This window comes from Thauera chlorobenzoica (genome assembly GCF_001922305.1).
In the GTDB taxonomy this organism is placed as follows: Bacteria; Pseudomonadota; Gammaproteobacteria; order Burkholderiales; family Rhodocyclaceae; genus Thauera; species Thauera chlorobenzoica.
On sequence record NZ_CP018839.1, the window covers coordinates 2,252,725 to 2,309,253 of the forward strand.

Annotated in this window: 50 protein-coding genes (2 of these 50 cut by a window edge); 20 read left to right on the forward strand and 30 right to left on the reverse strand. The window is 68.6% G+C overall.

Annotated features, from left to right (window positions below; genetic code table 11):
* Positions 1-1,038, reverse strand: partial view of a thiamine pyrophosphate-dependent enzyme gene (locus tag Tchl_RS10465; protein WP_075148353.1) — the 5' end (the start) only. It extends 1,134 nt beyond the left edge of the window; only the first 1,038 of its 2,172 coding nucleotides appear in the window; its start codon is at positions 1,036-1,038; the stop codon falls past the left edge of the window.
* 121 nt (positions 1,039-1,159) lie between these two features.
* Here Tchl_RS10465 and Tchl_RS10470 point away from each other — a divergent pair, with 121 nt between their 5' ends.
* Positions 1,160-2,071 (forward strand): LysR family transcriptional regulator, encoded by a 912-nt coding sequence (locus Tchl_RS10470; protein ID WP_198158940.1) that lies wholly within the window; start codon positions 1,160-1,162, stop codon positions 2,069-2,071.
* A gap of 26 nt (positions 2,072-2,097) precedes the next feature.
* On the opposite strand, the gene Tchl_RS10475 is transcribed toward Tchl_RS10470, so the two are convergent.
* The 3 genes from Tchl_RS10475 to Tchl_RS10485 all read right to left on the reverse strand — a co-directional run bounded on the left by Tchl_RS10475 (position 2,098) and on the right by Tchl_RS10485 (position 5,037).
* On the reverse strand, positions 2,098-3,399 hold the full coding sequence (locus Tchl_RS10475) for a TRAP transporter large permease (protein ID WP_075148355.1): 1,302 nt from the start codon (positions 3,397-3,399) through the stop codon (positions 2,098-2,100).
* The gene (locus Tchl_RS10480) at positions 3,389-3,877 is read right to left on the reverse strand and encodes a TRAP transporter small permease (RefSeq protein WP_075148356.1); all 489 of its coding nucleotides are present in this window, start codon (positions 3,875-3,877) and stop codon (positions 3,389-3,391) included. The genes Tchl_RS10475 and Tchl_RS10480 overlap by 11 nt, the downstream gene beginning before the upstream one ends.
* Before the next feature lie 134 nt (positions 3,878-4,011).
* A complete protein-coding gene (locus Tchl_RS10485) occupies positions 4,012-5,037 on the reverse strand; it encodes a TRAP transporter substrate-binding protein (protein WP_083945215.1) in 1,026 nt (341 codons plus the stop codon).
* A gap of 185 nt (positions 5,038-5,222) precedes the next feature.
* Here Tchl_RS10485 and Tchl_RS10490 point away from each other — a divergent pair, with 185 nt between their 5' ends.
* Positions 5,223-6,122, forward strand: a complete 900-nt coding sequence (locus Tchl_RS10490) for a LysR family transcriptional regulator (protein WP_075148357.1) — start codon at positions 5,223-5,225, stop codon at positions 6,120-6,122.
* 144 nt (positions 6,123-6,266) lie between these two features.
* A complete protein-coding gene (locus Tchl_RS10495) occupies positions 6,267-6,569 on the forward strand; it encodes an MTH1187 family thiamine-binding protein (RefSeq protein ID WP_075148358.1) in 303 nt (100 codons plus the stop codon).
* Between the two features lie 62 nt (positions 6,570-6,631).
* Here Tchl_RS10495 and Tchl_RS10500 read toward each other — a convergent pair whose 3' ends face one another.
* Positions 6,632-8,068 (reverse strand): class I adenylate-forming enzyme family protein, encoded by a 1,437-nt coding sequence (locus Tchl_RS10500; protein ID WP_075148359.1) that lies wholly within the window; start codon positions 8,066-8,068, stop codon positions 6,632-6,634.
* Positions 8,069-8,261: 193 nt separating this feature from the next.
* Between Tchl_RS10500 and Tchl_RS10505 the strand changes: the two genes are divergently transcribed.
* Positions 8,262-9,239, forward strand: a complete 978-nt coding sequence (locus Tchl_RS10505) for a LysR family transcriptional regulator (protein WP_075148360.1) — start codon at positions 8,262-8,264, stop codon at positions 9,237-9,239.
* A gap of 37 nt (positions 9,240-9,276) precedes the next feature.
* Here Tchl_RS10505 and paaY read toward each other — a convergent pair whose 3' ends face one another.
* The gene (gene paaY / locus Tchl_RS10510; protein ID WP_075148361.1) at positions 9,277-9,885 is read right to left on the reverse strand and encodes a phenylacetic acid degradation protein PaaY; all 609 of its coding nucleotides are present in this window, start codon (positions 9,883-9,885) and stop codon (positions 9,277-9,279) included.
* Between the two features lie 35 nt (positions 9,886-9,920).
* Positions 9,921-11,585 (reverse strand): phenylacetic acid degradation protein PaaN, encoded by a 1,665-nt coding sequence (gene paaN / locus Tchl_RS10515; protein WP_075148362.1) that lies wholly within the window; start codon positions 11,583-11,585, stop codon positions 9,921-9,923.
* A 211-nt stretch (positions 11,586-11,796) separates the two neighbouring features.
* Here paaN and paaG point away from each other — a divergent pair, with 211 nt between their 5' ends.
* The 11 genes from paaG to Tchl_RS10570 all read left to right on the forward strand — a co-directional run bounded on the left by paaG (position 11,797) and on the right by Tchl_RS10570 (position 21,253).
* Positions 11,797-12,603: a 2-(1,2-epoxy-1,2-dihydrophenyl)acetyl-CoA isomerase PaaG gene (gene paaG / locus Tchl_RS10520; protein WP_075148363.1), complete on the forward strand. Its 807-nt coding sequence runs from the start codon at positions 11,797-11,799 to the stop codon at positions 12,601-12,603.
* A gap of 105 nt (positions 12,604-12,708) precedes the next feature.
* Positions 12,709-13,200, forward strand: coding sequence for a hydroxyphenylacetyl-CoA thioesterase PaaI (gene paaI, locus Tchl_RS10525; RefSeq protein WP_075148364.1), 492 nt, complete (start codon positions 12,709-12,711; stop codon positions 13,198-13,200).
* Positions 13,201-13,223: 23 nt separating this feature from the next.
* Positions 13,224-14,546, forward strand: a complete 1,323-nt coding sequence (gene paaK, locus Tchl_RS10530) for a phenylacetate--CoA ligase PaaK (protein ID WP_075149688.1) — start codon at positions 13,224-13,226, stop codon at positions 14,544-14,546.
* A gap of 79 nt (positions 14,547-14,625) precedes the next feature.
* Complete coding sequence (paaA, locus tag Tchl_RS10535; protein ID WP_075148365.1) at positions 14,626-15,624, forward strand: 1,2-phenylacetyl-CoA epoxidase subunit PaaA; 999 nt, start codon at positions 14,626-14,628, stop codon at positions 15,622-15,624.
* 68 nt (positions 15,625-15,692) lie between these two features.
* Entirely contained in the window at positions 15,693-15,980 is a 288-nt protein-coding gene (gene paaB, locus Tchl_RS10540) for a 1,2-phenylacetyl-CoA epoxidase subunit PaaB (protein WP_075148366.1), read from the forward strand.
* A 79-nt stretch (positions 15,981-16,059) separates the two neighbouring features.
* Positions 16,060-16,812 carry a 1,2-phenylacetyl-CoA epoxidase subunit PaaC gene (gene paaC / locus Tchl_RS10545; protein WP_075148367.1) on the forward strand — a complete coding sequence of 251 codons (753 nt, stop codon included), beginning with the start codon at positions 16,060-16,062 and terminating at the stop codon, positions 16,810-16,812.
* A gap of 39 nt (positions 16,813-16,851) precedes the next feature.
* A complete protein-coding gene (gene paaD / locus Tchl_RS10550; protein WP_075148368.1) occupies positions 16,852-17,343 on the forward strand; it encodes a 1,2-phenylacetyl-CoA epoxidase subunit PaaD in 492 nt (163 codons plus the stop codon).
* Positions 17,344-17,379: 36 nt separating this feature from the next.
* Positions 17,380-18,447, forward strand: a complete 1,068-nt coding sequence (gene paaE, locus Tchl_RS10555) for a 1,2-phenylacetyl-CoA epoxidase subunit PaaE (protein ID WP_075148369.1) — start codon at positions 17,380-17,382, stop codon at positions 18,445-18,447.
* Between the two features lie 94 nt (positions 18,448-18,541).
* Positions 18,542-19,180 carry a TetR/AcrR family transcriptional regulator gene (locus Tchl_RS10560; RefSeq protein ID WP_075148370.1) on the forward strand — a complete coding sequence of 213 codons (639 nt, stop codon included), beginning with the start codon at positions 18,542-18,544 and terminating at the stop codon, positions 19,178-19,180.
* 59 nt (positions 19,181-19,239) lie between these two features.
* Positions 19,240-20,442: a 3-oxoadipyl-CoA thiolase gene (gene pcaF / locus Tchl_RS10565; RefSeq protein ID WP_075148371.1), complete on the forward strand. Its 1,203-nt coding sequence runs from the start codon at positions 19,240-19,242 to the stop codon at positions 20,440-20,442.
* A gap of 328 nt (positions 20,443-20,770) precedes the next feature.
* Complete coding sequence (locus tag Tchl_RS10570) at positions 20,771-21,253, forward strand: MerR family transcriptional regulator (RefSeq protein WP_075148372.1); 483 nt, start codon at positions 20,771-20,773, stop codon at positions 21,251-21,253.
* 25 nt (positions 21,254-21,278) lie between these two features.
* On the opposite strand, the gene Tchl_RS10575 is transcribed toward Tchl_RS10570, so the two are convergent.
* Genes Tchl_RS10575 through rsxA form a run of 7 tightly spaced genes read right to left on the reverse strand, consistent with a single transcriptional unit; the run spans position 21,279 to position 26,624 of the window.
* Positions 21,279-21,575 carry an RnfH family protein gene (locus Tchl_RS10575; protein WP_075148373.1) on the reverse strand — a complete coding sequence of 99 codons (297 nt, stop codon included), beginning with the start codon at positions 21,573-21,575 and terminating at the stop codon, positions 21,279-21,281.
* A gap of 26 nt (positions 21,576-21,601) precedes the next feature.
* Positions 21,602-22,279 carry an electron transport complex subunit E gene (locus Tchl_RS10580; protein ID WP_075148374.1) on the reverse strand — a complete coding sequence of 226 codons (678 nt, stop codon included), beginning with the start codon at positions 22,277-22,279 and terminating at the stop codon, positions 21,602-21,604.
* Entirely contained in the window at positions 22,276-22,950 is a 675-nt protein-coding gene (gene rsxG / locus Tchl_RS10585; RefSeq protein WP_075148375.1) for an electron transport complex subunit RsxG, read from the reverse strand. Before rsxG ends, Tchl_RS10580 begins: the two co-directional genes overlap by 4 nt.
* Positions 22,947-24,029: an RnfABCDGE type electron transport complex subunit D gene (locus Tchl_RS10590; protein ID WP_075148376.1), complete on the reverse strand. Its 1,083-nt coding sequence runs from the start codon at positions 24,027-24,029 to the stop codon at positions 22,947-22,949. Before Tchl_RS10590 ends, rsxG begins: the two co-directional genes overlap by 4 nt.
* On the reverse strand, positions 24,026-25,462 hold the full coding sequence (gene rsxC, locus Tchl_RS10595) for an electron transport complex subunit RsxC (protein WP_075148377.1): 1,437 nt from the start codon (positions 25,460-25,462) through the stop codon (positions 24,026-24,028). Before rsxC ends, Tchl_RS10590 begins: the two co-directional genes overlap by 4 nt.
* Positions 25,463-25,473: 11 nt before the next feature.
* The gene (locus tag Tchl_RS10600; RefSeq protein ID WP_075148378.1) at positions 25,474-26,007 is read right to left on the reverse strand and encodes an RnfABCDGE type electron transport complex subunit B; all 534 of its coding nucleotides are present in this window, start codon (positions 26,005-26,007) and stop codon (positions 25,474-25,476) included.
* A 35-nt stretch (positions 26,008-26,042) separates the two neighbouring features.
* Entirely contained in the window at positions 26,043-26,624 is a 582-nt protein-coding gene (rsxA, locus tag Tchl_RS10605) for an electron transport complex subunit RsxA (RefSeq protein WP_075148379.1), read from the reverse strand.
* Between the two features lie 214 nt (positions 26,625-26,838).
* Here rsxA and Tchl_RS10610 point away from each other — a divergent pair, with 214 nt between their 5' ends.
* Positions 26,839-27,435 (forward strand): NifU family protein, encoded by a 597-nt coding sequence (locus tag Tchl_RS10610; protein ID WP_075148380.1) that lies wholly within the window; start codon positions 26,839-26,841, stop codon positions 27,433-27,435.
* 116 nt (positions 27,436-27,551) lie between these two features.
* On the opposite strand, the gene Tchl_RS10615 is transcribed toward Tchl_RS10610, so the two are convergent.
* The 6 genes from Tchl_RS10615 to Tchl_RS10640 all read right to left on the reverse strand — a co-directional run bounded on the left by Tchl_RS10615 (position 27,552) and on the right by Tchl_RS10640 (position 40,851).
* The gene (locus tag Tchl_RS10615) at positions 27,552-29,870 is read right to left on the reverse strand and encodes an aldehyde ferredoxin oxidoreductase C-terminal domain-containing protein (RefSeq protein WP_075148381.1); all 2,319 of its coding nucleotides are present in this window, start codon (positions 29,868-29,870) and stop codon (positions 27,552-27,554) included.
* 142 nt (positions 29,871-30,012) lie between these two features.
* Positions 30,013-31,056, reverse strand: coding sequence for a U32 family peptidase (locus tag Tchl_RS10620; RefSeq protein WP_075148382.1), 1,044 nt, complete (start codon positions 31,054-31,056; stop codon positions 30,013-30,015).
* Entirely contained in the window at positions 31,053-32,075 is a 1,023-nt protein-coding gene (locus Tchl_RS10625) for a hypothetical protein (RefSeq protein ID WP_232311560.1), read from the reverse strand. The genes Tchl_RS10620 and Tchl_RS10625 overlap by 4 nt, the downstream gene beginning before the upstream one ends.
* Position 32,076: 1 nt before the next feature.
* A complete protein-coding gene (locus Tchl_RS10630; RefSeq protein WP_075148383.1) occupies positions 32,077-33,513 on the reverse strand; it encodes an aldehyde dehydrogenase family protein in 1,437 nt (478 codons plus the stop codon).
* A 193-nt stretch (positions 33,514-33,706) separates the two neighbouring features.
* Positions 33,707-40,102 carry an AAA family ATPase gene (locus tag Tchl_RS10635; RefSeq protein ID WP_075148384.1) on the reverse strand — a complete coding sequence of 2,132 codons (6,396 nt, stop codon included), beginning with the start codon at positions 40,100-40,102 and terminating at the stop codon, positions 33,707-33,709.
* Between the two features lie 20 nt (positions 40,103-40,122).
* Positions 40,123-40,851 carry a response regulator gene (locus Tchl_RS10640; RefSeq protein WP_075148385.1) on the reverse strand — a complete coding sequence of 243 codons (729 nt, stop codon included), beginning with the start codon at positions 40,849-40,851 and terminating at the stop codon, positions 40,123-40,125.
* Between the two features lie 281 nt (positions 40,852-41,132).
* On the opposite strand from Tchl_RS10640, the gene peaA reads away from it, so the two are divergent.
* Genes peaA through peaD form a run of 4 tightly spaced genes read left to right on the forward strand, consistent with a single transcriptional unit; the run spans position 41,133 to position 45,667 of the window.
* Entirely contained in the window at positions 41,133-42,734 is a 1,602-nt protein-coding gene (gene peaA / locus Tchl_RS10645) for a quinohemoprotein amine dehydrogenase subunit alpha (RefSeq protein WP_083945216.1), read from the forward strand.
* Between the two features lie 19 nt (positions 42,735-42,753).
* A complete protein-coding gene (gene peaB / locus Tchl_RS10650) occupies positions 42,754-44,196 on the forward strand; it encodes a quinohemoprotein amine dehydrogenase maturation protein (protein ID WP_075148386.1) in 1,443 nt (480 codons plus the stop codon).
* Complete coding sequence (qhpC, locus tag Tchl_RS10655) at positions 44,193-44,516, forward strand: quinohemoprotein amine dehydrogenase subunit gamma (protein WP_075148387.1); 324 nt, start codon at positions 44,193-44,195, stop codon at positions 44,514-44,516. Before peaB ends, qhpC begins: the two co-directional genes overlap by 4 nt.
* Before the next feature lie 14 nt (positions 44,517-44,530).
* Positions 44,531-45,667: a quinohemoprotein amine dehydrogenase subunit beta gene (gene peaD, locus Tchl_RS10660; RefSeq protein WP_075148388.1), complete on the forward strand. Its 1,137-nt coding sequence runs from the start codon at positions 44,531-44,533 to the stop codon at positions 45,665-45,667.
* A 146-nt stretch (positions 45,668-45,813) separates the two neighbouring features.
* Here the strand turns inward: peaD and Tchl_RS10665 are convergent, their stop codons facing one another.
* The 10 genes from Tchl_RS10665 to padE all read right to left on the reverse strand — a co-directional run.
* Positions 45,814-46,995: a Fic family protein gene (locus Tchl_RS10665; protein ID WP_075148389.1), complete on the reverse strand. Its 1,182-nt coding sequence runs from the start codon at positions 46,993-46,995 to the stop codon at positions 45,814-45,816.
* Between the two features lie 433 nt (positions 46,996-47,428).
* The gene (locus Tchl_RS10675) at positions 47,429-47,938 is read right to left on the reverse strand and encodes a MarR family winged helix-turn-helix transcriptional regulator (protein ID WP_075148391.1); all 510 of its coding nucleotides are present in this window, start codon (positions 47,936-47,938) and stop codon (positions 47,429-47,431) included.
* Between the two features lie 182 nt (positions 47,939-48,120).
* The gene (locus Tchl_RS10680) at positions 48,121-48,528 is read right to left on the reverse strand and encodes a thioesterase family protein (RefSeq protein ID WP_075148392.1); all 408 of its coding nucleotides are present in this window, start codon (positions 48,526-48,528) and stop codon (positions 48,121-48,123) included.
* Positions 48,529-48,582: 54 nt separating this feature from the next.
* On the reverse strand, positions 48,583-50,679 hold the full coding sequence (locus tag Tchl_RS10685) for a CoA-binding protein (protein WP_075148393.1): 2,097 nt from the start codon (positions 50,677-50,679) through the stop codon (positions 48,583-48,585).
* 46 nt (positions 50,680-50,725) lie between these two features.
* Positions 50,726-52,060, reverse strand: a complete 1,335-nt coding sequence (gene paaK, locus Tchl_RS10690) for a phenylacetate--CoA ligase PaaK (protein ID WP_075148394.1) — start codon at positions 52,058-52,060, stop codon at positions 50,726-50,728.
* Complete coding sequence (padI, locus tag Tchl_RS10695) at positions 52,053-53,405, reverse strand: NADH-dependent phenylglyoxylate dehydrogenase subunit beta (protein WP_075148395.1); 1,353 nt, start codon at positions 53,403-53,405, stop codon at positions 52,053-52,055. Before padI ends, paaK (Tchl_RS10690) begins: the two co-directional genes overlap by 8 nt.
* A 10-nt stretch (positions 53,406-53,415) precedes the next feature.
* Positions 53,416-54,672, reverse strand: a complete 1,257-nt coding sequence (gene padH, locus Tchl_RS10700; RefSeq protein WP_075148396.1) for an NADH-dependent phenylglyoxylate dehydrogenase subunit epsilon — start codon at positions 54,670-54,672, stop codon at positions 53,416-53,418.
* A 10-nt stretch (positions 54,673-54,682) separates the two neighbouring features.
* The gene (gene padG, locus Tchl_RS10705; protein ID WP_075148397.1) at positions 54,683-55,933 is read right to left on the reverse strand and encodes an NADH-dependent phenylglyoxylate dehydrogenase subunit alpha; all 1,251 of its coding nucleotides are present in this window, start codon (positions 55,931-55,933) and stop codon (positions 54,683-54,685) included.
* A gap of 70 nt (positions 55,934-56,003) precedes the next feature.
* Entirely contained in the window at positions 56,004-56,306 is a 303-nt protein-coding gene (padF, locus tag Tchl_RS10710; protein WP_075148398.1) for an NADH-dependent phenylglyoxylate dehydrogenase subunit delta, read from the reverse strand.
* Positions 56,303-56,529 carry the end of an NADH-dependent phenylglyoxylate dehydrogenase subunit gamma gene (padE, locus tag Tchl_RS10715; RefSeq protein WP_075148399.1) on the reverse strand. It continues 346 nt past the right edge of the window, so only the last 227 of its 573 coding nucleotides appear in the window; the start codon falls outside the window, past its right edge; its stop codon occupies positions 56,303-56,305. The genes padF and padE overlap by 4 nt, the downstream gene beginning before the upstream one ends.

Here is a 56,529-nt window from a genome sequence, read left to right on the forward strand (position 1 = left end):
CACCGCGGTGGCGAGGCCGTGGCGGTGGAGGGTGAGGGCGACGTCCTGCTCGATGAACTCCGGCTGGCCCTCCTCGACCACCAGCACCGCCTGCTTGCCGCGACAGAAGCCGGCGATCTGCTCGGGGACCAGCGGGTAGGTCACGTTCAGGTTCAGGATCGGCAGGGTAGAGGCGCCGAACGCGTCGGCGAGGCCGAACTGCTGCAGAGCGCCGATCAGGGCGTTGTACAGCCCGCCCTGCACGATGATGCCGACGTCCTCGCGGGTGCCGGCGAAGAGTTCATTGAGGCCGCGCTCGAGGATGTGGCGGCGGGCCGCCGGCAGGCGTTCGGCGGTCTTGATCTTTTCGTGCTCGAAGATCGAGGGGGCGTGGGTCAGGCGGCCGTAGTCGAATGCTGCGGGGTCGCTCATCAGGGCGCGGCGCGATACCGCGGGGGCGATGTTGTCCTTGCACACGAAGCTGCCGCGCACATGGCAGGCGCGGATGCGCAGCTGGACGAAGGCTGCGGTGTTCGACGCTTCGGACAGGGCGAAGCCTTCCTCGACCATGCGCACCATCACCTCGAGTTCGGGACGGGGATCGATCAGCAGCAGCGAGGATTTCATCGCGAACGCGTAGGTGCGCTCCTGGACCACGCTGGCGCCTTCACCGTAGTCGTCGCCGATGATGATCAGCGCGCCGCCGCGCACCCCGGGCGAGGCCAGGTTGGAGAGCGCATCGGCGGCGACGTTGGTGCCGACCACCGACTTCCAGGTCACCGCGCCGCGCAGCGGGTAGTGGATCGAGGCGCCCAGCATCGCCGCCGCCGAAGCCTCGTTGGAGCAGGCCTCGACATGGACGCCGAGCTCGGCGAGGTGGTCCTCGGCCTGCACCAGCACGTCGAGCAGATGAGACACCGGTGCGCCCTGGTAGCCGCCGACGTAGGCGACGCCGGACTGGAGCAGGGCCTTGGTGATTGCCAGGATGCCTTCGCCGTGGAAGGTGCTTCCCGCCCCCTGCCTGAGTTGCTCGAGTTCCTTGCTGAATGACACTTCCATGGCGGAGCTCCGTGTGGGAGAGGGATGGGTGAGCTGATTTAGACTTACTATAGGTCAGCTGTTTTTATCTATCCATTAGATGAACTTCATTTTGGATATGCAGCGGATGCATAATCGAGCCATGGATCTCAACCTTCTCCAGGTGTTCGATGCCGTGTATCGCGAGCGCAGCGTCAGCCGTGCCGCGACCCGGCTTGGGCTGTCGCAGCCGGCGATCAGTCATGCCTTGCGGCGCTTGCGCCTGGAACTGAAGGATCCGCTGTTCGTGCGTGCCCCGGGCGGGGTGATGCCGACGGCGATGGCCGAGCAGCTGGGGAGGACGGTGGCGGGGGCGCTCCATGCGCTCGATGCGGCGATCCACCAGATCCATCACTTCGAGCCGGCGTCATCTTCGCGTACGTTCCGCTTGTACATGACCGATATTGGCGAGCTGGTCTTCTTGCCGCCGTTGATGGATGTGCTGCAGCAGCGTGCCCCGGGACTGAGGATCGAAGTCGAGCAGATGGCGCTGGAGGCGATCCTGCCAGGGCTCGAAAGCGGCGCGCTGGACCTCGCGGTTGGCTACCTGCCGCCGCTGGCCGATGTTTCCCAGCACCGCCTGCTGCGCGAACGCTACGTGATTGTGTTGCGCCGCGATCACCCGCTTGCGGGAGCCGGCGCCGGGCTCGACCCCGCCGCCCTCGACTACGTCCTCGTGCGCCCGCACGCCGAAGCCCGCCGGGCCTTGCAGCAGCAGCGCCTGGAGTCGCGTGTGCGGCTGGTGATTCCGCATTTCCTGGTGCTTCCCGGGGTGCTCGCGCGCACCGATCTGGCCGCGCTCGTGCCTTCGCGCATGGCGCGTCTTTTCGTCGAGCGCGGCGAGCTTGTCGCCCTCGATTCGCCGCTGGCGACCGCGGCCTTCGATGTCCGCCTGTACTGGTACTGGCGCGCCGAGCACGACCCCGGACACCGCTGGCTGCGGGAGCTGCTGATCGCGCTGTTCGGCGAGGGCGGGGCAGGGGATGCGCCGCGCGCGCCCGACGGCGCGCGCTGACGCCGCCGGGCAGAGGGCCGATCAGCTTACTTCAGGGTTCCCGGCAGCCACAGGGACAGGATCGGGAAGGCGCACAGCAGCACCAGGCGCACCACGTCCACCGCGAGGAAGGCGGCGACGCCGCGGTAGATCTTGGTCAGGGCGATGTCTCCGGCGATCGAGTTGATGACGAAGACGTTGATCCCGACTGGTGGCGTGATCATGCCGAAGCTGACCGCCATTACCGTGATCACGCCGAACCACACCGGGTCGAAGCCGAGCTGCATCATCGCCGGGAACACGATCGGCACCGTGAGCAGGATCATCGCCAGCTCGTCCATCACCGCGCCGAGGATGAAGTAGCCGACCAGGATCAGGGCGAGCACGCCGTAGGGGCCGACCGGCAGGTGCACCAGGGTTTCGACCGCCTTCTGGGTGAACTGGGTCACGGTCAGGAAATAGCCGAACAGGTAGGCGCCGACCACGATCAGCATGATCGCCGAGGAAATCCGCAGCGCATCGATCAGGGCCTGCTTGATCTGCGGCCAGCGCAGCTTGCCGCGCACCATCCCGATCGCCAGGGTGCCGGCGGCGCCCACACCGGCGCCCTCCTGCACGGTGAACCAGCCGCCATAGATGCCGCCGAGCACCACCGAGAACAGCACGATCACCGGCCACAGGCCGCCCATGCAGCGCAGGCGCTCGCTCCAGGGGTGCATCTCGCCGACCGGCAGGTGATCGGGATTGCGCCAGCCCAGGTACTGCACGAGGAGGAAGTAGAACAGCACCCCGAGCAGGCCGGGGACGACGCCGGCGGCGAACAGGTGGGTGATGTCGGTGTCGGTCATGATGCCGTACAGGACGAAGATCACCGAAGGCGGAATCATGATCCCGAGGGTGCCGCCCGCGGCGATCAGGCCGGCGGAAAAGCCCGGCGCATAGCCGGCGCGGCGCATCTCCGGCAGTGCGACCTGGCTCATCGTCGCCGCGGTCGCCACCGACGAGCCGTTGATCGCGGCAAAGCCGCCGCAGGCGGCGATCGAAGCGTAGGCGAGACCGCCGCGGCGATGGCCGAACCAGATCCGGCCCGCGGTGAACAGCTCCTGGCTGAGCCCCGAGTGGGAGGCGAAGGCGCCCATCAGGATGAACATCGGGATCACCGACAGGTTGTAGTCGGTCAGCACCGACAGCGGGACGCTGGCGAACAGGTTCAGCGCCGGGTAGGACCCGGTGAGCAGGCCGAAGCCGAGCACGCCGACGATGCCCATGGCGACGCCGATCGGCACGCGCAGCACCATCAGGACGAACATCGCCACGAAGCCGGCGAGGGCGACCAGGTCACGATCCATGTTGATTCTCCGTTTTCATCGTTTCCAAGTGGCGTGCCCACAGCACGGCGAAGCGGTGCAATGCGAGCAGCGCGGTCGCGGTGGCGCCGAGCGCGGCGACCGGATAGAACCAGATCAGCGGCAGGCGCAGATCGGAGGTGGCCTGGGTGCCGGTGCTGCCCACCTTGACCCACACCATCCATGCCAGTGGTGCGAAGAAGGCCACGCACAGAGCGGTGACGGCGATTTCGAGGCGGCGACGGCCGACCGCGCCGAGGTGCTCCCACAGGATGTCGACACTGATGTGGCTGCCGCGGTGGGTGGCGAGGGCGATCCCCCAGAACATGGCGATGGCCAATAGCAGGCGCGAACCGTCGAACCAGTCGGGAATGGTCGCGGCGAACAATTCGCGCGCGAGGACGTTGGTGGCCGTCAGCAGCGCGATCAGCAGCAGGAAGACGGCGGCCAGGGTCTCGGTGAGGGCAAGGATCTGCTTCATGCCGATGCAGGCTCCGGAAAGTGGCTGGGGCCGCACGAAGCGGCGAACCCCGGTCCGGGGACCGGGGTGGCGAGTGGCCCCGGGGAAAGGGCCGGGGCCGGGGGCGCGGGACCAGGAGGCCCGGCGATGCGGCCTTACAGGCCGGCGTTGCGGCTGGCGATTTCCTTCTTCAGGGCGTCGAGAACACTTGCGCCATTGCCGCCGGGCAGGCTCTTCGCCCACACGTCGTAGACGGGCTGAACCGCCTGCTTCCACTTGCCCAGCTGCGCATCGGTGAGCGGCACCAGCTTCTGGTCGCCCATCGCGACGAGCTTGTCGCGCCCGCTGTCTTCTTCGTCGCCCCAGGCGGTGCCGACGCGGCCGGCCCATTCGTTGTTACAGTGGTCGTCGATGACCTTGCGCTGGCCGCCGGACAGGTTGTCGTACCAGCGCTTGTTCATCACCCACACGAAGTTGGCGGCATAGAGGCGCATGTCGGTGTGGTGGTTGGCGGCGCGGTGGACGTTGAAGGTGATCAGCGAATTCCACGGGAAGGTGATGGCATCGGCGACGCCCTTGTCGAGCGCGTCCCGGGCTTCGGGGGCGGACACCTGGACGTTGGTCGCGCCCAGTGCGGTCATCGTCTGGGCGACGGTGCCGTTGGCCGGGCGCACTTTCATGCCCTTGAGCTGGTCGGGGTCGGTGATCGGCTGCTTGGAGTGCAGCGTGCCGACGTGCATGTGCGAGAAACAGAACTTGACGTCGCCCATTTCCTTGTCGGCATAGGCGCGGTACCAGGCATCGACCGCCGCCGAGCCGGCTCCCGGGGTGCTGAACAGGAAGGGCAGCTCGCTGGCGGCATAGATCGGGAAGCGGCCGGCCTGGTAGCCCGGGCTGACCCAGGCCATGTCGGCGATGCCGTCACGGGTCATGTCGTAGTGATCGGCGGCCTTGCCCAGCTGCTGCGCCGGGTACAGCGTCACCTTGATCGAACCGCCGGAAGCTTCCTCGACCGACTTGGCCCAGGGCTCGAAGCCGGTGCGTGCCAGCGCGTGCTGGGGCGGCAGCCAGTTGGCGAAACGCAGTTCCACCGGCTTGTCTGCAGCGGCAGAAGGCAGCGCCGGAATGAGCAGGGCGGGCAGCATGACGGCTTGGGCCAGCGTGGTGCGGAAGTTCTTCATCGGTGGTGTCTCCTCATCGTTTAACTTGTCGTGGTGCTCGAGGTTGCAGTATCGGCACGGAGGCGTGCGAACCGGTTTCACCCGGTCGACGTCGAGCGCGAAAGCCACAAGGGGGCAAAGGCTACTCTTGGAGTAATATCGAAACAATATATGCTGTGTATGTTACATATAGATGCATTAGATAAATGAATGCTTTCGACCTCAATCTGGTCCGGAGTTTCGTCGCCATTTATGAAACCCAGAGCGTGACCGCGGCGGCGCAGCGCCTGTCGCTGTCGCAGCCGACCGTCAGTTACGCACTGGGGCGCATGCGCGAGGCGCTCGCCGACCCCTTGTTCGTGCGCGAGCAGCGGGTGTTGCGCCCGACCCCCCGCGCCCATGGGCTGTATCCGCGTTTCGTCGATGCGCTGGCGAGCGTCGATGCCGCACTCGAAGAGCCGCACCGCTTCGATCCGGCGACGACGACCCGCAGCTTCAGCCTGGCGATGTCCGATATCGGCAGCATGTCCTTCCTGCCGCCGCTGGAGATCCATCTGCGGCCGCTGGCTCCCGGGCTGCGTCTCGAAATCCAGCAGGTTCCGGTCGATGAGATCATCAATGGCCTGGCCGCCGGCAAGATCGATGCGGCGCTCGGTCATCTGCCCACGCTGCGCGGGCGGGGCCGCAGCTCGCTGCTGTTTCGCGAGCGCTATGTCTGCCTGGTCGGGCGCCGTCATGCGCAAAGGATCGGTGCGATGAGCGTCGAGCACTTCCTGGCCTCCCGCCATGTGGCGGTGTCATCGACCTTTTCCGGGCACCGGCTGGCCGAGGATGTGCTCGCCGAACTGGGCGTGGTGCGCCAGATCGCGATCGATCTGCCGTACTTCACCGCACTCCCGCAGCTGATCGCCCAGGGGGAACTGGTGGTGATGCTGCCGTCGCGGGTGGCGGCGACCTTCTGTGCGCAGAGCGAGGTGGTGATGCTCGAGGCGCCGTTCAAGCTGCCCGAGTTCGAAGTGCGCCTGTACTGGCACCCCCGGCACGAAGCCAATCCCGCCCTGCAGTGGTTGCTGGCGCAGATCCAGGTCGCGCTGACCCGGCTTTGATCCGCGCACCGGGCCGAGGCCGCATGGCCCCGCCCTGGCGGTCCGGCCCTACGCCGGTGGAGGGTCTTGAGGTAGCATGCCGCGGGAGGAGGGCCGTGCCCGCGGCCAGCGCATTCAAGACTGCATTTTTCCGGAGTCGCTCCAATGAAAGTGATCGTCGATCTGTGTGTCGTCCCCCTCGGGGTGGGACTGTCCGTGTCCGGCTATGTCGCCGCGTGCGAGCGCGTGATCGCCGAGGCCGGGCTGAAATCCCAGCTCCACGCCTACGGAACCAACATCGAGGGGGAGTGGGATGCGGTGATGGCGGCGGTCAAGCGCTGCCACGAAGTGGTGCATGAGATGGGCGCGCCGCGCATCACCAGCACGATCCGGCTCGGCACCCGCACCGACCGCGAGCAGAGCATGGAAGACAAGATCGCCAGCGTCGAGCGCGCGCTCGCGCGGTAAACGGGGCGCCCTGCCCGCGGCTGCCCCGTTTGCCGGCCCCCCTCCGCCGGGTCGGCACGAGGTCAGCCCGGCAGGCTCTTGGCCAATTCGCCGCGCCTGAGCTTGCCGGTGTCGGTGCGCGGAAAATCCTCCACCAGATGCACCGACTCCGGACGCTGGTAAGGCGGCAAGGCCTCGATCGCCTCGCGGGCGGTGCGCAGGAGCTCTTTTTCGGGCGTGCTGCCGGGCACGGCGAACAGGTGCAGGCGGATCACGTCCGCGTCGTCGGCCTGGGATGGCACGACGCAGAGTTCGTTGACCTGCGACTTCAGGCGCTCGTGCAGCGCGTTCTCCACCGCGAGCACGTCCACCCAGCGCCCGAACACCTTCACCAGCTGATCGGTACGGCCGGCGAACTGCCACCCTTCGCTGTGCTCCGCCGGGCGGAAGACGTCGCCGGGGGAGAACGCACCGTTGCCGAAGCGTGCCGTATCGTGGGTCACTTCACGCGAATAGCCGAGCGCGATCGCCGGGTGGGAGAACCACAGGCGCAGGCGGCTGCCCTCGTTGCCCGGGATGTCTTCCTCGACCACGTCGGTCAGCGGGCTCGCGCACAGCGCCGGCATCGCCTGGGTGCGGTAGAGCATCAGCGACAGGGTCTCGGTGGTGCCGTAGCCGTTGACCAGCTCGACGCCGGTATGCGCGGCCCATTCCTCGGCGAGCGCCGGCGGACAGGCTTCGCCTGCGGATACCGCGGCGCGCAGCGCGGGAAAGGCGGTGCCGGCATCGAGCAGGCGGCGGTACAGCGTCGGCACGCTGAAGAAGATGCTCGGGCGGTGCTTCTCCACCGTGGCCGCGACCTGCTGCGGGTCGGGCCAGGCCGGATCGAGGATCACCGTCGCTCCCAGGCGCAGGCCGGCGAAAAAGGAATTCGCCAGCGGGTAGGCGAAGAACAGCTTGGAGCTCGAATAGAAGCGGTCTTCGGCGCGGGCGCCGAGGATGTCGCGGGCGAACACGTGGGCGTGTTTGACCGCACGCTGCGCATGGATCACGCCCTTCGGCTTGCCGGTGGTGCCCGAGGAGTAGAGCAGGAATGCAGGTGCATCCTCGTCCATGTCGATGGCGGTGGGGGTGTGCGTCGCGGCCGCCGTGCGCTGACGCCATGCCGTCAGCCCGATCGCGCGCGCATCGCCCAGGCTGGCGGCACGCGCGTCATCGAGCAGCAGTGCGACCGCGCCGGCGTCGTCCACCAGTTCGCGCAGCTGTGCGTCGCGGGTGCGGGGATTGACCGAGATCGGCTGCGCACCGGCCCAGATCAGACCGAGAAAGGCGCCTGCCCAGTCGATGCCGTCGGCCAGCGAAACGACGCAGCGCTGGCCGGGAACGATCCCCGCGTCGATCCATGCGGCGGCGTTGCGGATACACAGCGCACGCAGTGCGGCGTAATCGAGCCGGGTGTCGCCTTCAATCAGCGCGATCGCATCGGCGCGGCCGGCGCACAACAGTTCGGCGGCGTTCATCGGGCGCTCCGGCTCGGCTGCGAACAGCGGGGAGTACAAGGGGGATAAAAATGCATGTCGGCTTCTCCTCCGTAATGGCCCGGGATTGGGCTGTTATTCGTTTTTTTATTTTGGCCATTAAAAAACGTGGAGGGCTGGGGCACAATAGCAATCATCCGATTACCCTTATCTCGATTCTTGATAACCGTCTGCCGTGCGTGACTTCGATCTGAACCTGCTGCGCGTGCTGCTCGCCGTCCATGACGCCGGCAGCGTCAGTGCTGCGGCGCTGGCCCTCGGCGTCAGCCAGCCCACGGTGAGCACGGCGCTCGGGCGCCTGCGGCGGATCTTCGGCGAGCCGCTGTTCATCAAGACCGCTATCGGCATGACGCCGACCGCGCGCGCCCAGGCGCTCGCGGCACGCTCGCGCGAAGTGCTGGCCAAGGTCGACACCGAGATCCTCGCCGGCGACCGCTTCGATGCGCAGCAGGTGGTGGGCGAGTTCACCTTCGCGATGTCGGACGTGGGCGAGATGGTGTTCCTGCCCCGCATCCTCGACAGCCTGCGCCATCTGGCGCCGCAGGCGACGCTGCGTTCGGTCGCGGTGACGCCGAGCGAGCTGTCGCGGGCGATGGCGGCGGGCGAGATCGATCTGGCGATCGGCTACTTTCCCGATCTCGACGCTGCCGGTTTTTACCGCCAGAAGCTGCTCGACCATCGTTTCGTCTGCCTGCTGCGGGCCGATCACCCGCTGCGTGACGAGCGCATCACCCTGCAGCAGTTTCTCGAACTCGGCCATGCCGTGGTGCGTGCCGAAGGCCGCAGCCAGGAAGTGTTCGAAAAATTCCTCGAGCGCCAGCGCATCGAGCGCCGGATCGTGCTGCGCACGCCGCACTTCATGAGCCTGCCGGTGATCGTCGGCAAATCGGACCTGATCGTGACCGTGCCGCACGCGATCGGCCATTACTTTTCGTCGATCGGTGCCAACATCCGCATGGTCGAGCCGCCGCTGCCGATCCCGTGCATCGAGCTCTACCAGCACTGGCACCGCAGCTACCATCACGATGCGCGCAACCGCTGGCTGCGCGGGCTGGTGGCGCAGCTGTTCTCGGAGGACCGCGACGAGTGGCCCTATCCTTTCGCGCGGACCGCGTCCGGCGCGGGGGCGGCCCGCACCGGCCCGGAGGCGTGAACAGGAAAGGGCGCCGCAGCGCCCCTGTGCAACGGATTCAGCCGGCGCGCCGGCGTGCTTCGCTGAGCGGCACGATGTCGGGCATCTCGAAGCGGCGGCGTTCGGGGTCGGCTTCGCGCAGCGGCTCGCACGGCTTCAGGGTGGCGAGGCTGCGCGCGGCGAGCGCGTGGTAGCACTCGGTGCCGACGATCTTCCACGCGCGCTCCTGATCGGTCAGCGGACGCAGCACCTTGGCCGGTACGCCCGCCACCAGCATGCCGGGCGGCACTTTCATCTCGGCCTTCACGAAGGCGCAGGCGGCGACGATGCTGCCTTCGCCGATTTCGGCGTAGTCCATCACCACCGCATTCATGCCGATCAGGGCGTTGCGCCCGACGCGGCAGGCGTGGAGCACCGCGGCGTGGCCGATGTGGCCGTTCTGCTCGACCACGGTATCGATTTCGGGAAAGCCGTGCAGGACGCAGGCGTCCTGCACGTTGCTTCCTTCTTCGAGCACGATGCGGCCGAAGTCACCGCGCAGCGAGGCTTGCGGGGCGACGTAACAGCCCGGCCCGACGAAGACGTCGCCGATCAGCACCGCATCCGGATGAACGAAGGCGGTGGGGTGGATGACGGGACGGACGCCGTCGATTTCGTAGCAGGGCATGGGTCGTTTTCCTCCGGGGGCGTTTTCAGGCGGGTTCAGTCGACATGGTAACGGCGTTGCACGACGCGGAACCGGTTGGCAACGAAGGCGGCGTCGGCGTAGCTCGCATTGGCGGCCGGGTTCATGCCGACACCATGATAGTCGGAGAACGCCGCGGACTGGTTCACGAACACCCCGCCGGCGAGGTTCAGCGACAGCGCCACGCCGGCGCGCAGCGTCGCTTCGGTCATGGCCTCGATCACCGCGCTGCGGGTGGAGTACAGCCCCACCGTCAGCGCGCCGCGCTCGCGCACGATGCGCTCGGACAGCTGCAGCGCGGCGTCGGCGTCGGCCGCGCGCACGACGAAGCTGATCGGGCCGAAGCGTTCCTCCATATAGGCGGCCTCGTCGGCGGCGTCGCAGGCGACGATCACCGGCGTGCGCACTTGCGCCTGGGGGAACTCGGCATGGACGAGCGCCTTCGAGGCCAGCACCACCTGGCCGAAGCCGTGGGCTTGGTCGATGCGGGCGAGGGTGGCGGGCGACTGGATCGCGCCCAGTACCGCGGTGGCGACGGTCTCGTCGGAGAGGAAGCGGGCAACCGCGGCGCCGAGGTCGGCGGCGACTTCGTCGAAGCGCTTGTGGCCCTGGTCGGTGTCGATGCCGCCGGCGGGGACGATGATCGCCTGGGTCGTCGTACACATCTGGCCGGCGTACAGCGACAGGGTGAATGCGAGATTCTTCAGCATGCCCTTGTAGTTGTCGGTGGACTCGATGACGACGTTGTTGACGCCGGCCAGTTCGGCATACACCTGAGCCTGGCGGGCATGGTCGAGCAGCCAGTTGCCGAACGCGGTGCTGCCGGTGAAGTCGATCGACTTCACCGCCGGGTGGGTGGCAAGGTGGCGGGTGGCGGCGGGGTCGTCGACCACCGCGAGCGTCACCAGGTTGGGGTCCAGGCCCTGTTCGGCGAGCACTTCGCGGGCAATGGCGACGCTGATCGCCGCCGGCAGGATGGCGTTTTCATGAGGCTTGACGATCACCGGGTTGCCGGTGGCGAGCGCGGCGAAGAGGCCCGGATAGGTGTTCCAGGTGGGGAAGGTGCCGCAGCCGATCACCAGTGCGACGCCGCGACCGACGATCTCGAAGTGCTTGCGCAGGCGCAGCGGCGGGTTCTTGCCCTGGGGCTTTTCCCACACCGCCTCGGCGGGGATGCGGCTCATCTCGTCCCACGCGGTGGCGACCGCTTCGAGGCCGCGGTCCTGGGCGTGCGCGCCGCCGGCCTGGAAGGCCATCATCCAGCCCTGGCCAGTGGTCATCATCACCGCGTGGGCGAGCTCGAAGCTGCGCCGGTTCAGGCGCTGGAGGATTTCCAGGCAGATTCCGACCCGCCCTTCGGCACCGATCTGCCGCCAGCCGGGCATCGCCGCTTCGGCGGCACGTACCAGGGCATCGGGCGCGCAGACCGGGTAGCGTACGTCGAGGGCGATGCCGTAGGGTGAGCGCTCGGTCGCGGCCCAGCCGGCCTGACCCGGCTGGTCGAGGACGAAGTCGCGGCCGAGGTGGCTTTCGAAGGCGCGCTTGCCGGCTTCGGCGGCGTCCTCGCCGTAGCTCCGCGGGCTGGGCGTTTCGGCGTAGGGGCTCCAGTAGCCGCGCGTGTGCAGGGCGGAGAGGGCAGCGTCGAGGGTCGGCTTGTGGGCTTCGAAAAGAGGGTGGCTCATGGTCGTCTCCTTGGGGTGGTCAGGCCGGCACGCACGGTGAAATAGTGTGGGCTGCACAAAAATTTTGTGCCGGCAAGGTCTCGGGGGAAAAAAGTGCTTGTCTTTTGATGTAGCTCAAGACTACTATTGATTGACCGATCGGTCAAATTTATAAACGAGGCGCTGTGGGCATCATTGCATCCCGGCCCCGCTGCATGGAGAGACAGGGAACATGAACGAGGCGATGGAGACGATTCTTTTCGAAGTCGAGGACGGGGTCGCGACCCTGACGCTGAACCGTCCGGAGCGGCTCAACAGCTTCAACGACCGCATGCACGACGAGCTGCGCCAAGCGCTGGCGCGGGTGCGTGCAGGGCGGGCCGACGGCAGCGTCCGCGTGCTCGTGCTCACCGGCGCCGGGCGCGGCTTCTGCGCCGGCCAGGACCTGTCCGACCGCAACGTCGCGCCCGGCGGCGAGGCGGTCGACCTGGGGGCGTCGGTGGAAAAGAACTACAAGCCGCTGGTGCTGGCGCTGCGCGCGCTCGAGCTGCCGGTGATCGCCGCCGTCAACGGCGTCGCCGCAGGGGCGGGGGCGAACATCGCGCTGGCCTGCGACCTGGTGTTCGCCGCGCGCTCGGCGAGCTTCATCCAGGCGTTCAGCAAGCTCGGGCTGATTCCCGACACCGGCGGCACCTGGATCCTGCCGCGCCTGCTGGGGCCGGCGCGCGCCCTGGGCCTGGCCCTGCTCGGCGAACGCCTGAGCGCGGAGCAGGCCGAGCAGTGGGGGCTGATCTGGAAGACGGTGGACGATGCCGCGTTGATGAGCACGGTGGGCGCGGTTGCGCGCCAGCTCGCGCAGGGGCCGACCTTCGGCTACGCGCAGACGAAGAAGGCGATCTGGGAGAGCTCGCTGCGCGGCCTCGAAGCCCAGCTCGACGTCGAGCGCGACCTGATGTCGGCCTGCGGGCGTTCGGAAGACTACCGCGAGGGGGTGGCCGCATTCATGGACAAGCGTGCGCCGCAGTTCAAGGGCCGCTGAACGGCCGCTTCCGCGGCTCCTGGCCGACGGGAACATGGAAGCCGATGGTCGGCGGATGTGCACATTCGGCGGGTTGCGTACCCGCATTGCAATGAAGAGGATGGGATGAACAAGACGAGCCCGACACCGCAGGCACAGGATGCCCAGGCCGTGGCCGAACAGGTCGGCCGGTCGATGTATGCGCGCGACCACGCTTCGCGCGGACTGGGAATTGAAATCGCGGCGATCGGCCCGGGCTATGCGCGCCTCACCATGACGGTCGAGGAGCGCATGCTCAACGGCCTGGGCGCGTGTCACGGCGCCTTCATCACCGCGGTGGCCGATTCCGCCTTCGCCTATGCCTGCAACGCCTGCAACGAGCAGACCGTGGCTTCGGGCATCAGTCTGGATTTCCTGCGCCCGGGGCGGCTGGGCGACGTGCTCACCGCGGAAGCGCACGAAGTGCAGGCTTCCGGGCGCACCGGGTTGTACGACATCCGCGTCACCAACCAGGCCGGTGAGCTGGTCGCGCTGTTGCGCGGCAAGTCGTACCGGAAGAAGGGGCGGCCGGTGATCGTGGCGGGCGAGGGCGGCACGCACCTATCGAATATCGATTGATCAAGCACACCAAGGAGGAGACCATGCCGATCAACCGCTACGCGCCCGCGCAGCTCGAGCCGATCGAGACGGCCAGCGCCGACGAGCTGCGCGCCTTGCAGCTCGAACGGCTGCAATGGAGCGTGCGCCACGCGTACGACAACGTGCCGCACTATCGCCAGGCCTTCGATGCCAAGGGCGTGCATCCGGACGACCTGCGCACGCTCGAGGACCTGGCGAAGTTCCCGTTCACCACCAAGCACGACCTGCGCGACAACTACCCGTTCGGGATGTTCGCGGTGCCGCTCGAGCGGGTCGCCCGCATCCATGCTTCGTCCGGCACCACCGGCAAGCCGACGGTGGTCGGGTACACGCTGAAGGACATCGATACCTGGGCCACGGTGGTGGCGCGCTCGATCCGCGCCTCGGGCGGACGCCCCGGCGACATGGTGCACGTGTCCTACGGCTACGGGCTGTTTACCGGCGGCCTGGGGGCGCACTACGGCGCGGAGAAGCTCGGCTGCACCGTGGTGCCGATGTCGGGCGGGCAGACCGAGAAGCAGATCCAGGTGATCCAGGACTTCAAGCCGAAGATCATCATGGTGACGCCGTCCTACATGCTGACCATTCTCGACGAGATGGAGGCGCAGGGCATCGATCCGAAGAGCACTTCGCTCAAGATCGGCATCTTCGGCGCCGAGCCGTGGACGCCGGCGATGCGCGAGGCGATGGAGGCGCGCTCGGGGATGGATGCGGTCGACATCTACGGCCTGTCCGAAGTGATGGGGCCGGGGGTGGCCAACGAGTGCGTCGAAACGAAGGACGGCCCGACCATCTGGGAGGACCACTTCTATCCCGAGATCATCGACCCGATGACCGGCGAGGTGCTGCCCGACGGTGCCGAGGGCGAGCTGGTGTTCACGTCGCTCTCCAAGGAAGCGATGCCGGTGATCCGCTACCGCACCCGGGACCTCACCCGCCTGCTGCCGCCTACTGCGCGCAGCATGCGGCGGATGGCCAAGATCACCGGGCGCAGCGACGACATGCTGATCATCCGCGGGGTCAACGTGTTCCCGACCCAGATCGAGGAGCTGATCTGCAAGATGCCCAAGCTGGCGCCGCACTACCTGCTCGAGGTGGACAAGAACGGCCACATGGACACCCTCACGGTCCGGGTCGAAGTGAACCCGGAAGCCCAGGTCGGACGCCACCCCGAGCACAAGGAAGCGCTTGCCAAGGAGCTCACCCACCTGATCAAGAGCCTGATCGGGGTGTCGTGCAAGGTCGCCGTCGGCGAGCCGTTCAGCATCGAGCGGGTCACCATCGGCAAGGCCCGGCGCGTCATCGACCGTCGTCCCAGAAGCTGACTCCACGAAACCGATACTGATACCGACAGCGCGGCCGGCCGAAGGCCTGCACCGCGCACCCCCCAACGAGGAGCGAAGCATGTATACCCAGTCCCTCAGCATTCCCGACAGCGATGCGCCCCAGCGCCCGCGCGCTGCCGAAAATCCCGAGTACGTCGCCCAGTTCAACGCCAGGATCGATGCCGGCGGCTTCATCGAGCCCAAGGACTGGATGCCGGAGGCCTACCGCCGGACGCTGGTCCGGCAGATCAGCCAGCACGCCCACTCCGAGATCGTCGGCATGCTCCCCGAAGGCAACTGGATCACCCGCGCCCCCAGCCTCAAGCGCAAGGCGATCCTGCTCGCCAAGGTGCAGGACGAGGGCGGCCACGGCCTGTACCTGTACGCCGCCGCCGAAACGCTCGGGGTGTCGCGTGACGAGCTCTATGAAGCCTTGCTCTCGGGCAAGGCCAAGTACAGCTCGATCTTCAACTACCCAACGCTGACCTGGGCCGACATCGGCGTGGTCGGCTGGCTGGTCGACGGCGCCGCGATCATGAACCAGATCCCGCTGTGCAAGTGCAGCTACGGCCCTTATGCGCGCGCCATGATCCGGGTGTGCAAGGAAGAATCTTTCCACCAGCGCCAGGGCTTCGATCTGCTGCTGACGATGATGAAAGGCACCGCCGAGCAACGCGAGATGGTGCAGGACGCGGTCAATCGCTGGTGGTGGCCGTCGATCATGATGTTCGGCCCGCACGATCACGACAGCGTGCACACCGAGACCGCGCGCTGGGGCATCAAGCGCATCTCCAACGACGACCTGCGGCAGAAGTTCGTCGACGCCACGGTGAAGCAGGCCGAAGTGCTCGGCGTCACCCTGCCCGATCCTGCGCTGAAGTGGAACGCCGAGCGCGGTCACCACGACTTCGGCACCATCGACTGGGACGAATTCTGGAACGTGGTCGGCGGCCACGGCCAGTGCAACGTCGACCGCCTGGCCGAGCGCAAGCGCGCCTGGGAGGAGGGTGCCTGGGTGCGCGAGGCCGCCCTCGCCTACGCCGAGAAACAGGCAGCACGCGAGCAACGGGCCGCCTGAGCGGCACTGTCTTCACCGATCCCGACCACCCGAGGCGGCAGGCAGGCCGCCCGTAGAGGAGTACCGACATGGAACGCAAGGAATGGCCGCTGTGGGAAGTCTTCATCCGCAGCCGTAACGGACTCGATCACAAGCATTGCGGCAGCGTGCATGCGCCGGACGCGAGAATGGCGCTGCAGGTGGCGCGCGATGTGTATACCCGGCGCCTCGAAGGGGTGTCGATCTGGGTGGTGAAGGCGTCCGACATCGTCGCCTCCGACCCCGACGCCAAGCCCGAGCTGTTCGACCCGGCCGAGGACAAGATCTACCGCCACCCGACCTTCTACAAGCTGCCCGACGAAGTCAACCACATGTGAGCAGGGCCGCCGGGAAGCGGCGCCCCGTTCCCGGCCAGGTACCTTTTGCCCCGACTTCGCAGAGACAAGGATTTCCCCCATGAGCCAACAACATCTCGAATACGTGCTGCGCCTCGGCGACAACGCACTGATCCTCGGTCAGCGCCTGTCCGAATGGTGCGGCCGCGCGCCGGTGATCGAGGAAGATCTCGCCCTCGCCAACATGGCGCTCGATCTCATCGGCCAGGCCCGCCTGCTCCTGACCCACGCCGGCAAGCTCGAAGGCAAGGGCCGCGACGAGGACCAGCTCGCCTTCCTGCGCGTCGAGCGTGACTACCGCAACCTCACCCTGACCGAGCTGCCGAACCACGATTTCGGCCGCACCACGGTGCGCAACTTCCTCTTCAGCGCCTTCCAGGTGCTGCTGTGGGAGCGTCTCGCGCGCTCGACCGACACCGAACTGGCGGCGATCGCGGCGAAGAGCCTGAAGGAGGCGCGCTACCACCTCAATCACTCGGCCGAGTGGGTGATCCGCCTCGGCGACGGCACTGCCGAATCGCAGCTCCGCACCCAGGCCGCACTCGACTACCTGTGGCCGTACATGGCCGAACTGTTCTCGGCCGACGCGGCCGACGCGGCCGTCGCTGCGGCCGGCATCGGCCCGGCCTGGAGCGAGCTCGAAGCCGCCTGGCAGGCGAGCGTGCTGCCGGTGCTGGAGGAGGCCACGCTGACGGTGCCGGCGAACACCCCGTTCCGCAGCCAGGGCCGGCTCGGCCGCCATTCCGAACACATGGGGCACCTGCTGGCCACGCTGCAGCACATGCAGCGCACCTACCCGGGCGCACAGTGGTGAGCGGGCGATGCTAATAACCGATATCGCAGGCGTGCGGACATGCTGACCGAAGCCCAGGCCTGGGCGGCGCTCGAGGCCGTGCCCGACCCCGAAGTGCCGGTGGTGTCGGTAGTGGAGCTTGGCATCGTGCGCGAGCTGCACTGCCGCCCCGGGGGCGTCACCGTGGTGGTGACGCCGACCTACTCCGGCTGTCCGGCGACCGAAGTGATCGGCGACACCATCCGTGCGGCGCTGGAGAACGCCGGCGCGGGTGAAGTCCGCCTCCAGACCCGGCTCGATCCGGCGTGGACCAGCGACTGGATCGGCGAGGCCGCGCGCGAGAAGCTGCGCGCCTACGGCATCGTCCCGCCCAGCGGCAAGGCCGCCGCGGGCGCGGCGCAGCCGATCCGCTTCGTCAAGCGCCGCCTTGCCTGCCCGCGCTGCGGTTCGGACGACACCGAGCGCCTGTCGGAGTTCGGCTCCACCGCGTGCAAGTCGACCTGGCGCTGCAAGGCCTGTCTCGAACCTTTCGAATATTTCAAGCCGATCTGATCCGCCGACAGGGCAGACGGACAACGGAGACCAAGCATGACCCCCAAATTCCATCCGCTGAAGGTGGCCGAAGTGCGACGCGAGACCCCGGACGCGGTCAGCCTGTGCTTCGAGGTCCCGGCCGAGTTGGCCGAGGACTACCGCTTCACCCAAGGCCAGCACCTGACGGTCAAGGCCAGCGTCAATGGCGAGTCGCTGCGCCGTTCCTACTCGATCTGCAGCGCGGTCGACGAAGGCGAGCTGCGGGTGGCGATCAAGAAGGTCGCCGGCGGGCGCTTTTCGAACTGGGCCAACGCCAGCCTGAAGGCCGGCGACGTGCTCGAAGTGATGACGCCCAAGGGGCGCTTCTACACCGAGCTCGATCCGGGCAGCGAAAAACACTATGTCGCCTTCGCCGCCGGCGCCGGGATCACGCCGATCATCTCGATGATCAAGACCACGCTGAAAACCGAGCCGAACAGCCGCTTCACCCTGATCTACGGCAACCGCAGCCAGCGCAGCGTGATCTTTTCCGAGGCGCTGGAAGACCTCAAGGACCGCTACCTCACCCGCTTCACCCTGTATCACGTGTTTTCGCGCCAGGATCAGGACGTGCCGCTGTTCAACGGCCGCCTCGACCGTGCCCGGGTCGCGGCCTTTGCCGACATCTTGCTGCCGGCCGATACCATCGATGCCGCCTTCATCTGCGGCCCCGGCGGCATGATCGACGAGGTCCGCGACGGTCTGCTCGCCAGCGGCGTCGCCGCCGAGCGCATCCACTTCGAGCGCTTCGGCGTGCCCGAGTCGGCGCCGGCGCACCACGTCGAACCGGGCGATGCGCCCAAGGCCACGATCACCGTGATTGCCGACGGCCTGCGCCGCAATGTAGAGTTCCGCGCCGAAGATCCGTCGATCCTGGATGTCGCGCTGCGCGCCGGGATGGATCTGCCGTACTCGTGCAAGGGTGGGGTGTGCTGCACCTGCCGGGCCAAGGTGCTCGAAGGCAAGGTGCGCATGGACAAGAACTTCACCCTCGAACAGCCCGACGTCGATGACGGCTATGTTCTTACCTGCCAGGCCCACCCGCTCACCGAAAAAGTCGTCATCAGCTTCGACGAGCGCTGAACGTGCACGCCCGGCGTCGCGTGCGCCGCGGCGCCGTCTTCAACCGATCGCAGCCCGCCAGCGGGCCGCAGCTTTCAGGAGTCGAACCCGAACAATGGCCAGAGGCAAAGCCGCCACCTTCGAACTGCAGCGCGGGGCGATCCAGGAGGCCGCGGCCGATCTGATCGCCGCAAAAGGTTTCCACAACACGTCGATGGCCGAGATCGCGCGCACCTGCGGCGTTTCGAAGCCCTTGCTCTACCACTATTATCGCGACAAGGAACACATCCTGTTCGACATCGCCGATTTCCATGTGGACCGCCTGCTGAAGCTCGTCGAGGACGTGCTCGCCGGAACCGACGCGCCCCGCCTCCAGCTCGAACGCATGATCTGCCGCTTCCTCGACGTTTATGTCAGCGGGCGCAGCTTCCATGTTGTGCTGGTGCAGGACGTGAAGTTCCTCCACGCCGTGCAGCGCGAGCAGATTATCGACAAGGAAAGGCGCATCGTCGGCGCATTTGCCGATACCATCGAGGGGATCGAGCCCGGGTTGCGCGGCCAGCGCCTGGACAAGGCCGTGACCATGGTGCTGTTCGGCATGATCAACTGGACCTTCAGCTGGCTGCGCGCCGAAGGCGAGCTGTCTTCGGCCGAAATGGGGCCACTGGTGACGCGCATCTTCCTGCACGGCGTCACCGGCCTCGCCCAGGAGGCGCCCGGGACGGTTCACCGCTCCCCGGCTGCGGTGGTGTGACGCGCGGCCGGGATGGGGCCCGACTCTTACCCAAGCGAAGTACTCAGGAGGACGATTGAATGACCGAAGTTTTCATCTGCGACGGCATCCGCACGCCGATTGGCCGCTATGCCGGCGCGCTGTCGTCGGTGCGCACCGACGATCTCGCCGCGCTGCCGATCCGGGCCCTGCTCGAACGCAACGCGGGGCTCGACCCGGCGGCGATCGATGACGTCTACTATGGCTGCGCCAACCAGGCCGGCGAAGACAATCGCAACGTTGCGCGCATGGCGGCGCTGCTCGCCGGGCTGCCGACTTCGGTTCCCGGTGCGACGCTGAACCGGCTGTGCGGCTCGGGGATGGACGCGGTGGGGACCGCCGCGCGCGCGATCCGCGCCGGAGAGGCCGATCTGATGATCGCCGGCGGGGTGGAAAGCATGAGCCGGGCGCCGTTCGTCATCGCAAAGGCCGACACCGCGTTCTCGCGTAGTGCCAGGATCGAGGACACCACCATCGGCTGGCGCTTCGTCAATCCGCGGATGAAGGCGCAGTACGGCATCGACTCGATGCCCGAAACCGCCGAGAATGTCGCCCAGCAGTACGGTATCGCGCGTGCCGACCAGGACGCATTCGCGCTGCGCAGCCAGGCCCGCTATGCGGCCGCACGCGCGCGCGGCTTCTTCGACGGCGAGCTGCTGACGGTCGAGATTGCGCAACGCAAGGGCGAGCCGCTGCGCGTGAGCGCCGACGAACACCCGCGCGAGACCACACTCGAGGCGCTGGGCCGGCTGAAGGGGGTTGTCCGCCCCGACGGTACGGTGACCGCCGGCAATGCCTCCGGCGTCAATGACGGCTCGGTGGCCCTGCTGCTGGCCAACGAGGCCGCGGCCAAGCGTCACGGCCTCCAGCCGCGCGCGCGCGTGGTGGCGATGGCGACCGCCGGCCTCGAGCCGCGGATCATGGGCATGGGGCCGGCGCCGGCGACCCGCAAGGTGCTCGAGCGCACCGGGCTGTCGCTCGCGGCGATGGACGTGATCGAGCTCAATGAAGCGTTTGCCGCGCAAGGGCTGGGGGTGATGCGCGACCTCGGATTGCCGGACGACGCCGCGCAGGTCAACCCGAACGGTGGCGCGATCGCGCTCGGCCATCCGCTCGGCGCTTCGGGCGCCCGCCTCGTCCTCACCGCGATGCGCCAGATCGAAGCCAGCGGCGGCCGCTACGGCTTGTGCACGATGTGCATCGGCGTCGGCCAGGGCATCGCGCTGATCATCGAGCGCGTCTGAGCCTCTGCCCGTGCCGCCGGGCACGTTGGGGTTTTCACTTCGCCCGCCGGTTTTTCCGGCGGGCGAAGTCGTTTACCGCGAGCTGGCGCCGCTGTTTCCAATCCGGATATTTGGGAGCAGGGGTGCGGCGGCCCGGATTGGACTGGGTCGATACGGTTTTTGTTGACGTTTACGTCAGCGTCAATATCATTCTGTCTGTGTGACGGTCGTGTGCCGTCCGTCCGCCTTCCGTCGTGTCCTTGCCGGCATGAAGGGGCGGAGGGTGCGACGCCGTCGAATATCGCGGCGGCGCACAATATCGGCCGTCACGGCCAGTGCGGAGAGAACGATGATGACCAGCACGACCCAGGGCGTGGTCCGCCCGAGGGAGTCGGCGCGAGCCACGACCTACACGATTTCAGACCTTGCCGATGAATTCAACATCACCACGCGGGCGATCCGGTATTACGAAGACCAGGGCCTGATCACGCCGGCGCGGCGCGGCAGCCGCCGCATCTACAGCCGCCGCGACCGCGCCCGGCTGAGCCTGATCCTGCGCGGGAAACGCCTCGGGTTCTCGCTCAACGAAACCCGCCAGCTGTTCGAACTCTATGACAACGGCCCTGGCGAGGACGCCCACACGGCCCACTTCATGGGACTGCTCGCCGAGCGCCGGGCGCTGCTCGAACAGCAGATGCGGGACATCCGCGCGATCCTGCGCGAAATCGACATTGCCGAAGCCGATGCGCTGCGCGTCACCGCAGCGAGAAAAAGCGAGGCCGCCCCGTCCGCTTCGTCGCCGGCTTCACCGGCGCCGGTGGCGGCGCGCTGAAGCCTGGCGGCGGCAGCCCGCTGCCTCAGCTCTCTCCGGAAGAAGGCGCAGCCTTGGCTGCGCCTTTCTTGCGCGTGGGCACGGTTTTGGGGTCGACGATGATGGGCATGTAGATCTCGACGCGGTCGCCTTCCTTTAGTACGGCATCGAGGGGGTGGATCTTGCCGAACACGCCGACCTTGTTGCGTGCGAGGTCGATGCACTCGTAGCGCCCGAGGATGCCGGAGCGCTCGATTGCCTCCGCGATCGTGCACCCTTCGGCCACTTCCAGGCGCAGCCAGGCCGGACGTTCAGGATGGGCGTAGCTGACACTGATCTTCATGGGTCGCTCCTTCTGATGGTGGACGCTCAGGACGCAGCGGCCGCGGTCGAGGCGGCGAGCCGGGTGCGCAGGCGGGCGCGCAGGGTCATGCGCTGGCGCGCAGCCACCAGGAAGCCGAGTGCAATGAAGCCGCCGGGGGGGAGGATCATCAGCAACAGCCCCCGATAGCCTTCGACGAGCTGAAGCTCGAGAAAGGCAAAGTTCTCGCCGAGCAGCATCGAGGCATCGGCGAACAGGGTGCCCTGGCCGATCACCTCGCGGGTGCCGCCCAGCAGGGTCAGCGCCAGGGTGAAGCCGACGCCCATCGCCAGCCCGTCGACGGCGGCCATCAGCGGCGACTGCTTGGAGGCGAAGGCTTCGGCGCGGCCGATGATCGCGCAGTTCACCACGATCAGCGGAATGAACAGGCCCAGTACCTTGTGCAGTTCGTGCACCCAGGCGTTCATGCTCATGTCGACGAGGGTGACGATCGACGAGATCAGCAGCACGTAGATCGGAATCCGTACTTCCTTGCCGATCATGCGGCGGAACAGCGACACCGCCACGCCCGAGCTGACCAGCACCGCGGTGGTGGCCAGGCCCATGCCGAGGCCGTTGGTGGCGCTGCCGGTAACGGCCAGGGTCGGGCACATCCCCAGCAACTGGACGAGGACGATGTTGTTGTCCCAGACCCCTTCGCGGGTGATCCGGCGCAGTTGACTCATGGCTGTTTCCCCTGCTGCGATTGCTCTGCGGGCGTGCGCTCGGCCTGCGCTGCCGGAGCGGCTGGGGCGAGCAGGCGGGCGCGGTGTTCGGCGAAGAACTGGAGGGATTCGCGCACCGCCCCGACGACGGCGCGGGGGGTGATCGTTGCGCCGGCGAACTGGTCGAAATCACCTCCGTCCTTGCGCACCGCCCAGTGCTGCGTTGCGCCCGGATCGAACGTGCGGCCGTCGAAGCTGCGCACCCAGTCCGACTTGCGGATGTCGATCTTGTCGCCGAGCCCCGGAGTTTCGCTGTGCGAGAGCACGCGCACGCCGATGATGCGTCCTTCGCGGGAGACGCCGACGATCAGCGAGATCGGGCCGCCGTAGCCGGCTTCGGTGCTCCAGGAGTAGGCCACCGCCGTCACTTCGTTGCCCTGGCGGGCGCGGTAGACGGTGACCGGCGCGGCGCCGACGCGCGCGATTTGCAGCGGGTCGGCGAGCAGATCGTTGTCGTGCAGGGCGGGCGGTACGGTCTGTACCAGGGTGGCCTGCAGGTCTTCGGCCTGACGCAGCGCGATCTCGTCGCGGGTGAAATTGTTTCCGAACGCGAGCAGCGTGCTGCAACCGAGCGCGAACGCGCCGAGCAGCAGGCCGGGGCGCCGTGTGCCCTGGGTGGCAGTGGTCGTCATCGGGGCGTCTCCGTGCGCTTGGCAGGCAGGGGGAGCGGGGCACCGGAGCGCTGGCGGCCATAGCGGCGCGGGCGCACGAGATGGTCGATCAGCGGTGTCGCCGCGTTCATCAGCAGCACGGCGAACGCCACCCCTTCCGGGTAGCCGCCCCAGCTGCGGATGATGAAGACGAGGGCGCCGATGCCGGCGCCGAAGATCAGTCGCCCGCTGGCGGTCACCGGGGAGCCGACCGGGTCGGTGGCGATGAAGAAGGCGCACAGCACGGCGCTGCCGGCCAGCAGGTGGAGCAACGGGGGGGCGTAGCGGGCGGGCTCGACGAGGTGGAAGACGGTGGCGAGCAGGCCCAGCGTCAACAGCATGGCAAACGGAATCTGCCACGGGATGATGCGCTTGGCGATCAGCCAGCCGCCGCCGAGCAGCAGCAGCAGGGCCGAGGTTTCGCCCATGCTGCCGGCGACGGTTCCGAGCGCGAGCGCACCGAGGGCGCTGCCGTCGGCGGCGAAGGCGCCGCCGCTGCGCAGCGGGGCGAGGGCGGTGGCGGTGCTCAGCGCATCGATCGCCGGCGCGCCGCCGAAGGTGATCGCCAGCCCGTCGAGAAAGCCGGGCGCGGCCGCGGACAGCCACGGTTGCGGTGCGATCCAGCTCGTCATCTCGAGCGGGAAGGACACCAGCAGGGCGACGCGGGCGAGCATCGCCGGGTTCAGCACGTTCTGGCCGAGGCCGCCGAACACCTGCTTGCCAACTACGATCGCGAATGCCGCACCGAGGACCGCGAGCCACCACGGCGCCCACGGCGGCAGGCAGAGGGCGAGGATCAGGCCGGTCAATACCGCGGAGCCGTCGCCGAGCGTGGACCAGAGTGGGCGGCGGCCGATCGCCAGGCAGGCCGCTTCGGTGGCGAGGCAGGCCGCGATCGACAGCACGAGCAGGTTCGCCGCCGGCCAGCCGTACAGGTACAGGCCGAAGGCGGTGGCCGGGAGCAGGGCGGTGATCACCGCGCGCATGGTGCGCGGGATGCTGCCCCGGCTATGGACGTGCGGTGCGGCTAGCGGTCCGGAGGCGGAGGGCTGCAGATTCATTGCTCGACCTCGGAGGGGGCGGGTTTGCGCGCGGCCGCCTTCGCCGCGGCCTGGGCGGCGAGGCGCTGCTGGCGGGCTTCAGCGAGCTTGCGGGTTTCTTCGGCCTTGCGCTGGGCCTCGCGGCGGTTGGTGATCTCGCCCTTGGCGAAGTTGAACAAATGGGCGAGCGGGATGTGGGCCGGACAGACGTAGGAGCAGCAGCCACAGGAAAGGCAATCGCTCATCCCCAGTTCGGCGGCGTCGTCGATGCGCCCGGCACGGATGCGGGCGGCCAGATCGAGCGGCACCAGCCCGACCGGACAGACGTCCACGCAGCGCCCGCAATGCAGGCAGGCGCGCGGCGAGGCTTCGTGGGCCTCGGCGGCGGTGAGGGCGATGATGCCGCTGGTGCCCTTGACCACCGGCGCATCGAGCGCGGGCAGCACCTGCCCCATCATCGGCCCCCCCATCAGCAGGCGGGTCGGCTGCTCGATGAAACCACCGCAGAAGTCGATCAGGTCGGACACCGGGGTGCCCATCGGCACCACCACGTTGCGCGGCTGGCGGATCGCGCCGCCGCCGACGGTGACCACCCGCGACACCAGCGGCTTGGCGAAGCGCAGCGCGCGGCACACGGCCAGTGCGGTGCCGACGTTATGCACGCTGACGCCGATTTCGGCCGACAGCCGGCCCGCCGGAATCTCGAGGCCGGTGACGGTGCGCACCAGCTGTTTTTCCGAGCCCATCGGATAGCGCGAAGGCACGCGCAATACCTTGATCTCGGGGTAGGGGGCGGCAGCGGCGCTCATCGCCGCGAGCGCCTCGGGCTTGTTGTCCTCGATCGCGATGCAGGTGAGCCGGGTGCCCAGCGCGCGTGCGATCAGGCGCACGCCCTCGACGACGTAGCCCGCGCCTTCGCGCATCAGGCGGTCGTCGCAACTGAGGTAGGGCTCGCATTCGCCGCCGTTGATGATCAGCGTGTCGATGCTGTGGCGGCTGCCGGCGTCGAGCTTGACCGCGGCGGGGAAGGCCGCGCCGCCCAGGCCGACGATGCCTGCGTCGCGCACCCGGGCGGCGATTTCCGCCGCAGACAGGGTGAACGGATCGGCCACCGGGTCGGTGTCGATCCAGCGCTCCTCGCCGTCCGGCTCGAGGGTGACGGTCTGCACCGGCAGGCCCGACGGGTGGGGCGCGGTGTGGTCGCCGATCGCGACCACCGTGCCCGAGGTCGGGGCGTGGACCGGTGCCGACACCGAACCCTGGTGGCGGGCCAGGCGCTGGCCCTTGAGGACATGGTCGCCGACCTTCACTTCGGGTGCGGCGGGCTCGCCGATGTGCTGCTGCAGCGGAATGAACAGCTGCTTGGGCAGCGGCAGGCGCGCGATCGGGTGGCAGGCGGTGGGGTCCTTGTTGCCTTCGGGATGGACCCCGCCACGGAAGCGGAAGATCTTCATCTTCGGAGTCCTCACACGCCGGTCAGTTTCGGCTTGTGCCAGCGCCAGTTGCGCAGCGTCACCGGAACGCCTTCGATGTCGATGCCCTCGGTCGGGCACACTTCGGCGCAGGCGCCGCAGCCGATGCAGGCTTCGGCCAGCACTACGTGAAGCTGCTTGGTGGCGCCGACGATGGCATCGGTGGGGCAGGCCTTGATGCAGCGCGAGCAGCCGATGCAGCTGGTCGTGCGCACCCGCGCCAGCACCGGGCCGCGGTCTTCGATGCTGCCGGCATCGAGGCCGACGCCGAGGATCTCGGCCAGTTTTTCCGCCACCGCGCGCCCGCCGGGCGGGCACAGGGTGACCGGCGCTTCGCCCGCGGCCAGTGCCGCGGCGGCCTGACCGCAGCCGGGGAAGCCGCACTGGCCGCATTGCGAGCCGGGCAGCACTTCGGTGATGCGTTCGACGATCGGGTCGGCCTCGCTGCCGAGCCAGCGCCCTGCAGTGCCCAGCAGCCAGCCCAGCACCATGCCGATGGTGGCGACGACAAGAACGGAAGTGATCATGGTCGTGGTCCTCCTTGATTGTGCCGGATGAGAATTCAGCGTGTGGGCAGGCCGGCGAAGCCCATGAAGGCGAGCGACAGCAGTCCGGCGGTGATGAGGCCGATCGGGGCGCCGGCGAAAGCGGGTGGCACGTTGGCCAGGGCGACGCGCTCGCGCAGGCCGGCAAAGAGCAGGATCGCCAGGGTGAAGCCGACCGCCGAGCCCGCGCCGTACAGCAGGCTCTGCACGAAGCTGTTGTCCTGCTGCATGTTGAGCAGGGCGATGCCGAGCACCGCGCAGTTGGTGGTGATCAGCGGCAGGTAGATGCCCAGGGTGTGGTGCAGTACCGGGCTGGCCTTCTGGATCGCCATCTCGGTGAATTGCACCACTGCGGCGATGACCAGGATATAGGTCATGATGCGCAGGTACATCATGTCGAACGGGCGCAGCAGGGCATGTTCGACCACCCAGGTGGCACCCGAAGTCAGGGTCAGCACGAACGTCGTCGCCAGCCCCATGCCGAGTGCGGTGTCGATCTTGTTCGACACCCCCAGGAATGGGCACAGCCCGAGGAAGCGAACGAGGATGACGTTGTTCACCAGGGCGGTGCCGAGCAGGAGTAGCAGATATTCCTTCATTTCCCGTGATTCCCGATGAGCGGGTTAACCATCACCATATGACCTTCATGATAATTGACGTTGACGTAAACGACAACTAATATTCGCCGCACGGCCTGTCCGCTTTCTGCCAGCAAACGGCTGCCAGAAAACCCGTCTTCAGGCATCAGGGGCCGACCGGTGTACCGCCGGCGCCCGAGCCCACGCACATGACCAAAACCGGAGGAGTCCCGCCATGCCGAACGTTACTGCCGTCATCCCCACGCCCAACCCGCTGGCGAACAAGTTCATGCTCGATGCGCCGATGTTCAGCGGCGCGCCGCGCCATTTCGCCTCTCCGAAGCACGCCATGGGCGATGCCCTGGGCGAGAGCCTGCTCGGCGTGCCCGGCGTCATCGAGGCCTACTGCACCGCCGAGTTCATCACCGTGACCCGCCATCATGCGACCGACTGGGACATGATCGAGTCCAAGGTGATCGACTGCATCGAGGCCTACAAACCGAAGCGCGTGATCGGCATCGCTCGCGAAGACGGGGCGTCGGCGTCGGCGCCGGCCGCTGCGCCGGCAGTGGAAGAGGCGCCGATCGAGGTCGAAGCCGACGATCCCGAGATGCTGATGCGGATCAACATGATCCTCGACGAGAACATCCGCCCCTTCCTCGACAAGGATGGTGGCGGCATCGACGTCCTCCGCCTGCAGGACTTCACCTTGACGGTGCGTTACAAGGGCGCGTGCGGCGGCTGTCCTTCGGCGGTCACCGGCACCCTGTTCGCGATCAACAACCTGCTGCAGAGCTACGTCGACGACCGCCTGCAGGTGGTGCTCGACTGACCGCCCGTGGGGGGGCTGCTGCTGCCCCCCAACGCCGCGCCTGTTCGAGTCATCGTTCATCCGTTCGACGGATTCACCCGCACCGCCGGCGGACCGACGGCGCGGGGTGAGCCCCGTCAGCCTCCGGCGAGGGCCGGCACCAGGGCCACGCTGCTGCCGTTGCGCACGGGCTCGGCAGACTCGCCGGACAGCACCATGTGGCCGTCGAGCGCCACGTTCAGGCTGCGGTCCTGCAGCGTTTCCGCATCCCGACCGAGGCGCCTGGCCAGCGCCGTGCGCAGCTCGGCGACGTTTTCCACCGGCTCGTCGAGCACCACCGTGCGCGTCGGGCTGCCGGGGAGCGCCACCCGGACGGCGAAACCGGTCGCCACCTGGGCCAGGTGCTCGTGCCACTCCGGCTTCGGGATGCCCTGATCGTCGAGGCCGGTGACTTCGTAGAAGCGCGCCTTGAGCGCCTCGAATTCGCTGCGGTCGATCTTTTCCCCCTTGAACGGGCCGACCTGGATCGGCTCCTCGAACCAGCGCCGCGGCAGGGTGTCGTCGCTCGCGCGCAGGCCGAGGCGGTAGTTCATCAGGCGTTCGATGCCGATGATGTTGCGCCCGCACTCCTCGAGTTCGGCAACGCTCATGTTCAGGCCGGCGAGCTCGTTGAGCTGGCGGCGGAAATCCTCCAGGTCGGGCAGGCTGGGCGAGTTGAACAGCTTGGTGTTGAACCGGCACATGCCGATCGAGTCGCCGACGGCGAAAGTGTTCTCGCAGCGGCGCACGGCGTATTCCTTGCCGATGTAGCTGTTCGGTTCGGCGGCGACGAAGCCGCCGTAGAGCGCGGTTTTGAACTCGGGGTCGTCGTTGACGCGGGCGTTGATCTCGAGGGTGACGCGGTTGCGCAGGTGGTCCATGCCGCGGGTGGCGACCGCCAGCCCGAGCGCGAACGCCTTCAGGATACGGGCGTCGTGGGGGTCGGACTGGAACAGGCCCTTGACCGACATCCGGTAGTCGAGCGCGGCGGGCGGATATTTGCCGTTCTCGACTGCGCGTGCATCGTCGGCGATGACGTCACCGAAACCCTGGCGGCGCGAAGTCATGAACAGCAGCTGCTCGATCACCGGGTAGTTGCCCCAGCTCAGGTCGAGGCCGCCGGTGTCCTCCGCGGTGAGGATGCCGCGCTGGAACAGCTCCATCGCCCAGCCGATGGCGCCGCCGGCGCTCGCCGAATCCATGCCGAGGTCGTTGAGGATGTTGTTCAGGCGCAGCACCTGCTCGGGTTCGCGAATCCCCAGGTTGGGGCCGAACTTGCCGACGGTGACGTACTCGGGGCCGTCGCCGTGGTCGTACTTGTCGAACTTGCCGTCGCCGCGGATGCCCTTGTAGGTTTTCTCGCGGTGGTGCTCGACTTCGGCCTGGGCCTTGTCGTAGCTGGCGTTGCCGGTCAGGCCCTTGAGCGCGCTCGCCCCCCAGCCACCCTTGCCTTCGGGGGTGAGGTCGTTCATCGCGCGGCACTGCACCGGACAGAGGTAACAGCCGTCCATGCCGGGGCGGTAGGGGTCGAAGTTGTCGGCGTCCAGGGTTTCGTGCCAGGTGGTTTCCTGGTTGTTCTTGGTGCCGATCGCCCCCAGCGCGCGGCTGGGCTTGTAGAGGAAGGGGGTGCCGACCTTCTTCAGCGCGTTCTGGATCACGCTGGTGCCGAGGATCTTCTGGCCGATCGCCTTGCCGCCGAGCTTGAAGTCCTTCGAGGTCGGGATCTGGCGCCCCTTGCCGCGCACCAGGATGGCTTTCAGCTGCAGCGAGCCCATCTTCGCGCCGCCGCCGCCGCGGGCCCAGATCGCCTTCGGCCCGCCCATGATGCCGGCCGACAGGACGAGGTTTTCACCGGCGCGGGTGATCCGGGCCATCGCCAGGTCTTCCCGTTCCTTCAGGCCCAGATCGCGTTCGATGGCGGTGGTGAAATCGATGTTGTCCATCCCGACATAGGGGGCGGCATCGCGGAAGGACACCGTGTCGCCATCGATCTCGAGCATCGTCCACTGCGCGCTGCGGCCGTAGATCACCAGGTGGTCGTAGCCGTTGCGCTTGAGGAAGGCGGGGAAGTAGTCGCCGCCGCTGGCGTCAAGGATGGCGTGGCTGTCGGGCGAGCAGCTGGTGAAGTTGCCGCGGGTGGCCGAGGGCAGGGTGGTGGTCATGATGCCGACACCGAAGACCAGCGGCACTTCGGGCTCGAGCGGCTGGCGGCCGTCTTCGAACAGGTTGTACAGCAGCATCATGTTGGCACCGCGGCCACCGAGGAAAGTGCGCACGATCTCCAGCGGCAGGTAGGCGCTGCGCAGCGCCTGCTGTTCGAGGTCGACGAACAGGACCTTGCCTTGCCCAGGGTACTGGGGGGTCGCTTCCATGCGTGCGAGCAGCCGATCCACCCGACTCCTGATGTCCGTCTTCATGCTGGTCTCCGAGAAAAGTCCGCCGCTGCAGACCGATGTCCGGAGTATCGGAGCTGCTTTTTTTGAAGTCAAACTGTTGGACGTCAAACATTGATAAATGTCAACGTCCCGCTGGCCAGGCCGCGCGCTGCAGGGGCTTCCTTCAGGCGTCGGGCGGTGGCGGAAAAGGCGGCGCTTGTGCCGCATCGCCCGCGACTTCGGGGTAGTAGCACATGTAGCCGGTACGGCAGTGCTCGTGGGAAGGACGCAGGCCGCGCGCCAGTGCGGCGACCTCGTGCGGAGGCTGGCCAGCGAGCTGGGCGTCGACGATGGTACGCACCATCCGCACGCTGGCCAGCTTGCGCGGCAGCGGGCCTTCGCGCCCGGCGATCTTCACCGCGTGGATGCCGCCGCCGGCCAGCCGGGGCACGGCACACAGGCCGCAGGGGCCGTAGGGCAGGCCTTCGGCGGTGGTCGTGAAGCCGCAGGAAAAGCGGTACCACAGCCAGCGCCGGTAGGCCTGGTCGTTTTCCTCCAGGCGCTCCTGCAGGCTCGCCGACAGCGGCCGGCCGTCGCGGTGGCGGTGGCGGTACTGGTAGTGATCGAGGCAGATCGGCCCGCCGAGTGGTGCCGGAAGATGGAGGGTATTGCAGCTGCCTTCCTCGTACACGCAGCCGTCGTTGAGGATGAAGGCCTCGACTTCGAGCTCGGGCAGGGCGGAGGCGATTTCGGCGGCTTCGTCCAGGGTCACGTCGCGCGGCAGGATCAGCCGGCGGATGCCGAATTCGCGGTACAGGCGGGCGGCGTGGACGTTGCGGCAGGTGGCGACCGAGCTCAGATGGACCCGCATTCCGGGGAGGGCTTCGGCGAGCGCGACGATCAGGCCGATGTCGCTCGCGATCAGGGCGTCGCCGCCCATGGCCTGGTAGCTGCGCGCGATCCCGAGGGCGAATTCGATCTGCACGGCCGAGTAGTGCTGGGAGTTGAGCACCAGCGACAGCGTCGCGCCGTGGGTGTGGGCCAGGCCGAGGGCGCGCTCGAGCTCGGCCAGCGAGCCGAGGTTGCCGCCCGGGCGGCGGTTGGCGCTGGCGCCGCCGAAGCGTGCGGCCCATTCGCGCGGCGTCACCCCGCAGTACAGCTCGCCGGCGCCGGCCTCGGCAAGGGGGGCGATCTCGTCGGGGTGGCGGATCGGGGCGACGATCTTCATACCGCTTCTCCGGGGACGATCAGGCGCGCGATCCTGCCTGCGGCCACGGCGCGGCTGACCGCGGCGAGGGTGGCGGGCGAATGCCGGCAGAGCACGGTGTTGCCCACATGCACGGTCTGCCAGGCGTCGTCCATCGCCTCGCGCACGGTGTCCGCGCGCAGGCCGAGGCATTCGTGATGGCACAAGGGGCGCGGCGAAAAACGCTCCGGCCCGCTGCGGGCGAGGCCGGCAGTGCGGCACATCCGCCCTTTGGCGACGAAGGCGAAAGGCAGGTGCACGTCGAGCGGCAGCGGCGCCCCGGAAAACGTTCCGTCGCCGGCGAACAGCGGCAGATCCATCTCCAGCCGGGCGACGTTCAGCCGCCGCAGCACGGTATCGAGCCACGGCGAGGCGAGGTCATGGCCCGCCGGCGGGGCGTACTGCGGATTGCCCAGGCGCGGATCCTTCAGCATCCGGCACAGGATCCGGCCGGCGACCGGCGTCAGCTGCGGGAAGCGTTCCTGCAGCAGGAGGGCGACGCCCCAGTCGCTGACCACGACTTCGGCGCCGGCCGGCAGCAATGCCAGAAGCTCGGCCAGCGCATCGATCACTTGCGGCGAAGCGACCGGGGTCAGCAGGGAGACGCCGAGGCCGTACTCGCGGGCCTCGACCAGGTTCAGGATCAGCTGCGCCGGGGTCGGCAACAGGCGTTCACAGAACTCGCTGCCGACGTGCAGGCGCGTCGGCCGGAGGGCGGCGAGCCAGTGTGCGAGCGCTTCGTCGCCCAGCGCCCGATGCCAGAACGCGGTGCGCTCGCCCCGGCTGGTGAACAGGGGCTGCAGGTTGCGCGGGCGCACCATCGTCACCGCCACGTCCGCCGCGCCGGTGGCCGGGAGAGGGGTCAGGGCCGGCGCACCGTCCGCTGCGCTCCGGTTCGTTTCGCCCGCCGCACGGTGCGCGCCGCCCGCGCCGTCCCGCCCCGCCGCAGGGCGGGACGGGTAGCGCAGCAGGGGCTGTGCACTGCGGGGGGCTGCGGCCATTTCAAGGCGCGGGGCGATTGATGTTGAACAGCTGCGGGCGGGTGTATTCGAGCAGGCCCTCGAGGCCGAACTCGACGCCGAAGCCGGACATCTTGCAGCCGCCGAAGGGGCAGTGCGGCAGCACTTCGGCGTGGCCGTTGATCCACACCGTGCCGCATTCGAGGCGGGCGGCGACGGCGCGCGCCTGTTCGATGTCGGACGACCACACCGAGCCGCCGAGGCCGTTGTCGCTGGCGTTGGCGCGCAGCACCGCCTCGTCCACGGTGGCGTAACGGATCACCGGCAGGACCGGCCCGAACTGCTCCTCATCGACCAGGCGGGTGCCGTCGGTGACGTCGGCGACGATGGTCGGCGGATAGAAGTAGCCCTTCCCCGGCAGCGGTTCGCCGCCGCACAGGATGCGGGCGCCGGCGGCGCGGGCGTCGTCGACCAGCTCGCACACCAGCTCGAACTGGTCGCGGTTCTGGATCGGGCCGAAGCTCACCCCTTCTTCGAGGCCGTTGCCGACCTTCTGCCGTGCGGCGACCGCCACCAGGCGCGCGCACATCTGCTCGTACTGGGACTCATGGACGTAGAGGCGCTTGAGCGCGGCGCAGGTCTGGCCCATGTTGAGGAAGGCGCTCTGGAACACGCCTTCGGCAATGGCGTCGATGTCGGCTCCGGGCAGCACGATCCCGGCATCGTTGCCGCCGAGCTCCAGGGTGAGGCGCTTCAGGGTGCCGGCGGCGTTGCGCATGATGTCCTGGCCGGTCGGCGTCGAACCGGTGAACACGATCTTGCGGATGCCGGCGTGGCCGGACATGTCGCGCCCGATCGCGCTGCCGCCGGCGACCACGTTGACCAGCCCGGGAGGGGCGACTTCGGCGATCAGCTCGACCAGGCGCAAGGTGTTCAGCGGGGTCAGCTCGGAGGGCTTGATCACCACCGTGTTGCCGGCACGCAGTGCGGGCATGATGTGCCATACCGCGATCATCAGCGGCCAGTTCCAGGGCGTGATCGAACCGACCACGCCGAGCGGGCGGCGGTGCAGCTCGATGCGCTTGGTCGGGCTGTCCTCGATGACTTCCACCGGCAGCTCCAGCGCTGCGGTGGCGCGCGTCCATGCCACCGCACCGCCCACTTCCATCTGCGCCAGCGCCAGCGGCTTGCCCTGCTCGCGGACGATGATTTCGGCCAGCTCGGGGGCATTGTGCTCGATCCGGTCGGCGATCTTCAGCAGCAGCGCGCGGCGCTCTTCGCAGCTGCTGTGCTGCCACTGGGCGAAAGCACGGTTGGCGGCGGCGACCGCGGCATCGAGCTGGGCGCTGGAGGCGCTCGGACACTCGGCGAAGGGTTCGCCAAGCGCAGGATCGATCACCGGCAGCGTGCCCCGCTCGCCCGCGACCGCGCGGCCGTCGATGACCAGGGTGGAGGTTCTTTTTGCAAGTGCTTCGTACATCGTCCGGGTCCCCTCTGGGTAAATGCAATGCCGCCATGCGCACTGCCTTGCAGTGTGACGGATGGCGCTAGCCTAGCCCTGCGGTGTAAACCGGCTTTTCGTGAAATGTGCCGATTTGTGCGCAGTTGTAGCGGGGCGATACAGCGCCTTGGCGCGCCGTGGGAAAGTGCTCCCGGCCCGCCGTGGCGGGGTCTCAGGCCAGTGCCGGGGCGCGGCCGCCGCGACGGTCGATGGCGGCCAGGCTGGCTTCGAGCAGGTGGGTAAGGGGAGTGCTTTCGGGGCGCAGGTCGAGCTCGGCGGCGCTGCGCTCGAGCTCGCGGCAGCGTGCGGCGAGGGCGGCGAGGCCGAAGTTCGCGCCGGTGCCGGCGAGGCGGTGGGCGATGTCGCGCTGGGCCTCGGGGTCGGGGCAGCGGCCCAGTTCGGCGACGAGCTCGCGGCACTGCTGTTCGAGCAGCGCGAGCAGGCTGTCCATGCGTGCCTGGCCGAGCTGGCGGAAATGGCCGTCGAGGACTTCGGGGGCGAGCAGCGCTGCGGCGGGCCGCACCGTGGGTGAAGGCGCGGCTGGTACGGCGGGGGGGCCGGCCGTCAGGCCGGAAGCGGCGAGCTCCATCTCCAGCGCCGGGGTGCCGGCGTACAGCGTGTGCATGAGCACTTCGTAGCGCAGCGGCTTGCCGAGCACGGCGTCGATGCCGGCGTCGAGGTAGCGGCGGAGTTCCTCGCCGGTGACCGAGGCGGTGAGGGCGACGATGCGCACTGCAGCCTTGCGCGGATCGGCATGGGCGCGGATGCGGCGGGTGGTCTCCAGGCCGTCGAGCTCGGGCAGGTGGATGTCCATCAGGATCACGTCGTAGTCGTGGTCGTGGTGCAGCGCCAGTGCACCGAAACCGTCCTCGGCGATGCTCACCCGGTGGCCCTCGCTCTCCAGCAAGGCGCGGGCGACCTGGCGGTTGGTGTCCACGTCCTCGACCACCAGCACCTCCAGCGGCCGGCCCGGTGCGGGGCAGGGGAGGAGAGGCGGCGGGGGTGCGGGCACGCTGCCGTGGGGGTAGCCGATCTCGAACCAGAACAGGCTGCCGTTGCCGGGGGTGCTGTGCACGCCGATCTCGCCGCCGTGCAGTTCCACCAGGCGGCGGCAGATCGCCAGTCCCAGGCCGGTGCCGCCGAAGCGGCGGGTGATCGAGCTGTCGGCCTGGGAGAAGTGGCTGAAGATCCGTTCCTGCGCTTCGGTGGCGATGCCGATGCCGCTGTCTTCGACCTCGAAGCGCAGGCGGCTGTGCGCCGGCGCGCTGCGCCTGCCTTCTTTTTCCACCACCGTGGCGGCGACCGAAATGAACCCGCGGGCGGTGAACTTCACCGCGTTGCCGGCGAGGTTGAGCAGGATCTGGGTCAGCGCGCGGCGGTCGCCGACGACGCCCGCGGGCAGCCCGCCGGCGATTGCCAGGCGCAGGCTCAGGCCCTTGTGCTGCGCCATCGACGCCAGCATCGGGCGCAGTTCTTCGAGTACCGCGGCGGGCGAGAACGGCGCGCTTTCGAGCGTCAGCTGGCCGGCCTCGATCTTGCTGAAGTCGAGGATGTCGTTGAGGATCCCGAGCAGGTTGTGCCCCGAGCGCCCGATTGCCTCGACCCATTCGCGCTGGTGGGGGTCGAGGCTGGAGCGCGCGAGCAGCTGGGTCATGCCGAGGATGCCGTTCATCGGCGTGCGGATCTCGTGGCTCATGGTGGCGAGGAAGTCGCTCTTGGCCTCGTTCGCCGCTTCGGCCTTCTCGCGCGCCAGCTCCGCCCCTTCCTTGGCCTTGCGCGCGCTGATGTCGGTCAGCGAACCTTCGTAGTAGCGCAGCCGCTGTTCGCCGTCGAACACGCGGCGGGCGGAGATCGAGACGTCGATCTCGCTGCCGTCGCGGCGGCGCCAGCGGGTCTCGAACCCGACCACCTGTTCGGCCATGTGGAGACGGCCGAGAAAGCGGCGCTGCTCTTCGGCGAGGACGAAGCACTGGGTGCTGACGTCGGTGACGGTGGCGAGGAAGCTGTCGGCGCAGTCGTAGCCGAGCAACTGCACCAGGGCGGGGTTGGCCGACATGAAGCGGCCCTCGGGGTCGACGCGGAAGATGCCTTCGATGGCGTTCTCGAACAGCGAGCGGTAGGCCTGCTCGGATTGCTGGAGGCCGAGGTAGAGCTTGGCGTTCTCGATCGAGATCGCCGCCTGGGCGGCGAGGATGCGCAGGGTTTCCAGGCGGCGGCGGTCGAAGATGTCGTGGCTGTGACGGTGTTCGAGGTAGAGCACCGCGGTGAGCTCGCCGTGGTACAGGATCGGCATGCACAGCAGCGAGCGCGGGCGCTCGGCGTGGACATAGGCGTCGCGGGCGAACATCGGCTGGCGCGAGGCGTCGCCCAGCACCACCGGCTCGCCGGTGCGCACGACGTAGTTGATGACGCTCACCGGTACGCTCTGGGCGCCGTCCTCGAGGGGCAGCGCGCACATCAGCCGCGGCGCTTCCTCGAGTCCGGCGATGGCCTCGACGTACAGGCGCTGCTGGCGGCTCAGCACCAGCGCGCCGCGCTGGGCGCCGGCGCTGGCGAGGGCGAGCTGCATCAGGCGCTCGAGCAGGCGGTCGAGGACGATCTCGTCGGAGATCGTCTGCGAGGCCTTGATCACCGCGCCGATGTCGAACGCCTGGTTGCTCGCCGGGCCTTCGTCGTCGGCATCGGCCGGTGCGCCGCCGCTGTTCTGCATCCACAGCCCGTCCTGTTCGAGCGTGGTGCGCAGGTGGGCGAGCTTGCCGTGGGCGCCGAGCGCGGCGAGGCGGGTGGCGCTGTCTTCGAAATAGCCGCGGGCGGTGGTGCGGGCGCCGTTGTCGAGGTGGAAGCGCGCGGCCAGTTCGCAGGCGAGGGCGGCTTCGAGGGCGAAGCCGTGGGTTTCGGCGAGGGCGATGGCGCGGTCGTAAGCCGCCATCGCCGCCAGCGGGCGGCCCTTGACCCGCAGCCGTTCGGCGCGGATCAGGGCCAGGCGGTGTTCGTGGTTGGCCGGGCAGTGCCGCGCCCAGCGCACGGTCTGGGCGATGATCCGGTCCACGGTGCGCAGCCCGTCGCGTCGCGCCCGCCCCGAGGGCGGCAGGGTGCGCAGCACGGCGAGCGCGTGCAGGCCGCGGAACCAGGCCGCGGTGAAGGTGCCGGCGACGTAGGGCAGGTGTTCCGCTCCCAGCTCGCAGTGCACCCGGGCCTGTGCATGGTCGGCGAAGACGAAGCACAGCAGGGCCTTGTAGAAGTGATGCAGGCATGCCGCGGTGCGGTGGTTCTCGCGCAGGTGTTCGGCGAGCATGAGCTGTTCGCGGTAGTGCCCGCCGTCGAGCGCGGTGGGCTCGGCGCCGGGCGTGCGCAGCTTGGTTACCGCCTGCAGCGCCATGTAGCAGTATTGCAGCGACTGCTTCTGCCCGGTCTGCTCCAGCTGGGCGAGCTGGCGGGCGAGCTGCTGGGCCTGCGCCGCACAGTCGCGCATCAGCGGAAAGGCGTACTGGATGTGGGCGGCGAGGCTGTAGGCGGCATATTCGAGGTCGCCGCAATCGAGCGCGCTGCGGTGGGCTTCCATCAGGCCGTCGAGGACGTCGGCCAGGGGCTCCTTGAAATGGCGGACATAGGTGTTGAACATCGCCAGGCTGCGGTGGCGGGTGGTGCGCGCCGGGCGCGCCGCCTCCAGCGTCATCGCCAGCTGTCCGGCGCGCCAGCCTTCGTCGACGGCGTCGAGCAGGCCGCACAGCACGCCGCCGAAGCTGGCGAGCGCGGGGGCGGTGGCGTCGGTGTGGCCGTGGCGCAGGGCGAGCTCGACCTGGCGCGCCATCACCAGCGGGCGCAGCGCCGAGCTGGAGAACTTGACGATGCCGAACATGCCGGCAAGGATCGACTGCGCGGTCAGCATCCGCGCCTCGGTGGTCGCCGGCATCTTCAGCAGCTGCTCGGCGGTGCACCGGCGCAGCAGCAGGCGGGTGCCCAGCAGTTCGGCGGCGATGCGCAGCCGCCCCGGGGCCGCGGGCAGCTTGACGCCGAGCATCGCCAGCGCCTGGCGGGCGGTTTCCAGGCCATCGGCGAAGCGGTTGCGGGCGACGTGGGCCTGGATGCGGATCTCGTGGCAGCGGACGACATCGAGCGGGTCGCCGGCGTGGCCTTCGGCGTCGGCGAGCAAGGCGGCCATCAGCGCCGCGTCGCCGCGGCTGTGGGCGGCTTCGGCGGCGGCGAGGTGGAGCTCGAGGGCGAGCCGGTAGTGCGCCTGCCAGCGGTCGGGCGGCAGCGCATCGACGCCGGTGCGCAGGTAGTCGAGCGCCGACTCGAACGCCGCCGATTCGCGCGCGCGCTGTCCCGCGCACAGGTTCAGCGCGGCGAGCGCGACCTGCTCGTCGGGGTCGTCGATGAGCCCGCGGGCGAGGTTCAGGTGGCCGGCGATCTCGAACACGCGGCGGTCGAGCTCGCCGGTGTCGAGGCTTTGCCGCAGCAGGCGCCCGACCTGCAGGTGGAGGGCGTCGCGTTCGCCGGCGGCGAGCAGCGAGTAGGCGGCCTGCTGGATGCGGTCGTGGATGAAACGGTAGCGGGTGGTGCCGGCCTCGCGCTCCCCGCCCGGGCGGTAGCTGTCGTCGAGGGCGACGATCAGCCCTTCGGCCTGGGCCGGCCACAGCATGGCAGTGATGCGCTCGGGCGTGGTTTCGCCGACCAGTGCCAGGGTGCGGACGTCGAAGGTGTTGCCGATGCAGGCCGCGAGCGGCAGCACGTGGCGGGTGGCGGGGGGCAGGCGGCGGATCTTGCCGATCATCAGCGCGGCGACGTCGGCGGCGATCTCGCGCGTGCGGATCGCGTCCTCGTCCCATTCCCAGCGCGGGCTGTGAAAGCGGATCAGGCCTTCGTCGTAGAGCGCATCGAGGAACTGCTTGAGGAAGAAGGGGTTGCCCTGGGTCTTGTCGTGGCAGATCTCGGCCAGGGAGGCGCATTCACGCTCGCTGCAGCGCAGCGTATCGGCGATGAGACGGCGCACCTGGGCGAGGTCGAGGGGCTGCAGCTGGTGTTCGACGAGTTCCAGCGGCGCGCTGCGCAGGCGTTCGAGGGTGGCGGCGAAGGGGTGTTCGGGGCCGATTTCGTTGTGGCGGTAGCTGCCCACGAGCAGCAGGTGGGGCAGGCGCGGGGTGGCGGCGAGGGCCTCGATCAGGCGCAGCGAGGCGAGGTCGGCCCATTGCAGATCGTCGAGGAAGAGGGCGAAGGGGCGCTCGGGCTCGATCAGGACGCCGAGCAGGCGCGAAAACAGCTGCAGCCGTCCCTGCTCGTCGAAGCTCGGGCGGGCGCGCTCGCGTTCGGCTTCGCCGACGATGAAGCCGAGCTCGGGGAGCAGGCGTAGCAGCGTCCCGAGGTAGCCGCTGAGCTGTTCGCGCAGGCGGGTGCGCAGCGCTTCGAGCTGTTCGCCGGATTCGGTCAGGCGCTGGCGGATGAGGCCGCGCAGGGCCTGCAGCAGGGCGGCGTGCGGGCGCTGGCGGCGGTACTGGTCGAATTTCCCGCTGCTGAACTGGCCGCCGCGGGCGAGCACGTTCTGGCGCAGCTCATGGACCAGGCTGGATTTGCCGACCCCGGTGTAGCCGCTGACGAGCACCAGGGACTGGCCGCCGGCCGTGCAGCGCTCGATCAGGCCGTCGAGCTCGGTGAGCAGGGGTTCGCGGCCGTACAGCTTCTGCGCCACCTGGAAGCGCGCGGAAACGTCGCGCGAGGCGAGCGCGAAACCGCCCGCGGTGATGCCGGTGCCGTGGCGGTGGAGGCATTCGCGCAGGTCGTGCACGATGCCGTGGGTCGACTGGTAGCGGTCGGCCGCGTCCTTGGCGAGCAGCTTCAGTACCAGCGCCGACACCGCCTCGGGCAGGGTGCGGTTGATCAGGTGGGGCGGGCGCGGGCGATGGGCGATGTGGCAGTGCACCAGGTCGAGCCCTTCGCGGCCGGCGAAAGGGTGCTGGCCGGTCAGCAGCTCGTACAGCGTGGTGCCGAGGCTGTAGTAGTCGGTGCGGTAGTCGATCGCGCGGTTGATGCGCCCGGTCTGCTCGGGGGCGATGTAGGGCAGGCGGTGGCTCGCCAGCTGGGGCGTATTCCAGCTCGCCTGCTCGCTGACGAAGCGGGTGGCGAGGCTGAAGTCGATCAGCTGCGGCCGGCCTGCGGCGGTGATCAGCACATGGTCGGGGTTGATCTGCTTGTGGATCACGCGCACTTCGTGCAGGCGGCCGATCAGCTCGCTGAGCCCGATCATGATCGCCAGCCAGTCGTGCCATTCGTGTTCGCCCGAGCGCATCAGCTGGCGCAGCGAGCGCGCCTCGTGGTTGGGGAAGATCAGCGCAGGTCCGCGTTCGAGCTCGACGTGCTCGAGCGAGCCGACCACGCCGTCGAGCGCGAGCGTGGCGAGCAGGGTGTGCTCGTGGCGCAGGCGGGCGAGCATGCCGGGCGGGCAGCGCGCGCGCTCGAGCTGCTTGACGATCACCGCTTCGTTGCGGCCTGGCAGCAAGGCGCGGCTGATGGTGCTGAAGCGGCCCTGATAGAGGCGCTTGAGCACCCGCAGCGTTGATGCCGGCGCAACCATCGTTTGTGCTGCCCGCCCGTTCAGCCGACTTCGCCGGCGAACAGGTAGCCTGCGCCGTGGGCGGTGAGGATCAGGCGGGGGTCGGCCGGGTTGTCGTCGAACTTGCGCCGCAGGCGCCCGATCAGGACGTCGACCGAGCGGTCGTTGGGGGTCCATTCGCGGTCGTGGATCGCGTCCATCAGCTGGTCGCGCGACAACACCTGCCCGGCATGGGTGAGGAGGGCGAGGAGGAGCTTGAACTCGCCCTGGGGCAGGCGCTCGCTGCGGCCGTCGGGGGCGAGCAGCTGGCGCTTCTGGGGATTCAGGCTCCAGCCTTCGAAGTGCCAGCTGCCGTGTTCCGGGTCCTGGCGTTCGGCGTACCCGGCGCCATCGATCCGCCACAGCAGGTTCTTCGCCCGCACCAGCAGCTCGCGCGGGTTGAACGGCTTGGTGACGTAGTCGTCGGCGCCCAGTTCGAGGCCGACGATGCGATCGATGTCGTCGTCCTTGGCGGTGACGAGGATGATGCCCACGCGCGAGGCTGCACGCAGCTCGCGGGTGAGGGTGAGTCCGTCCTTGCCGGGGAGCTTGATGTCGAGCAGCACCAGCGCGATGCGCTCGCGCTCGATGCGCTGGAGCAGGTCGCCGGCCTGCCCGCTTTCGCTGACGCGATAGCCTTCCTGTTCGAAATAACCGACCAGCAGTGCACGCGAGACCGGGTCGTCCTCGACCACCATGATGTGCGCGCGGTGGTTCGTCTCCTTCGTCATCGATCCTCCTGGAAATGGGGCCGAAGTCCTTTTTGTCGGCTGCCATGATCGCCTGAAAACGCCGCTGCGGGCAATGTGCGCGGGCGCGGAGCGCGGCGTCGAGCGGCGATGCTTGCGAAGCCGTTACATCCCCGGACAACTTCACACATCTGGCGTCAAGTTGATTTACAGCAGCGCGCTAATTTCTCATCCTGTGCCGGAAGCCATGGCATAGCAAGAAGACCGGCCGCTGCGTGAGGCAAGGCCGGCAAGGACCACTATACGAGCAAGGAGCGAGGGCCTTGAACAACGAAAACTCCATCCGTTCGATCGTCCGCACAGGCATCCTGGTGCTGGTCGGCGCATTCGGTACATTCGGCGTGGTGCCGGCGCTCGCCGCTGCCGACGGCGAGGCGCTGCTGCGCACGACCTGTACGGCCTGCCATGCCGGGGAAGGCGGGGTGATTTCCCGCATCAGCGGCCAGCGCAAGAGCCCCGAAGGCTGGCAGATGACGATCACCCGCATGCAGACCCTGCACGGCGTGCAGGTGACGCCCGAGGACAAGCGCGCCCTGATCAAGCACCTGGCCGATACCCGCGGCCTGGCGCCGGCCGAGGCCGCGCCCTGGCGCTACCTGCTCGAGCATGACAACAACCGCGTCGAACAACTCGATGACGCCTATGCGCCGATGTGCGCGCGCTGTCATTCCGGGGCGCGCTTCGGCCTGCAGCGGCGCAGCGCGCAGGAGTGGGAGCTGCTCGTGCATGGCCACATGGGGCTGAACCCGACCCTCGAGCTGCACTCGATGGCGCGCGACCGGCCCTGGTTCAAGCTCGCCCTCGAGCAGATCGTCCCCGCGCTGGCCCGCGATTTCCCGCTCGACTCTGCGTCCTGGCGCGACTGGCAGGCCGCGGTCAAACCCGCGCTCGGCGGTTTCTGGCGCATCGTCGGCCAGTTGCCGGGCAAAGGGGAGTTCGAAGGCCGGATGACGGCCACGCCGATCGGCCAGGACCGCTTCGCGCTGCGCATCGACGGCCGCCACGCCGACGGCCGCCCGCTCGGTGGCGAAGGCAGCGCGACCGTCTATACGGGCTACGAATGGCGCGCCAGCGTGAACATCGACGGGGTCGCGCTGCGCCAGGTGATGGCTGCGGACGCGCAGGGGCGGACGATGAGCGGGCGCCTGCATCTGGCCGATTCGCGCCGGGTCGGCGCCACCCTGCGTGCGCTCAAGGAGGGCGCCGCGCCGCAGCTGGTCGCGGTGATGCCCGCGCACCTGCGCCAGGGCGAAACCGCGGTGCTGACCCTGGTGGGCAGCCGGCTCGACGGCGCGGTGAACCTGGGCCGGGGGGTGCGCGTGCTCGAAGTGCTGTCGCGCAGCGCCGACCGCATTGTGGTCCGGGCCCGCGCGTCCGGTCCGGTGGGCATGCGCGACCTCGCGGTCGGGCGGGCGCGCGGCCAGGGGATGCTTGCGGTATACGACCGTATCGCCCGCATCGAAGTCGAGCCGGCACAGGCCATCGCCCGCATCGGCGGGCCGGGCGACAGCCAGCTGCCCAAGGTCGGGGTGGCCTACCGCGCGCTCGGCTATGCCGCCGGCGCCGACGGCATCGCCGGCACCGCGGACGACCTGCCCCTGGGCACGGTGCCGGTGCGCTGGTCGACCGCCCCCCTCGACGAGGCCGCGGCCCACGAGCGCGACCACGAGTTCGCCGGCACCATCGATGCCAACGGCTTGTTCACGCCGGCCGATGCGGGGCCCAACCCGGCGCGCGCGCGTTCGGCCAACAACGTCGGCCGCCTTGCCGTGCTCGCCACCGCGGGCGAAGGCGAGTACGCGGTGGAGGGGCGCGGCAGCCTCAACGTCGCGGTACCCGATTTTGTCGAGCGTGCGCTCGACTGAGCGTGGCGGGAGCGAGGACATGAGCACGCTGCACCTGGTCGCGCCCAACCTGCACCGCCTCGACAGCGGCGGCCGGCAGATGCTGTTCCACGTGCCGAGCAGCGCACTGTTCGAACTCGACGCCCCCGCGCGCGACGTGCTGGCGCTGTTCGACACGCACGCCACGCTCGATGCCGAGGCGATCGAGGCCCGCCTGGCGCAGCGCCATGGCGTGGACGCCGTGCGCGAGACGGTGGCCGAACTGTGCCGCCTCGCCGTGCTCGCCGCGGATCAAGCGGCCGCGGGCAGCGGGGCGGCGCTCCCGAGTCCGCCGCCCACTTTTCCGCTCAACACGGTGGTGCTCAACGTCAATACCGGCTGCAACCTGAGCTGCACCTACTGCTACAAGGAAGACCTGAGCGCACCGGCGCGGGGCCTGCGGATGTCGTTCGAGACCGCAGCGAAAGCGATCGAGATGCTGCTTGCCGAGTCGCCCGCGCAGCCGCGCTACACGATCGTGTTCTTCGGCGGCGAGCCGCTGTCGAACATGCCGCTGATCCGCGCCGTGGTGGCCCACGCCCAGCGCCGCTTCGCCGAGCACGGCGCGGCGGTGGATTTCACCCTGACCACCAACGCGACCCTGCTCGATGAGCGGCTGATCGACTGGCTCGATGCGAACCGGGTCGGCATCACGGTGTCGATGGACGGCCCGCCTGCGGTGCACGACCGCAACCGGCGCAGCTTCGGCGGCCAGGGAACCTACGACGTGGTGCGACGCAAGGTCGACCTGCTGCTGGCGCGTTACCGGTCGCGTCCGGTGGGCTGCCGGGTGACGTTGACGCGCGGCATCACCGATGTCGAGCAGATCTTCGACCATCTGTACCGCGAAGTGGGATTTCACGAGGTCGGCTTCGGCCCGGTCACTTCCGGCGAGCTCCAGGCCTTCAACCTCGACGCCGAAGAACTCGCTGCGGTGTTCACCGGCCTCAAGACGCTTGGCCGCCGCTACCTGGATGCCGCACTGGACGGGCGCAGCCTGGGCTTCGGCAACATGCACCAGCTGCTCACCGACCTGCACGAAGGCAACCGCAAGAGCCTGCCCTGCGGGGCGGGCGTCGCCCTGCTCGCGGTCGATGGCAAGGGCGGGCTCAACCTGTGCCACCGATTCACCGGTTCGAGCCTGCCGACCTTCGGCGATGTCGACGCCGGCATCGACCGCGCCCGGCTCGCGGCGTTCATCGCCCGCCGCCTCGAGCGCAGCGGCACCGGGTGCGAGAGCTGCCGCATCCGCAACATCTGTTCCGGTGGCTGCTACCACGAGAGCTACGCGAAATACGGCGATGCCGCGGTGCCGTCTTACCACTATTGTGAATTGCTGCGCGACTGGGTCGACTTCGGCATCGAAGTCTATGCCCGGATCGTCACCGAAAATCCCGGCTTCTTCGCCGAACATGTTTCTCCGAGAAGGAGTGTACGCGCATGAAACACCTCAAGTCCCTGAACAAGAAGGCCCGTCTCCTGGAGCAGGCCGAGCAGCCCGAGGCGGTGGAGGAAGTCGTCGCGATGCAGACCGTGGTCGGCTGCACCGCGACCACCGATCCCGGCTGGGAAATCGACGCCTTCGGCGGCGGTGGTTCGCTGTGCCAGCCGATGGAAGCCGACCTCTACGGTTGCGCGGATTCGTGCTGGTGGCCGGCGCAGGTGCCGGACACGATGAGCCACTATCCCGACTGGGGCGAGGGCAAGGATGGCGCGAGCCGCGACTGGCGCAAGCTCGACGGAATTTTCGAAGACAAGGAATGAGAGAGGCGCCCGCGATGACCATCCCCCTGCGCTTGAAAACCCTGGGCCTGAGCGGCCTGCTCGGGGCGGCCGCCCTGCTCGCCGGCTGTGCCGGGCCGCTGCACCAGGCCGCCCCCCATGATCCCGATCCGGAATACCTGCTGACGGTGACCCGGCCCGGCGTGCTCCAGGTGATCGACATGAAGACCGACACCCTCGCGCGCAGCTGCCCGGTGCCCGGCAAGTTCGGTTCGGGGGCGCTGGTGCCGTCGCCCGACGGGCGCCACGCCTTCGTCCTCAACAATCTGTCGGAGGACGTCTACGGCTTCGAGCTGGAGACCTGCAAGCTGGTCTTTTCCGCCAGGCAGTCGAGCGGCGACGTGCGGGTGAAGACCTTCCAGTCGATCGCGGTGAGCGCCGACGGCAGCGAGCTGTACACCGTGCAGAACCCGGTCCGCCGCCATCTCGACCGCTTCGAGGTGCTGCCGCCGCGGCTGGCGGTATACCGCATCGCCGACGGGCTCGAGGCGCAGCCGCTGCGGACCTTCCCGGTGAACCGGCGGATCACCAAGATCGCCGCCACCGCGACCGGCGAAGTCATCCTCGGCGGTGCCGACATCGAGGCCATCGACACCCGCAGCGGTGCGGTGCGCACGGTCTCGGCGCTGGCGAGTTGGGACCGCGGGCCGCTGTGGTCGCAGCCGGACGCGTTTGCGATGCATTCCCAGGGCGAGCACCGCAACGAGTACCTGATGCCCTACACCGCGGCGAAGTTCACCAGCCCGGCGCAGGACATGGCCACGGCGCAGTGGTGGTGGGGCATGAGCCGCGTCGACCTGGCCACCGGCAAGGCGGAGACGCGGGAAATCTTCCCCTTCGAATTCATCGTGTTCACCCTGGTGGCCGATCCGCGCGACCCGAACATCCTGTACGGCGCGTTCAACACCGTGTCCAAGCACGACATTTCCGCGCGCAAGACGCTGAAGGTGGTCGATCTCGACCAGACCTACTACAGCATCCAGATCTCGCGCGACGGCTCCCGGCTGTACATCGGCGGCGCCGGCAACGTGATCAGCGTGCATGACAGCGATTCGCTGCAGAAGACCGGTTCGATCCGGCTGCCGGGAGACATGTCGACCGCGGATGTGCGGGTGGCTTACGCGCGTCGCTGAACGGCGATCCGCGGGTGCAGCATCACGGCGGCCGTCGAGGCCGCCGTTTTTGCGTGCGCCCGGCACGGTGCCCGATGCATGGCGCCCTGTGCAGGACGGCTACCGGGTGATCGCCTTCCGGGCCTGCGAAAAGCGCCCCGTGCGGCTCACCGCAGCCTGCGATTGCGAAGCTGTACGCAACCCGGCCACACCTGGCCTTCCTGGTCGAGAATGAGCAGATCCAGTTCGCGAAGCTTCTTCAGGTCGCGGCTGCGCGTCTTGTCGTTCAGCTTCAGATAGAGGCTGGCATACCACGGCGTGTGCCGGAGTTCGCCAAGCGGCAGCGGGTGCGCCTGGGTCAGCACTTGCGACACGATGGTGTACTGGCGCGCATTGATGACCTTGCTGTCGAGCAACTCGCGAGTCCGGCTCTGGAAGAGCAGGATGCTGACGAGCCGATTGACGCGATCATGCAGCGCGTTGATCGTCAGGCGCATCCCTTCCTGGTGAAACAGCACGAAGGCCGTGTTCGGATGCGGCTGATGCTTTTCGGCCGCCTTGCGGCAGGTGTTGAACAGGGTGAAGTAGGTGTCGATGTGGTCGAGGTAGTAGCGCGCCAGGGCGAATGGCGCGTACTCGTAGCCCGCCGCCTGCAGCAGCGTGGCTTCGATGACGCGCCCGACGCGGCCGTTGCCGTCCCAGAACGGGTGGATCAGCTCGTAGTAGTAATGCACCAGCGGCGCCCGCACCAACGGATGGACGCCGGCATCGGCGAGTTGCTGGTGCCAGTCCAGCAGACCCGCCAGCAGCCGCCAGATGTCGTGATCATACTGCGGCGGCTTGTAGCGCCCGCCATGCTGCGGACTGCCGACGTGGGTAATGCGGCCTTTCGGGTTGTCACGGATCAGCCCCGGCCGGTTGTCGGGGTGGGGGAGGTCGTGGGTGACCAGTCCGTGGATGGTGGTGATGAAATCGATCGAGAGCACCCACGCCGGATCGAGTGCGGCCTGTCGCGCGCGCGCGTACGCGGCCTTGATGTTGAGCACACGCCGCTGCTCGATCTCCTGCACCTGCGCGGGGTCGAGATCCATCGCCGCGCGGGTTTCGTCCTCGGTGAGGGCGCCGCCTTCGATCGTGTTGGTTCCGTAGATGCTGCTGGCAATGACCTCGCGTTCGAGTTTGTTGGCGACCTGCGCCAAGGGAGAGTGCGCAAACCGCGTATGGGCATCCTCGACGCGCTGCATCGTCAGACGGAGTTGTTCCGGATCGACGCCGGTCTCGAACAGCACCGGGCCGAAATGATCGGTGTCGACCCGAAGCCGGATGTCGGGGAATTCCAGGGCGATCATGCTCGCTCGAATGTCCGTCGATAATAGGGTATTTAATATATAAAAATCAATTTCTTGGGTTTTATTGCAGCGGATTTTTGTCCGCGTAGATGTCCGGTGTCATTGGCATCATAACGGAACCATCGCGACGACGCTCACCCCTGCAGCCGATACGCCTCGCCCTCGCGCTGCACCATGCCCCGCGCCCCGCGCCCCGCGCCTCCAGCATGCCGCTCTTCTGCCCGCGCTGAATGAAGAGGTCGACGGCGGGGGTGTTCAGGGCGGCGGTCACGCGGGGGCATCCTCGAAAGCGGCAAGCGTTCGATTCTAACCGCATGGGCCGGGGCGAATGCAGGCGGGATGGGGTGAGCGCCCCGTGCGGTAAGGACCGGGGCGCTGCCCGGCGTATGCCGCGCCCGCGATCGGTACCTGGGGCAGCGCCGGGCGTATTGGCTCAGGGCGCGGTCGGCAGCGGCAGTTCGTCGTTCTGCTGCAGTCCTGCGACCACGCGTCCGAGAAGGGTGCGCAGCTGGGCCTGTTCCTCTGCGCTGAGGCGGCTGACGAGGCGCCGCTCGTGATCGAGCACTTGCGGGGTCAGGGTGTGCAGCAGCTCGCGGCCGGCGGCGGTGAGGTGGAGGGCGTTGGCGCGGCGGTTGTCGGGCGCGCGGATGCGCTCGACCAGTTTGCGTGCTTCGAGCTTGTCGAGGACCGACACCACGCTCGAACGGTCGAGCTGGATCGCTTCGGCGAGCTGAGTCTGCTTCATCCCGGGGTTGGCATCGATCAGGACGAGGACCCCGAACAGGGTTGGGGTGATGTCGGCTTCCCCGACCTTGACGCAGAAGTCGCGAAAAATGGCGATCTGGGCCAGGCGCAGGCGGTAGCCGATGAGCTCGGGGAGCAGGCCATAGGTGATGGCGTCGGCGCGAAGCGGTGCCTGGGGTTCGGAGTGGCTGCGGCCCATCGATGACTGAGGTAGGTTGCCGTTCATCGGGTGATTGTAGCAGCCGGGGCGTGGATGACGACGGGGCAGGGTGGGGGACGCGATCCGGTTCGTCCCCGCACGGGCGGGTGGCTGCGGCCGCGGAAACGGCGCGGGGCCGCCCGTTTCCGGACGACCCCGCGCTGCGCTGCGGTGGGCGCCGCTCAGGCCGACTTGGCCTTGGCGAGCTTGCCGAGCAGGCGCTGCTTGGTCTTGTCGACGCCGACCACGAAGCGGTTGTGGCGGCCGCGGGCGACTTCTTCGAGGGCGTCGCGGGCGCTGAATTCGAAGACCACGGCGGGGCCGTTGACTTCGACCAGCTTGACCGTGATCTCGACCCACATGCCGATCAGGGTGGCGCCGACGTGGTCGAGCTCGACCCGGGTGCCGACCGAATCCTTGCCTTCGCCGATGTGGGGCAGGAGCAGGTCGCGGCAGCATACTTCGATGTCGTAGAGCAGGGCCGGGGTCGAATACACGCGGCATTCGTCGCCCATGACGTCGATGGTGCGGGCGGCGTCGATGTCGTAGCGGCGGGTCAGGGTCAGGCCGGGTTGAAGGGTTTCACTCATTTGCAAGGCTCCATCAGGTAGGTGGGTCGGTTGGATTCGGAAAACAGCGCCGGCTCAGCGCTCGCCGAAATGCTTGCGGATGCGCTCGGCGTCGAGGCGGGCCTCGACGTAGCGTACCAGCGCACGGGTGCCGCGGGCGACGTTGCGGAACACGCACACGCCGCGATCCATCATCGCGGCGGCCATCGCATCGTAGAGGCGGCCGCCATCGACGACGGCGACGATCGGCTTGGCGCAGCGCTCGACCAGCGGCGGCAGGATGTGCACGGTGCCGGCCGGGTCGCTGATGTCGTAACCCGGGCGCAGCTTGCTCTGCTCGAGCCCGCGCACCATTGGCGCGGTGGGGTCGAGGCCGACCACCACGGCATCGATGTCGTCGTCGGCGATCATCGCTTCGGTGATGCGGACGTGGGCGTCGTCGTCGGCCCCCGGGTTCATGTCGAGCGGGTTGCGCACCTCGACCAGGGCGGCGAGCTTCTTCTCGACGAGGATTTCCTCGATGCGGGCGACGGTGGCGGCGCCGAGCGTGCCCATCCGCATCGAGAAGGTTTCGCCGTCGATCGAGTCGGCCGCGCTCACCGCCTCGAAGCCGGCGCCGCTGGCGGCGCCGAGGCGGTTGCCGCCGATCTGCTTGGCGTGGAGGGTGCCGGCCATGTAGAACAGGTCGTCGAAGGCCTCGACGTTGTCGGTGACGATCGCGCCGGCCTGCTGCAGCACCGAGGCGAACAGCACCGGGTCGCCCGCGATCGAGGCGGTGTGCCCCATCACCCCGCCCTGGCCGGCCGTGCTGCGGCCGGACTTATACACCACCACCTGCTTGCCGCCGAGCACGGCGCGGCGCACCGCGCGGGCGAAGGCGAGGCCGTCGAGGTCCTTGAAGCCTTCGACGTAGATGCCGATGCTGTGCACCTCCTCGCGCTCGGCGAACCAGGACAGCAGATCGCCGTGGGTGAGGTCGGTCTGGTTGCCCATCGCGATCATGTAGCGCGGGTCGAGCCAGGGGTTCTGGCTCAGCCGGGTGATCATGAAGGCGCCGCTCTGGCTCAGCATCACCGCGTCGCGCTGGGCGCGCTTTTGCGGTTTGGGCAGGCGCTCGAGGGGAATGAACCAGGAGTCGTAGGCGCCCGGGTGCGACACCACCCCCAGGCAGTTGGCGCCGAGGAACACCGGGCCACCGTCGCCGCGGGCGTGGGCGGCGTTGATCTTCGCTGCCAGCGCGGCGGCCGGCTCGCGGCTCTTGGCGGTCTCGCCGAGGCCGCCGGGAATCAGCATCACCGCCTCGACGGTGTTGCTCTCGAGGATCTCGTCGACGAGCGGATAGACCGCGTCGGCGGCGACCGCGACGATCAGCAGGTCGAGCTTGCCCTCGATCGCGCCCACGTTTTCGATGCAGCCGACGCCGTCGATCTCGCCGCCGCCGGCGCGGATGATGCACAGGCGCTCGGGCGGGCAGCCGCTGCCGAGCAGGTTGCGCAGGATGATGCGGCCGAAGTTCATGCCGTTGGCCGATACCCCGATGATGCCGATGCGCTGGGGGTGGAGGAGGCGGTCGATCTTGTGGATCGGGCGCGCCACGCGCTGTACCGGTGGCGCGCCGACGCTGGCGCGGGCGGCGGTGACGCGGATCGCCTCGCCGTCGTAGGCGCAGTCGAGGCGCAGCTCCTGGAGCACGGCCCCGGCCTGTGGGGCGTCCGGGCGCGCGCCGCGGGCGATCGCGAGCACGGCGTCGAAGCCGGCGGCGAGCGCGGCGTCGGGCAGCGGCCGGCCCGCGCGGGCGGCGAGAAGGGCGATGCGCCGATACGCCAGGGTGTGGCGGAAGCGCTCGAGGAAGTCGGCGCCGTCGGTCAGCTCGACCGCGGCGTGGACCGCGGCGCGGTCACGGGCGAAGTCGGCCGGATCGAGCTCGGCGTCGAGGCCGCCGAGACCGGCGCTGAGGACGAGCCCGAACTCGCGCGTGGTGTGGGCGCGCAGCGCGAACTCGATCGCGCCGGCGGGGACCGCGGGGGCGCGCTGGAGCCCGGTGAGCGCCAGCAGGGCGGCGGTCCGGGCGTCGTCGAGCGTCTCGCTCCCGTCACGCAATGCACTTTGCAGGATCCCGGCCGCTTCGGCGGCGACGGTTTCCGGTGCGGAATTCCCGGTGGCCTGGGTCATCGTGTGTCTCCTCTGGTATGTAGGCTTGCGGCGGGGCGGGAGCGGCTCAGAGGCCGGCTTCCTGCAGGTTGCGGCGGTCGATCACGCGCTTGGCCTTGCCCACCTGGGTGCGCTCGATGCTGTCGGTGTCGAGGATTTCGATTTCGGCAGTGACTCCGACCAGGCTCTTGATCGCGTGGCGGACGTCGGCGGCGAGCTGCAGGCGGTCGGCACGGCCGATGCTTTCGGAGATGTCGGGACGCAGCTCGGCGCGCACGGTGAGGCGGTCGAGGTGGGCGTCGCGGCTGAGCACGAGCTGGTAGTGGCCGCACAGCTTGTCGTTGCGCAGCAGGACCTCCTCGATCTGGGTCGGGAACACATTGACCCCGCGGATGATCAGCATGTCGTCGCTGCGCCCGGTGATCTTGTCCATCCGCCGCATGCTGCGCGCGGTGCCCGGCAGCAGACGGGTGAGATCGCGCGTGCGGTAGCGGATCACCGGCATCGCTTCCTTGGTCAGCGAAGTGAACACGAGCTCGCCGAGTTCGCCCTCGGGCAGCACTTCGCCGCTCACCGGGTCGATGATCTCGGGGTAGAAGTGATCTTCCCAGATGTGCGGACCGTCCTTGGTCTCGACACACTCGCAGGCCACCCCCGGCCCCATCACTTCGGACAGGCCGTAGACGTCGACGGCGTCGATGCCGAGCCGGGTCTCGATCTCGTGGCGCATCTCGTTGGTCCACGGTTCGGCGCCGAACAGGCCCATGCGCAGCGAGGTGCTCGAGGGGTCGAGCCCGCGGCGCTCCATCTCGTCGGCCAGGGTCAGCATGTAGGACGGCGTCGCCAGGATGATGGTGGGGCCGAACTCCTGGATCAGCTGGATCTGCTTGTCGGTGTTGCCGCCGCCCATCGGGATCACCGTCGCGCCGAGGGCCTCGCCGCCGTAGTGCGCGCCCAGGCCGCCGGTGAACAGGCCGTAGCCGTAGGAGTTGAGGATGATGTCGTTGCGGCTGCCGCCGGCTGCGCGCAGCGAGCGCGCCATGACGCTGGCCCAGGTCTGGATGTCGTTGCGGGTGTAGCCGACCACGGTGGGGCGGCCGGTGGTGCCGGACGAGGCGTGGACGCGCACGATGTCGGCCATCGGCACCGCGAACAGGCCGTAGGGGTAGTTGTCGCGCAGGTCCTGCTTGCTGGTGAACGGAAACTTCGCCAGGTCGGCGAGCTCGCGCAGGTCCGACGGCTGCACGCCGGCGGCGTCGAACGCGTTGCGGTAATGGGGGACGTTGTCGTAGGCGTGCTGCAGCGACCAGCGCATGCGCTCGAGTTGCAGCTTGGCCAGGGTGGCGCGATCGGCGAACTCGATCGGTTCGTGGGTTGCAGTGTTCGAAGTGGTATCAGCCATGTTCTTTCTCCGCGATCTTCTGTACGAAGCGCAAGTTCTCCTCGACTTTGTTCTGGATGTGTTCGATCTGCTCCGGGCTCAGGTGGCGGAAACGCCCCATCGCTTTCAGGTAATCGACAACCGGCAGCGGGCGGTCGACCGGGCGCGAGAAACTCAGCCCGGTTTCGGGGGTGTATTCCCACAACGTGACGAAATTCGATTCCACCGCCTTGCGCGCGACTTCGATGTTCATCGCGCTCTGGAAGCGCCAGCCGGTGGTGCAGGGCGAATACACGTGGAGGTAGGCGAAGCCGTGCTCGGAGGCCTCGAGCGCCTTGTCGAGCTTGGCGTACAGATCCTCCATGTAGGCGGTGGACGCGGTGGCGACGTAGGCGCACCGGTGGTTGACCATGATCAGCGGCAGGTTCTTGGCGTCCTGGGTCTTGCCCCGGGTGTGGGCGCCGACCGGCGTGGTCGAGGTCCACGCACCGTAGGGGGTGCAGCTCGAGCGCTGCATGCCGGTGTTCATGTAGCCCTCGTTGTCGACCACCATGAACAGGATGCGCTCGCCGCGTTCGGCTGCGCCCGACAGCGACTGGAAGCCGACGTCGGAGGCGCCGCCGTCGCCGGCGATCGCCATCGCGGTGACCTTGCGCCCGACCCGCTCGTACTGGCGCTTGACCCCGGCGAGCATCGCCGCGGTATTGGTCAGCAGCGGGTGGAACACCGGAACCTTGGTCCCGGTGGTGCCGTTGAAGCCGACCGAGCCCATTCCCGGGACGCAGCCCGGCGGGGTGGCGAGCACGGTGTCGGGGCCGACCCGGCGCAGGGTGTGGCGCATCAGCAGCTCGGTGTTGCAGCCCTGACAGCCGGCCAGGCCGGGGGCGAAGAGGTCTTCCCAGCCGCCGACTTCGTTGTAGATGCGGGCGGTGGTGACGTGGCGCAGGGCGCCGGTGGGGCAGGCCGGCACGCAGGCGGGCTTGCCGTCGCAGGTGTCGCACTTGCTGACGCGGCCGGTGTATTCATCGAGGGCGATGCCGGCGTAGCTGCAGCCGATCGTGCACAGCAGGCAGTCGACGCATTTCGAGGCGTCCCAGTCGATGACGCCGGTGGCGCCGTCCTTGCCGAGCGCGCCGGCCGGGCAGACGGTGACGCACTTGGGGTCGCCGCACTGGCGGCACAGTGCGAGCTCGAACGCGCCCTTGGCGGCGACGCCGGTTGCGGCGGCGGCCTTGGGCATGATCTGGATCAGCGAGCGGCGGACGTCGTCGGATTCGAACTTGGCGCCCGCGCAGGCTTTCATGCATTCGCCGCAACCGTCGCATTTGGACGCGTCGAAGGCGATGGTGGAATAGGCTTGTCCCATGGTGTGCTCCTCAGCGCCAGAGATTCGACATCAGCGCACGGCCGGTGGCGAGCGGCTCGGCCATGAACCGGTCGCGGACCGGACCGAGATCGGTCTTGCGCAGGATCAGCTGCGCCATCACGCCGGCATCGAAGAATTCATTGACGCCGAAAATGCCGGTCAGGCGGTTGTCGTGATCGAACACCACGCGCAGGTAACGGCCGCTGTCCTGGTCGAAGCGCACCTGGGCGTCGCCGCCTTCGGGCACCTGGCTGTTGCCGACCGAGATCGCGTGACGACCGAAGAAGTGGTAGGTGTTCAGCGCCAGGCCGCCCTGGTAGGGCTTGGCGCCCGGGTCACCCGCCATCCCCATGCCGGCGATGCGGCCCTGGATGCTGGCGTCGGGGAGGATCGCGTTCATGATCGGCGCGTCGCTGAAAAAGCCGCGGGCCTGGGCGCAGTCGCCGGCGGCCCAGACGTCGGCGACGTTGGTGCGCATGGCGTCGTCGACCAGGATGCCGCGCTCGGTGGCGACGCCACTGCCGTCGAGGTAATCGAGCTGGGGACGCACGCCGACCGCGACCAGCAGCAGGTCGGCATCGATGCCGTCGCCGCCTTCGAGCAGCAGGCGCACGCCGGTGTCGGTCTTCTGTACCCCGACCACCCGGCTGTTGGTGCGGATGGTGGCGCCGTTGTCGCGGAAGGCTTCCTCGATCAGGCCGGCGGCGGTGTCGTCGAAGTAGCCCGAGGTGAGCTGCGCGTTCATCTCCACGATGGTGACCTCGGCGCCGGCCTTGACCAGGTTTTCCGCGGCGTGCATGCCGACCAGGCCGGCGCCGAGGACCACCGCGCGGCGCGACTGGGTCATCGCCGCGCGCAGCCGGGTGGCATCGTCGAGGGTGCGCAGGACGTGGTATTCGACCGTGTCGATGCCCGGGATCGGCGGCACGATCGGGCTCGCGCCGGTGGCGAGGAGGAGCTTGCGGTAGCCGATTTCGCTGCCGTCGGCGAGGGTCGCGACATGGCGCTCGGCATGGACGGCGGCGAGCGCGCTGGCGGCGCGGTACTCGACCCGGTTGCGGGTGAAGAACTCGGCGTCGCGCAGATAGACGCGCTCGGGTGCGGAGCGCCCGGAAACGACGTAGGGTAGTACGGTCGGCGAATAGGGCGGGTGGGGATCGCGGGTGATCACCGTGATGCTGCCCGCCGCATCGTGCATGCGGATCGCGGTGATGGCTTCGAGCGCGGCATGGCTGCTGCCGGCGATCAGATAGTCGGTGGTATGCATCGTGGCTACCTCAGTCCTTGGCGTTGAGCCATACCGGCTCGTCGGAGGCGGGGCGGGTGAGCAGGGCCCGGGTCTCGTCGATGACGCGGTGGAAGATGGCGGTGGTGAGGTCGGCGCCGGCCAGGCCGCCGATGAAGCTCTGCGCCGGAATGTGGCGGCCGAGGCGGTAGAGCACGCCGAGCGTTTCCTGGAACATCGGGCCGCAGTTCCAGCGGAAGGCGACCGAGCGATCGACCACGCCGAGGGCGCGGACGCTGCGCAGCGCGTGCTTGAGGGCGGCGACCGGGAACGGGCTGAAGGTCTTGATCTTGATCAGGCCGACCTTCTCGCCGGCGGCGCGGGCTTCATCGATGGCGTCCTTGGCGGCGCCGGTCATGCTGCCCAGAGTCATGATCGCGTATTCGGCGTCGTCGAGGCGGTACTCCTCGACCAACGGGGCGAAGTGGTGGCCGAAGCGCTGGCCCCACTCCTCGTGGATCTCGGTGATCACGCGCAGCGCGCTCTGCATGCCGCGGCACTGGCCGCGGCGGTAGCGGGCGAAGGTCTCGGGGCCGTTGCCGCCGGAGCCGCCGGTGAGCGGGTCGACCGCCATCGGGCGCTGGGGGTCGAGGGCGACGTGCCAGTTGACGTCCTTCGCCCCCATGAAGGCATCGACTTCGGCCTGCTCGGGGAGCTCGATGCGCGATGCACCGTAGGACAGGTAGTTGCCGTCCAGGCAGACGTTGACCGGCAGCATGACATCGTGGTGTTCGGCGAGCTTGAACGCCATCACCGTGGTGTCGAGCACTTCCTGCACCGTCTCGCAGTACATCTGGATCCAGCCGGACTCGCGCACGGTCATCGCGTCCTGGTGGCCGCCCCACACCGACTGCGGGGTGATGCCGTCGCGGGTGACGATCGTCATCACCAGCGGCAGGCGCATGCCGGAGGTGCGCAGGTAGGGCTCGAACATGAAGGCGAGGCCGGGGCCGCAGGTCGCGGTGTAGGTGCGGGCGCCGGCGAGCGCTCCGCCCTGCAGCACCGACAGCACCGAGTGCTCGCCTTCGGCGTCGACGATGTCGGCGTCCATGCGGCCCTCGGCGATCAGCGAGGCAAGTTTTTCCACCAGCGAGGTCTGCGGCGTGATCGGGTAGACCGCGACCATGTCCGGGCGCGCGAGGGCGACGGCCAGTGCGGCGGCTTCGTTGCCCTCGCACAGCATCGCCTTGGTCGTGGCGCGTGCGGCATCGGTGTTCGGCGTGTCGATCGTCGTCGTGCTCATTGGCTCATCTCCATGCGGGCGGGTTGCGGGGCCGCGCTCGCGTCCCGCGCACAGGCATTCGGGTTCGGTTTCATTGCGCCTCCGGGATCATCGTGATCGCGCGCTGGGGGCATTCCTGGGCGCAGATCCCGCAACCCTTGCAGGTCTGCAGGTTGAAGTCGAACCACGCGGCGTGCTCTTCCACGCATTGCACCGGGCAGTACAGCCAGCACACCGCGCACTTGACGCATTTGTCGCGCTCGACGATCGGGCGGAAGCTGCGCCAGTCGCCCGGGCGCATCGGGCTGAGTTCGGTGGCGACCGGACAGAGGTCGTCGGGAACGCCGGCCTGCTTCAGGTGGTAGGCCGGATAGGGGTGATGACGGTCGCTCATGCAGTGACCCTCCGCTCGATGGTATGGACCACGGTCTCGGTGTAGCCGCGCTCGAGGGCCGTGAGGTTCTGTTTCAATCCGGCATCGCGGAAATCCGACTCCTCGATTACCTGCTTGAGCGCTTCGAGCGAGACCATCCCGGTGGTGCGGGCGAAGGCGCCGAGCATCAGGGTGTTGGTGATCAGGCGGCCGAAGATCTCGTTGGCGATGCGCACCGCGTCGC

Coding starts and splice junctions, on each gene's coding strand:
- paaB (WP_075148366.1), top strand. CDS start 15,693: ATGGAACGCAAGGAATGGCCGCTGTGGGAAGTCTTCATCCGCAGCCGT.
- Tchl_RS10675 (WP_075148391.1), bottom strand. CDS start 47,938: ATGGGCCGCAGCCACTCCGAACCCCAGGCACCGCTTCGCGCCGACGCC.
- Tchl_RS10680 (WP_075148392.1), bottom strand. CDS start 48,528: ATGAGTGAAACCCTTCAACCCGGCCTGACCCTGACCCGCCGCTACGAC.
- padG (WP_075148397.1), bottom strand. CDS start 55,933: ATGAGCACGACGACGATCGACACGCCGAACACCGATGCCGCACGCGCC.
- paaG (WP_075148363.1), top strand. CDS start 11,797: ATGAACGAGGCGATGGAGACGATTCTTTTCGAAGTCGAGGACGGGGTC.
- rsxG (WP_075148375.1), bottom strand. CDS start 22,950: ATGACGACCACTGCCACCCAGGGCACACGGCGCCCCGGCCTGCTGCTC.
- paaK (WP_075148394.1), bottom strand. CDS start 52,060: ATGGCTGATACCACTTCGAACACTGCAACCCACGAACCGATCGAGTTC.
- Tchl_RS10620 (WP_075148382.1), bottom strand. CDS start 31,056: ATGAAGATCGTCGCCCCGATCCGCCACCCCGACGAGATCGCCCCCCTT.
- Tchl_RS10480 (WP_075148356.1), bottom strand. CDS start 3,877: ATGAAGCAGATCCTTGCCCTCACCGAGACCCTGGCCGCCGTCTTCCTG.
- Tchl_RS10485 (WP_083945215.1), bottom strand. CDS start 5,037: ATGAAGAACTTCCGCACCACGCTGGCCCAAGCCGTCATGCTGCCCGCC.
- Tchl_RS10500 (WP_075148359.1), bottom strand. CDS start 8,068: ATGAACGCCGCCGAACTGTTGTGCGCCGGCCGCGCCGATGCGATCGCG.
- Tchl_RS10615 (WP_075148381.1), bottom strand. CDS start 29,870: ATGAAGACGGACATCAGGAGTCGGGTGGATCGGCTGCTCGCACGCATG.
- Tchl_RS10600 (WP_075148378.1), bottom strand. CDS start 26,007: ATGATCACTTCCGTTCTTGTCGTCGCCACCATCGGCATGGTGCTGGGC.
- rsxC (WP_075148377.1), bottom strand. CDS start 25,462: ATGAAGATCTTCCGCTTCCGTGGCGGGGTCCATCCCGAAGGCAACAAG.
- paaN (WP_075148362.1), bottom strand. CDS start 11,585: ATGAGCCACCCTCTTTTCGAAGCCCACAAGCCGACCCTCGACGCTGCC.
- Tchl_RS10575 (WP_075148373.1), bottom strand. CDS start 21,575: ATGAAGATCAGTGTCAGCTACGCCCATCCTGAACGTCCGGCCTGGCTG.
- Tchl_RS10580 (WP_075148374.1), bottom strand. CDS start 22,279: ATGAGTCAACTGCGCCGGATCACCCGCGAAGGGGTCTGGGACAACAAC.
- Tchl_RS10570 (WP_075148372.1), top strand. CDS start 20,771: ATGATGACCAGCACGACCCAGGGCGTGGTCCGCCCGAGGGAGTCGGCG.
- Tchl_RS10495 (WP_075148358.1), top strand. CDS start 6,267: ATGAAAGTGATCGTCGATCTGTGTGTCGTCCCCCTCGGGGTGGGACTG.
- paaI (WP_075148364.1), top strand. CDS start 12,709: ATGAACAAGACGAGCCCGACACCGCAGGCACAGGATGCCCAGGCCGTG.
- paaA (WP_075148365.1), top strand. CDS start 14,626: ATGTATACCCAGTCCCTCAGCATTCCCGACAGCGATGCGCCCCAGCGC.
- padI (WP_075148395.1), bottom strand. CDS start 53,405: ATGGGACAAGCCTATTCCACCATCGCCTTCGACGCGTCCAAATGCGAC.
- Tchl_RS10590 (WP_075148376.1), bottom strand. CDS start 24,029: ATGAATCTGCAGCCCTCCGCCTCCGGACCGCTAGCCGCACCGCACGTC.
- qhpC (WP_075148387.1), top strand. CDS start 44,193: ATGAAACACCTCAAGTCCCTGAACAAGAAGGCCCGTCTCCTGGAGCAG.
- Tchl_RS10635 (WP_075148384.1), bottom strand. CDS start 40,102: ATGGTTGCGCCGGCATCAACGCTGCGGGTGCTCAAGCGCCTCTATCAG.
- Tchl_RS10560 (WP_075148370.1), top strand. CDS start 18,542: ATGGCCAGAGGCAAAGCCGCCACCTTCGAACTGCAGCGCGGGGCGATC.
- Tchl_RS10625 (WP_232311560.1), bottom strand. CDS start 32,075: ATGGCCGCAGCCCCCCGCAGTGCACAGCCCCTGCTGCGCTACCCGTCC.
- Tchl_RS10640 (WP_075148385.1), bottom strand. CDS start 40,851: ATGACGAAGGAGACGAACCACCGCGCGCACATCATGGTGGTCGAGGAC.
- peaB (WP_075148386.1), top strand. CDS start 42,754: ATGAGCACGCTGCACCTGGTCGCGCCCAACCTGCACCGCCTCGACAGC.
- Tchl_RS10665 (WP_075148389.1), bottom strand. CDS start 46,995: ATGATCGCCCTGGAATTCCCCGACATCCGGCTTCGGGTCGACACCGAT.
- Tchl_RS10490 (WP_075148357.1), top strand. CDS start 5,223: ATGAATGCTTTCGACCTCAATCTGGTCCGGAGTTTCGTCGCCATTTAT.
- paaC (WP_075148367.1), top strand. CDS start 16,060: ATGAGCCAACAACATCTCGAATACGTGCTGCGCCTCGGCGACAACGCA.
- peaD (WP_075148388.1), top strand. CDS start 44,531: ATGACCATCCCCCTGCGCTTGAAAACCCTGGGCCTGAGCGGCCTGCTC.
- pcaF (WP_075148371.1), top strand. CDS start 19,240: ATGACCGAAGTTTTCATCTGCGACGGCATCCGCACGCCGATTGGCCGC.
- Tchl_RS10610 (WP_075148380.1), top strand. CDS start 26,839: ATGCCGAACGTTACTGCCGTCATCCCCACGCCCAACCCGCTGGCGAAC.
- paaD (WP_075148368.1), top strand. CDS start 16,852: ATGCTGACCGAAGCCCAGGCCTGGGCGGCGCTCGAGGCCGTGCCCGAC.
- paaY (WP_075148361.1), bottom strand. CDS start 9,885: ATGCCCTGCTACGAAATCGACGGCGTCCGTCCCGTCATCCACCCCACC.
- Tchl_RS10470 (WP_198158940.1), top strand. CDS start 1,160: ATGGATCTCAACCTTCTCCAGGTGTTCGATGCCGTGTATCGCGAGCGC.
- paaE (WP_075148369.1), top strand. CDS start 17,380: ATGACCCCCAAATTCCATCCGCTGAAGGTGGCCGAAGTGCGACGCGAG.
- padH (WP_075148396.1), bottom strand. CDS start 54,672: ATGCATACCACCGACTATCTGATCGCCGGCAGCAGCCATGCCGCGCTC.
- Tchl_RS10685 (WP_075148393.1), bottom strand. CDS start 50,679: ATGACCCAGGCCACCGGGAATTCCGCACCGGAAACCGTCGCCGCCGAA.
- padF (WP_075148398.1), bottom strand. CDS start 56,306: ATGAGCGACCGTCATCACCCCTATCCGGCCTACCACCTGAAGCAGGCC.
- rsxA (WP_075148379.1), bottom strand. CDS start 26,624: ATGAAGGAATATCTGCTACTCCTGCTCGGCACCGCCCTGGTGAACAAC.
- Tchl_RS10630 (WP_075148383.1), bottom strand. CDS start 33,513: ATGTACGAAGCACTTGCAAAAAGAACCTCCACCCTGGTCATCGACGGC.
- paaK (WP_075149688.1), top strand. CDS start 13,224: ATGCCGATCAACCGCTACGCGCCCGCGCAGCTCGAGCCGATCGAGACG.
- Tchl_RS10475 (WP_075148355.1), bottom strand. CDS start 3,399: ATGGATCGTGACCTGGTCGCCCTCGCCGGCTTCGTGGCGATGTTCGTC.